Here is a 57671-nt window from a genome sequence, read left to right as displayed (position 1 = left end):
GTCACACACATACAAGGTAGTATGAGCATAGCCTTGAACAAGCCCAAAATCCTCGCTGAGAGCGTTTGAGGCGGTCTGAGGGTTGTTTTTGGTAGCTAATTTACCCATTTACCATAATAAGAATGATGAACTCCGACTTTAATTGCATGAAACGAGAGCTATCTATTTAGTTTCACTGCTACGACAATCTTAATTTCTTACTAAACTGGAATTAGTATTGAACTAATAAAAAAGGAATAGTTATGCGAATTGTTTTTTTTGTTTTTGCTCTTTTTTTTTCTTCCCTTTCATTTGGAGGTTTTAAACCAATTCACGATAAAGCCTTAGAAGAAAAAGCACTCGATGCATTAGAAGTTCACTTAGTAGCTGAAGGTTTGATAAGAGATGATGCTGAGCTAGCTCTCGCGTATGAGGAGGGAGGGAAGAGTATTTTTTTCTTTCGAGTAAGAGAGCATGAAGGTGGGGATGAGTTATATAGGGTTTTTTGCTCAAAGGCTAGGTGCCGTTTTAGTTATAACTGACAATTGAAGTTGTAGTGGTCTAATGATCCCTGACAATCACGTAAGCGACTTTTTCTATCCTTTTAATTCATGCTTTGCTTAATTGGCAATCTTGCTAAAACGGAAATGTCCAGAGGCTTCATAAGCCTGAAGCTTTACTCGTGGCGCTTTTCTTGCAAAGTGCCTGCTAGCTCAGATCTGCCCCAAAATCACTTAGATTGAATACTCTACATCGTTTAGGATGCGAACATTTTCCCTACTAAAAGTCATCCATCCTTATGAACTTTAGTTGTGAACAATTGCTATGTATCACATCAACCATTTAGTCACTTTATCTTCACGGGCTGGGGGTAAAATCACAACAAACTGTATGATATCTTTTATATTATTTAAAGGTACAGGGAAAGTGACATGACTGAAGAGATAGTCAGCTTGATACCTCACACTCCTATATAAAGGGTGTAATCCATCAAAACTCGAACTTAAAGTTAACTGAAACGAAAACAAGGCTCTAATTGAACCTTGTTAAAAAATTGGATGAGTCTATGAGTTAACGACGGAGACCGTCTTCAAATCGCTTGCGATAATTGTTTATCACGGTGATTAACGACTTTTTAATATCAACAATTTGTTTGGAATGTGGACACCAAAGCGCGAAGCCAAACTTGAAGCCCTCTAGCATCTCATCGGCTTCAACTGGCTCAATGGCATGATTGGCAAACTCAGTATTAGCGAAGGTTTTAGGCAGTAACGCCCAACCAAACCCCGCTTCGACCATCTTTATCACTAGGGCAAGTTGATCGATTGCTTCATTGTCTGAGCTGTAAATAATCTTCTCTGACATACCTTCTTCAATAAAAGATCGTAAGACAAATTGTTTGCTGTTTTTCAGAGCCACCAAGACTGCACTTTTCTCCAACCTAGATAGATCTCCACCTTTTTGAACAAAAGGGAGAAATTCGAAATGCCCAAGGAAAGTAGCATCAAAGCTATACATCGCCTGACGGTCATGCACATTGACGATACCAAAATGGTATTCGCCACTATCTATGCCTCTTTTGATGTCCTGTTTATTCCTAACAAAAAAGTTCACGCGCATTAGCGGAAAATCGCGAAGAAATTGCTGGCGGATTTCAACCAAAGCGCGATGAGGAATCACACTAGAATAAGCGATGTTGACGCTTTCTAATCCACCATAAGAGAGGCTTAGCGCCAATTTATCGAAAGTACGCGCTTGCTCGATGGTTAATTTAGCATTGTGATAAAGAAGGTGACCATCTTCAGTTGGCTCTACCGAACGCCCCACTCGTTCAAACAAACTGACCGCTAGTTGGTCTTCAAGGTTGGTAATCACCTGCCCTATCGTAGTTCGGTGCTTATTGAGTTTGACCGCGGCTTTGCTAAACGAGAGTTGTTCATAAACGGTCACGAACGCGAGAAGTTGTTCAAAACTAAAATTCATAGGTTTCACTTCCTTTCTAGAGTGATTTACTTAAAATATGATAACTGATCTGCACCAGTGATACTGGACACTCGACTAAGCGAGTTGCCCTACTTCTGTTAATTCATGACTTACTAAATTAGATAAAACGCAACTCGGAAATGTCCAGAACCTTCACAGATGGCACTTCGTAACTCAGAAGTGCCCCTTTTCTAGTTAGAACCAAAGCTACCCTTCAGCCATAATTGTGACTTTTGACTTACAATACTTGTACTATGCTTTTTTCAGCTTGGTTCTACTTACACAGCAAGCTCTGCAAGTAGAAACCTTCAATGTAGTTGGGCGTTTTATCTACAGATAACGACTTCTCAAATGGTCTTTGAAGTATTGCGCATTCAAGGTTTCGCCCGTTGCACCTTTCACCAAGTCATCAGTGGTCAGCAGGCTGCCTTTGCTCCAAATGTTTGATTCTAACCAAGTGAAGATAGGGGATAGGTCACCGCTTTCAATCACAGAGTTTATATCTACCGTTTTCTTCATTGAAGCCATGAACTGCGCCGCATACATCGCACCTAATGTGTACGATGGGAAGTAACCAAATGCGCCGTCTGTCCAGTGGATGTCTTGCATACAGCCGTTAGTGAAGTTGCCTTGAGTGCTTAAACCAAGGTAAGACTGCATCTTGGTATTCCATAACTCTGGCACGTCAGTGTGTTTGATCTTGCCGTTGATCAAGTCACGCTCAATCTCGTAACGCAGGATAACGTGTGCAGGGTAGGTGAGTTCATCAGCATCGACACGGATGAAGTCTTTCTTCACGCGCGTGTAGATCTTCTGGAAGTTTTCTTTCTCAAATTCTGAGCCTGAGAATTGCTGACCAGCCAAGTTCGCTAAGTGTCCAATGAACGGGTCGCTGCGGCCGACTTGCATCTCGAAGAATAAAGATTGAGATTCATGAATGCCCATAGAACGAGCTTCCCCCGCTGGTTGTCCTGCTAGGTGTTTTGGTAAGCCTTGTTCGTAACGTGCGTGGCCTGTTTCATGCACAATACCCATTAAGCTTTGAACGAATTCCGCTTCGTCATAGCGTGTTGTGATACGCACGTCTGAAGGGACGCCGCCACAGAATGGGTGAACACTTTCATCCAATCGGCCGTGTTCAAAATCGAACTGAAGCAGCTTCATGACTTCTAAACCCAGTGCTTTCTGTTTCTCGGTCGAATAGATACCTGATGGTGCGTTAAATTGCTCGCTCGATTGTTTTTCGATCACTTCATCAATTAAACCTGGAAGCCAAGTTTTAACGTCTGCAAATAGGGTATCAAGTGAAGTAGAGCTGGTGCTCGGTTCATAAATATCCAGCATCGCATCATAAGGCGTTAGATTGGCTGCGTCTGCGCGAATCTGCGCTTCTTCACGAGAAAGCTCAACCACTTCACGCCAGTTCTTTTCGAATCCAACCCAGTCGTTGTTACCGCGTTGGCTACGCCACGCATGTTCACATTTTGAACCCGATAGAGATTTCGCTTCAACCAGTTTTTCTGGAAGTAGGTTTGCTTGTTGCCACTGGCGTTTTATTTCACGAAGTGACGATTGTTGCTCAGTGTTCAGCGCTTCATTTTCAGCGTCTGCAATCCAATCGCCAAGCTGTGGTTGAGTCATTAAGCCGTGAATATGAACAGAAAGCTCGGCCATCGCTTCACTACGAGCTTGGTTACCACCTGCTGGCATCATTGAAGCTTGGTCCCAACCACAAATAGAAGCTAGGTGTTGAAAGCGTGAACATTTTTGAGAGTGTTCGACTAGTTTTTTGAATGCGCTCATTTGACTACTCTTAATTTGGTTTCTTTAAATGATCCTTAGGGCTGCGTCAGCGTTAAGGTTCATCTCGTGTACTTTGATTATGGCTTTGCTTTTTAATGACGTCGACCTTCGCAGTCGAAGATATAGCGAGAAAAGCATGAGGCGATACGATGCCTTGAATTTACTATTTCTTAACAAATCAAACTGTTCTATTGTGCACAAAATCAAACTGTTCTATTGTGCACAAAATCAGTGAGTTGTATAGCTGGTGGCAATTGTTGCTTGCGAATTGTTCAGATACACGGTATTGATGATAGATCGCTGAACAAAAATGACAATGATATGGATATTTTGAACTTTGAGGCATTTCTAATTGCCATCACTATTTTAACGCTAACGCCGGGCTTAGATACGGCTTTGGTGATTCGCAATACTAGCCGCTCTGGCTTAGCTGACGGTTGTATGACGAGCTTTGGTATTTGTAGCGGCTTGTATGTACACGCGTTTTTCTCTGCTGTGGGTATATCTGCAATCCTCGCCCAATCCGCTGAACTCTTTCAAGCCGTTAAGATGGTAGGTGCGGTTTACCTCATCTGGCTTGGCTTAAGCAGTTTGCGAGCGTTGATGAAAAACGGTGGCGGTTTGAAGGTCGGAGAACAAGCTCAGCAGGCTTACAGTGCAAAGCGTTCTTTGCGTGAAGGCTTTCTGTCTAACGTTCTTAACCCAAAAACAGCAGTTTTCTATCTGGCCTTTTTACCTCAATTTGTAAACCCTGAAGGTTCGCCTTTATTGCAATCTATGTTGATGGCTTCGGTACACTTTATGATTGCGATGGTATGGCAATGTGGTTTGGCTGGCGCTCTTAATTCCGCTAAAAACTTGCTCAAAAACGCGAGTTTTATGAAGTGGATGGAAGGCGTGACGGGCATGGTGTTGGTTGGGCTGGGTGTTAAGCTTCTGATGGAAGAGCCTGTGTAGTTCACCGTTTCCAGTTGAACATGAATATATGAAAGCCCACGGCGTGGGCTTTGTGCTTTATTACTGGTAGATCTTTGTACCGATCTTATTCAACAGCGCAGTTATTCAACGACGCTAATGTTCATCTCAGCACCTTCGAAACCTAAGTCACTCAACTCATCGGCGTTAAAGTTGGTGGTAACTTCGATGTCGCCAATGCGTTCACTGGTTTCATTAGCCGAATCAACGCTTCTTTTGCTGCGTAGATTGTTAGTAATTGGTGTTGCTTGTCCAATTTCGATAGTACCTGCAAATTGAGATTCAGCGTAGAAATCTCCAGACACGTAAGAGTGGAAGGGGCGTAAGCTTCCGCCAGTCGCGTATTGCATGCTTGATAAGCCAGCTTCTTTAATCGCCCAGCCCCAATCCCACCATTTAGTTTCACCTGGGATGTAACGGTGATCCCATTGGTAGCGAATGTCGGCAGATTCACTGCTGCCACGGCCCATAGTGAAGGTATGAGCCTTGTATGGACGGTTATCTGGATGGGTATGCCATGCGTTGCCACCCCAACGAAGGAAGCCGTTGAATTCAACATCGTAGCTAATATCGGCGTTGAATCGGTACGGGTAAGAGATGCTTGAACGATACAGCTTAACTCGAATCGGTAGCTCCGAATTCGCAGGAACCATAGGACGAGCTTGAAGTGTTACTTGTTCGCTAGTGGAGTTGCCATTTGTTTCAGCGAAGCTTTGGTTAGCCTCGAACTTAACGGTGAGCTTAGTTTCGCCAACCAAAGGCCACTTGAAGGTGTTCTCTGTTTGAACGCTCTGTGAGAATCCGTAGCTGTTCGTTTTCGACCAGTTTGTTGATTCGTCTACTTTTAGGTCTACCACCACTTGTTGCGCGATGTTGCTGTTGTTTCTTGCCGTCGCGTAAACCGTTTTCACTAGTTCACGATCCGACTCGACAACATCACCATGCCAAAAGTTGTCGTCGTTAACGGTGTAGGCAAAATTGTCGACGGTGATTTTGGTTTTTTCATCACAGCGATAGCCGCTACAAGAGCCATTGTTATTTCCTTGTATTACCCAACTGTTGCCAGAGCGCTTTATCGTCATGTCTTCGCCCACGTACTGACTGTTATTACCGCCAACCCAAGCGTAACCTAGGTTGTGGGCTAAGTAGCTTAATGGGCGTACAAAGTCGTTACGGTTGTTCACTAATTCATACTGAACATCGATTTCGCTGCCTTCCTGAACCGATTTGGCGGAATAGTTAGGGATTTCAGATTGGTCGTTGTTTGGGTAACAGAACGTTGACCCACTGCTTGATTGCTTAATTTCGCCATGATAACCCGGCCCCATGATTACCCAGTTTCCTTTTAACCCGGTGATCTGCCAAGTGCCCATGCGAGCGACCAAAGTACTCTTCTGCTCTTCTGCTTCATAACGGTCTATAGGACGATAACCAGAGCGACAGACATCTTCACCAAGTTGGTCAAACACTATTTGGTCTGGGTAAATCTTCGCATTTACACCGGTTGATAGAACAGACAACACTGCGGTTGCTAAGAGACTTCTGTTTACTGTGATCATTAACAATTCCCTCATTTGTAATTTTTCTATTTTGATAATGTTTTGTGTGCCGTGCAGTTAACAAGACAAGTTCACTTTTTCATGTTGATAAATAGATAGATACTGAAAAGGGTTGAATTAAATTACCCAGTTAATTCAATGGCTTGTATTGTCATTAGTGTTTTTACGGTGAAAGAGTATGCAACTGAACGTAAATTGTTTGATGGGGCTCAAACCGTTTTTAGAAAAATGAAGGCCCATTATTCGGGCTTAGACGTCAAAATTATTTGACGTTATTTTTGGCGTTTGTATGAATGGTTAATTAGAAGAACAGGTATAACCATTCACAATACTCGTAGTTTTAAGGTGGGCAGGTAGTGAGTGACAAAGAGTAAAAATCTAACTTGAATATTTTGCTTTGCTATCGGTTTTAAAATGCAAACACTTAAAGTAAGGAATACTGTAATAATTGTATTACTAATAAAATAATGAAAATAACCATCCGTTTTTTATGTGTAATATCGGAAAAGCTTGCTACTTGATAATAGGGCACTTTTTGCTAGTGGTTAAACTATCTCTAATTATCGTTTGGCCAGAAGTTGCGTTCGGCCTGTATTACACGTTTTAATGATGGCAAATAAATCATTCGAACTTAAGATATCAATCTTTACCGTTAATGGGTCATTGTTGATTAACAGGTAAGGCGCCAATCGGCTGTCATTCATTGTTTTATTTATTTTTTGCACAGAGACTAAGTCAATGGTGCCAGAAATAGTAAAGAAAAGTGATTGAGAAGGACGGGCTGTTCCTCTGAATCGCAGAACAAGTGGGTCGGGCATGTTGTCGTCTTGAACGGACATCAGGTGCAGCACCTTGTTGTTACTTATTTTCGTTAATCCGTCGGTACGTAATACATTGTCATTCACTATCAGGTCCACCACGCTATGTTGGTAGCGATGCTCTTCTTTTGGTTGGGGCGAAGGGATACTCCATATGCCAACCAATAAAACGAATGCAGAAATGAGCGCAACGATTGGCATCATAATTGACCTCTTTCTAGGAATAGGGCCAGTTCGGTACTGGCTTGATCTAGTTGGGTTGGCGTGTAAAAGATGTTGACGGACTGGCGTGTGGCTTTGTTCAGAATAGAGAGCTCAGAATATTCCGCTTCTTCGCTAATGTACGCCACGCAATCACATTGATACTGATAGAGAATGCTTTCTAGCTCTGGCGTCATCGCCATTTCAGGGGCTTGGAAAACTTGTATTTGACCTATCCATTGCTCGCTGAGCCGGTTAACGGGGTTGATATCGCTGAGGTTTCTCTCATTAACCTTAGCAAAAGCCAATAACGCTGATGCCAACAGTAAGCAGCCAGTGGTGAAGTAGCACAACTTGTTTCGGTTTTCAGCAGTGGGAAAGTAAGCCGACGAACTTTGTTTAGGGTTAGGCTTAGGTTCGACTGCAACAGCTGCACCGATAGCAATACCGTTATTGCCGACGGGTATCAGGTTGCTCGCATCAGCAAGGGGAGTTGTGGCTGCATTATTGATGGGGGAGTCGATTACCACGCACTCATCGATAAGGCGATAGCCCACCTTAGGAACGGTGACGATTGGGGTTTCTTTGATGCCTAATCTAACGAACCCTTGGCGCAGTAAACTTATACTTTTCGCTAGTGACGTATCCCCTATGAACTCGTTTCCCCAAGCGAAGCTAATAATATCTTGTTTGTTAACAATATCGGGTGAGTTTTTATGTAATAACTCCAGGACCCGAGTTTCACGGTATCCTACTTTAATAGAACGTTCATCGTTATAAATACGGTTTTTAATCGGGTCGAATCTGATCATATAGCCAACGTTTTATTTTTATTATAATTCTCTCTACAATGTAGATGACTATAAACTGACTAATATATGAATTAAAGTCACATGTTTTATTCTTCTGGTTTTTTGTGTCGTTGAAACGAAAATAAATTTAATATGTTTGTTACAAAACGCCTGACACCAGCGCACAATCTGTTAAATATAAGTAATATCTAATTAAGTGTTGGTTTTATTAGTGTCCTTTTTAGTAGTCTACTATTCGCTTTATTAAATCGCATAGTAGTCGATTTAATATTCTTGTTATTTATAAGGGCATATGTTCTGCATAATAATTTAAGACGTTTCGCTATGTGATGAAAATAAAAAAGCCCGCAGTTGAGTGCGGGCTTGGTATTCAATCACTTCAGTTTACGCTTTAACTGCTTCACAATCATGTGAAGACGTCAACGGTTTGAAGAATAGCTTGGTTTCTTCGATAACAACGTGGCGCAGCAAGATAAGCCCGATTAGGTTCGGAATTGCCATTAGGCCGTTCACGATATCAGCCATTATCCAGATCATGTCGAGCTTTAAGAATGCACCAGAAGCCACCAACGCAATGAAGATGATCTTGTAAGGCAATACAGCTTTGGTACCTAGCAAGAACACAACACAGCGCTCACCGTAGTAGTTCCAACCTAAAATTGTTGTAAACGCAAAGAAGATTAAGCCAACAGAAACCAACATAGGGCCAAGGGTATCTGCATTCAGACCAACAGCGAATGCGTGAGTGGTCATCGCAGCGCCTGAAAGATCAGTCTGCCAAGCACCCGTTAAGATAAGCGCCAAACCTGTCATCGTACAGATGATGATGGTGTCGAAGAAGGTACCTGTCATAGAGACAAGTCCTTGTTTCACACATGAGTCTGTTTTAGCCGCTGCTGCAGCCATTGGTGCGCTACCTAGGCCAGATTCGTTCGAGAACACACCACGAGCGATACCTGATTGGATAGCAAGCATGATGCTCGCGCCAAAGAAACCACCGGTTGCTGCTGTGTTGGTAAACGCAGAAGTCACAACAAGGGTAATGGCATTCAGTAGTTGGTCGGCATTTGAAATCAGAACGCTTAAACACGCGACGACGTACATAACCGCCATAGTAGGAACAACTTTCCCTGCCACTTTAGCGATAGATTGGATACCACCAAGGGTAACCACTGCCACTAATATCGTAAGAACGACAGCAGACATCTCACGCGAAGCGCCAAATGAGATTTGAGTTGCGTCCAAGATAGCGTTGACTTGTGGGAAGGTACCGATACCGAAGCAAGCAACGCCGAGCGCGAAGACAGCGAACATTACCGCTAAGATTCGTGAGCCGACACCGTATTGCAGGTAGTACATTGGGCCGCCAACCATTTCGCCATTGCTATCGGTTCTGCGGTATTTAACGGCGAGTAGACATTCTGCGTACTTGGTCGCCATACCAAATACAGCGGCAAGCCACATCCAGAATAGGGCACCAGGGCCACCAATCTTGATTGCGGTCGCTACACCAACGATGTTACCTGTACCAATGGTTGCTGAAAGTGCAGTACACAAAGCCGCGAAACTCGATACGTCACCCGTACCAGATTTGTCTTTGCTGAACACCATTTTCAGTGCAGTTGGGAGGTGTCTAAACTGGAGTAAGCCTAAGCGAAAAGTAAAGTAGATACCTGTACCCACTAGCAGAATAAGCAGTGGTGGTCCCCAAACGAATTGGTTGATGGTTTGTAGTGTAGCTTGTAGGTGGTTCATAGATTCCCCTTAATAAATTAAAAATTTAAGGAGAAGAGGGAAGGCAGTGCAGATCTCAGGGATCGGGCGCACTACTTAATACATACGGATTTCTAGATAGAATTCTTGTGTTAATTAAGGCTGTTGCTTTCCACTCCTCTGTCCTTTTGCCTGAGAGTTTCACTTAGCGAATCACTTATAGATAAGTAACGGGCACTAAGCTTGCTCCTTCGGCGACCGATCTAACGGTTCTCTCCAGAGGTTCCTCCAACGACAGTCCTCACTTTTCTGGATTTCTCCAGCATAAAGCACCTGAAAGATTTACTTCTTCGGCGGGTCAATCTAACTAAATGTTAGTGTTTAGTTAAAAACCACTCTCCTGCAGTCTTCATCGGAACAATTACCTAAATAATTAGGTAATCTGTAGGCGTATCCTAGATCATATAAAATGTGATGTCAGCTACAAAATATCTGTTTGCACAAATGTTGTTCAACTAAATGATCAAACAACGAGTCTCTGACGTAACTTGCTTATTTAAATGGTATAAAATAGAGAAACAAGGAGGAGTTATGACTCGACTAATAGCGATTGTTTTTTTATTGGCTTTGGCATTTGTACTATTTCGTTACCGGACAAACGAAAAACTGCAAAAATGGGTAGTGATAGTTATCGTTAGCAGTTTCCTTTTGTATACTGCCAGCTTGATGATTTCGGAGTTAACTCGTTAAGCCTGCCTGTAAACAGGTGGGATGAATGTGTTAGTAAAGCTTAAGTGCTTCTGGCTTGAGCGATAGGTTTAACTGAGCCTTCACAATCAGTATTGGCATTCGTGTCAGTGACCGCGTAACGTTAAATAAATTTTTGGGAGTACCCGCTAGTGAACCAGCAATCTGGACAAAGCGAACAAGATGAAGTGGTTGTTATAGAAGAACGCGATAAGCGCAGTCAGCTCTATATCGGCATTGCTGCGGTTATAGGTTTAGCACTGGGTGGCTTAATTGGTTCTACAGTTACGGCTTCTAAGTGGGAGTCCACTTACCAGGTACTCGAAACTCGTTATCAAGAACTGCATGACAGCAGAGCACAGTTGATGACATCCGTTGAAACTAAAGTGGCAAAAGTTGATACCGAAATCGATGCGAAAGTAGAAGCCGCTCTAGTGAAACAAACGGAAGAGCATCAAAAAGAGCTCCTGGAATTAGCGAAGCAGTCTTCGGTTTTAGAGAAGGCGAACTACTCGTTAGAGCAACAGCTAAATGAACAGAAGCAAACGTTAGAGCAAACTCAGCAAGACAACCAGAAACTTAATCGTCAGGCTGACATGCAATCGACTTTGTTTGAGCGTGCGCGTGAAGTTTTCCGAAAAGAATTACAGATTTCTCAAGAACTTGAAAAACTTGAGAAAGAAAGAGATCAACTCGAGCAGAATCTTGGTTCTCTTAAGAAAGCGTGTGATGTTTACTTAGATGGCACATCATGGGATGCGAAATCTGACGCGTGTGAGAAGCAAGATAACGCTAACTCTCGACTGAGCGATATCAGACAAATGATTGAAGTCTACACCATGGATCTCAAGCAGATCAAAACGCTCACTGAAGAGATGGGTTTATAAGCCGAAGGCTTTACCAACCTAACGTTAGTTTTGCATTAAATATTGAAACGCCCACATCACACACGTGATGTGGGCGTTTTGCGTTTGTCGAGAGCATAGATCCGGTGCGTTCTCATTATTGATTATTTAAGTGTTTTCATTGTTTGCTTAGATATTTGTGAATAGTTACGTATATCCACAATGATATGTTACTTGTTGTCTATTAAATGACTTTGCATACATATTTTCAGCTCAGAGTCGCTGCATAATAGTGTTGTTCAGGATGAACACGCAGTCGATTGCTAGCTCGCATTTGGCTGCTTTGACGACAAGGGATGGAGTGATGCCAGAGTATCTTTGTGAGAACTGCACCATAGCTTATTGTTTCGATGATTGTCGCTCGCCATTAGCGCAAAAAGAGATGATCAAAGTAGAAGAGTTGGTTCGTCGTGTCGATGTTGAACACGATGATGAACAGAGTGAAAAGGGTGAAAAGAGTGAGCAGGGCATTGAAGGTAGTTATTCGCCTAATCGTTCAGACATAAAAAATCCCCACAAGCCAAGCTGGTAGGGATTTTGGATAAGTTGCAGTCCTGTTCTCGCTTTCTCAAGCAAAGGGTCTTACAAAAATTTTTAGAACAGTTTCGTTTTTAGAGCTGTGTCGTTTCTTAGAATGCAGTTAGCTACTAGAGTAGAGCAAAACCTCATTCCACTAAACGTTATTTCTCATACGTTTTGATTTCGCCTGATTTCACACGAGCAACAAACGATTGCAGTTCTTTCTTCACAACTGGCATCAAGAAGTACAGACCAAGAATGTTGAAGATAGACATCGCAAAGATAGCCGCATCAGAGAAGTCGATTACCGCACCAAATTGAATCGTGGCACCAATAACAACAAACACACAGAACATCACTTTGAAAATCAGCTCCGTTGTTTTGCCTTCACCAAATAGGTAAGTCCAAGCTTTAAGACCGTAGTACGACCAAGAAATCATCGTCGAGAACGCAAACATGATTACTGCGAGAGCGAGTGTGTATTTGAATACTTCTGCCGTTTCAGTAAACGATGCAGCAGTCAGCGTTACACCCGTTAAACCAGAGCCATCGAATGGACCTACGTTTAAACCAGCGATAGTGATAACCAATGCGGTCATTGTACAAATGATTACCGTATCAACGAACGGTTCTAATAGTGATACTAGACCTTCGGTGATTGGTTCTTTTGTTTTAACCGCTGAGTGAGCGATAGCTGCTGAACCTACACCTGCTTCGTTCGAGAATGTTGCACGTTTCAAGCCTTGAATTAGCGCACCAATAAATCCACCAACAACACCTTCACCAGTAAATGCACCTGTAAAGATTGCGCTGAACGCAGGGCCGACTTGATCAAGGTTAGAACCGATGACAATCAGAGCCATACCGATATACAGAGCAGCCATCCAAGGAACAACTTTTTCTGTTACCGATGCGATAGAAGGCATACCACCAACAATCACAGAGAAAACTAAAGAGGCAAGTACAAGGCCAGTGATCACACCGTATTCACTTGGTACATCAAATGCGTAAGTTAACATGGCGTGTGCTTGGTTAGCTTGGAACATGTTACCGCCGCCCAATGCGCCTAAAATACACATTAATGCGAAACCAATAGCGAGCACTTTACCTAGTCCACCTAAACCTCTTTCACCCAGGCCTTGGCTTAGGTAGTACATTGGACCGCCCGAAACAACACCTGAAGGTAGGATAGTTCGGTATTTCACACCTAAAGTACACTCACAGAACTTAGAAGCCATACCCAGAAGGCCACACAAGATCATCCAGAATGTCGCGCCAGGACCACCAATCGCAAGTGCAGCACCTACACCGGCAATGTTACCAAGCCCGACAGTACCAGAAAGCGCCGTTGTTAACGCTTGAAAGTGAGAAACCTCGCCGTCCTCTTTAGAGTTAGGGTCGGTATACTTACCTTTGATAATGTCTATCGCCATGCCGACACGTTTAAATTGAACAAAGCCAAAGTAAATAGTGAAGATGATCGCAGCGAGCAACAGCCAGCCAACAATCACTGGGAAGTTAGCTTCACCAATCGGTACACTTTTAAATATCAGCCCAACGAACCAACCTGTGTATTCGTTGAAAAAACCATCAACACTTTGACTTAAGTTGCTGATAGCTTGGTTAAATGATCCTTCTTCTGCAAATGCACTGGAACTAAACAATAATATAAACCCAAAAAATAATTCACGTATGTTTTTCATGGTTTTCCCTGTCTTTTTAATAAATTATGTTTGTTGCTGTTGTGTTTGTTTTCTATTTGATTTGTATATTTCAGCGGTATATCTACTTCATTCGACGGCAACATAAACGGCTGTAGCTAGGTCGAAAAACGAAATAAATATAAGTACTGATCTTGCTTTATATGGATATCCTTTTGGTATGTGCACCAATAAGACTATGGTATTCGGACTACCAAGCCCTACTGACAATCCTATACATAAAAATAATGCCAACAAAGAAACTTTTACAATAAATTTACAATTGTTCGGGTTTTGTCATCATTTGGGAATAAGTCGATGCTTTTTATGCTGAGAAAAGCATATGCAGTAGCTGCTATAGAGTCGGGTGAAGGAGAATTCAGAGTGATGGGCTGGAGGGACATAGAGGGCGCGTAGGGGATTTCGAGTATTCGATATGTTTTCGAGGTGTATAAACATTCTAAGGCTGAAAGTGTATTCGGATCTTAGGATATTAAAAAAGCCCTTTATAAGAGCTTTTTTGATGAGCGGAAAGCATGACTCCTTTCCGATAGCACATAAAACTAAACGGCTCGATCACTATTGCTATTGCCAACCGTGCTTTTGCTGGATTTGTGGTAGAGCTTAAGTGCCAATAACGAACCCCACAACAAAACTTGTCCCCAGAGTAATGTCCATTGAGATGCCACCTCTTGCCAAGATGCACCCATCTGATCAAGTGCTAAGAAACCTTGGATAGCCGGTGTGCTTGGGAACAGCTGTGATAATAGAACTAACCATTCGGGCATCATTTCAACTGGCCAGATAAAACCTGAAGAGAAGATCAGTGGCATTGAACTGATTAACACTACAACCGTGACTAGCTCTCTTCGTGGCACTAACTCACCAATAAAAATCCCGATCAAACAACTGGCCAGTAAGAAGGGCAGAAGTAAGGTTAAGATCTGTGTTGTTGAGGCGAGCTGGTTTATCCCATACATCGAAAAGCTAGCGCCGAAATAGTACATCGACAACAGGTAATAAATGCCGACTAAGGTACAACAGCGGGCAAGCATCAGTTTCGCTGGAGAGGTCTTACTCCAGTAGCCAAATGTCGATTGAGCGTTTTGGGTTGCACCCACTAAACCAGAAGCCATGGCTAAGGTTTGTTGCAGGATCAACACAAAGACGGCTGGAACTACGTAATCGATGTATCCCATGCGACTATTAAACGTTGGTTTCAGGTTCAAGCTGAATGCACTGTAGCCTTTGGCTGCCGATTCTAAAGGCACACCTTCGACTAACAAATGGCTGACCTTAACTTGCGCAGCTAACGTACCACCGGCCTTGGCAAGCCCTTCAACAATGGTTCCGTAGACCAAAAAGTAAGAAGCATCACCAGCGTAAGAAAGTGTCGGGCTCTTACCGAGCAACAAGTCTTTATAGAAATCTTCTGGAATGACAAGGAATCCGCCAATCTCTTGGTTAAGCACGGCTTGTTTCGCATCGGCGATGGTGGAGTCTCGACGGACCAATTCGATCTGAGAGGTGGCATCCACCATACGCTCTAATTGATAGCTGCTTTGACTCTTATCCAAGTTCACAACCGAAGCTTTCAGTTGTTGAGGAACTTGGTTCGCGTAAGGCAATGGATACAAGAAGGAATAGAAGACCACACCACCAAATACCGTAAGAAGCACGACAGGGTTGCGCAATACCGCTAAGAGTTCTTGCTTGAGCAGTTGAGTAAAGCTCATCGTTTTACTCCTTGTTGTGCTGATGCTTCTGGCTGTGTTGACGGCGTTGTTTTTGCAGATATAGCTGCTTTTGTAGATGGATCTGCTTGTGCAGTTAGAGTTGATTGCGCCAAGTGTTTCTTAATTAGCAACATTACCACGAAAGCAGGAACTGCATACCACAACATAGAAGAGAGGCTGATCAAAGACTGTGCTGCGCTCACACCATAACTAGACTGCGCCGTTTGTACTTCGATGTAATGACTCACGGGCAATAAGCTTCTCCAAATTTGAGCAGCTGTGTTCATGTCTGTTACTGGAAAGGTAATACCCATGAACGCAAAGCTTGGTGCCGTAAATGCGCCAGCGAAACTCATCGCCCTTGCTGGATCAAGTGTTAAGAAGAAAAACAAACAACCCATAATGATACAACTGATCACGGTTAGCAGTTGGGCAATAGTCAATGCCACAAAGCTGCCGTTAAATGGCCAGTCTAAGAGCACATAGAACCAAAAACTAAACGCGATACCAAACATCAAAAACAAGACAAGGTAGGGCGTTAATGTTGATGCGAGTGACTTCATAGGAGCGTTGGATAACCAAGCTTGAAGGCCACGTGCTCTAACGTTCGCCGTTAAAACTAATATCGTGCCGACCACAACCATGATCTGCCACAGTGCAGGAATAACTGCAGACACCAAGAACTGAGCATAACTGCTGTTCTTGTTAAACAGTGGCGTGATCTGGCTTTGCACTGTTACTGCTTGGCCTAATGCTGATTGGACTGTGGTATCACCGAGTGACAGTTGTTTAACCACTTCAAGTTGCGCGTTAAAAGTCCCTTGAGCCTGCAGCAAGGCAGAGTTCACCAGCTTACCGATTAAGATAAATTGGCTGTTATAGAATACAGACACTTGCGGATTCAAGCCGAGCAGAAGGTCTCGGTCGAAGTGCCTTGGTATCACAACATAACCATAGATATCACGTTCGATCATCGCTTTCGCCGCATCACTTGCAGAGCTGTATTTCTGAGTGACTTGCAGCGTTGGTGACGCATCAACAAGGCGTGTGAACTGTTGCGAGATTTGACTGTGCTCAAGGTCGACAACTGCGACCGGTAAGTCACGAGCGATCCCTTGTGAAAAAATCAGCCAGATACTGGCAGCAAGCAGCAAAGGAATCCAAGTTAGGCAAGACAACAACCATTTGTCTTTGCGGACAATCGCCCACTGCCGAAGCAAGGTATTCTTCGCTCTATGATGCTCAGTTGATTGCGAGCCTCTAGATTGCGATCCAGTATATTGAGAGTTAGCAGACATAAGTCACCTAAAGCTCAACCACTAGGCTCATGCCCATACGCAGTGTTTCGCTCGTATCGACAGGGTGCGCTTCTACTTCAAAAGTACGTAAATCGAAGCCTTGTGCTGCGTCTGTTGAGCGCCAAGTTGCGAAATCACCCATTACGGCGATGTGAGTTACTTGGAAAGTTAATGATTTATCCAGAGCCGGTAGGTACGCCTCAAACTGGCTGCCTTTCTCGAAATGCTTAAGCATGTCTTCACGAACATTGAGCACAGCCCAAGCATCCTTGGTGTCGATAACAGTCACAACAGGGAAGCCTTGTGGTGCAAGTTCTCCACTGCTCAATAGAACCTGAGAGACTTCGCCATTAAACCAGCTGTGGATCTGTGTGTCTTTTGCGTAAGCTTCAACTTCCGCTACCGCACCCGCTGCCATTAACGCTTTTTGAGCGGCGGCCACTTTGGTTTCGTCACGCGCACCTTCTTGCGCTAATTGATACATTTGGAATGCAGCGCTTTCGGTGTACTTCGCCGCTTGCCACTGTGTTTTGGCTTCATCACGCTTCTGCTCGGCAACCACACCATCGTTGTAAAGGTTGTTTACACGTTGGTAGGTTTTGTCCATCAGATCGGCAGCTGCTTTGGCTTTCAACCATTGGTCTTTAGCCGCTTGGATCTGTTGAGTACGCGCGCCATTCTCTGCTTCTTGTGCTAATGCACCAGCGGCTTTCTGACCAGCTTTTGCTTGCTCTAGCTTCGCATCAATCTCAGGGCTTAGTAGAGAGAAGATCAATTCGCCTTTTTCAACCGAATCGCCTTTGCGCACGAATATTTCATCAATTCTGCCAGGTACTTTCGATGAGATGCTGTATTGCTGAACATCGATTTGACCTTGAAGCTTAACCGGCTGAGGTTGATAAGCTTGATAGAAACTGTATCCGACCCAGCCAATAACGCCGATACCAACTAAAGATAGAAGAAGGGGCTTAATAGGTTTCATGAATTATCCTTTTGACTGGCTAACGGTGTCTGTTTTTGAGTCGAAATCAGACGGAACAGAGGAGGTTAAGTAACTGGAGTAAGCATTCATTTCGCTGGTTAGCGCTAACAGCTTGTTGAGAGAGATTAGGTATTTGAAGCGAGCAGCAGATTGCTGGGTTTTAATGCTCGCAAGATAAAGCTCGGCATCAACCACTTCTAATGAGTTAGATAACCCTTGTGTGAAGGCTTTTTTACGAAGTAATAGGTTTTCCTGAGCTAAAGACAAGCTCGAGTTTAGGCCTTGAACCTCTTCAATGGCTTGGTTTGCTTCAAGGTAAGTCTTTTGTACCAACACGGTTAAGTCTTGCTTAGCTTGTGACTTAAGGAATTGAACCTGTGATACGGCACTGTGAGCCGCAGCGACTTTGTCGGAACGGCCAGAGGTATCAAGCAGTGGCACATTCACACCAATGCCAACCAACCAATCGGGTTTCATTTCACTGGCTAGAGAGTCATCTTCATACAGGCTGTAATCACCATAAAGGTAAACCTCTGGGTAGTATTTACCTTTCTCGGCTTTAATTAAGCTGCTTGCTTGTTTCTCTTTTGCATCAAGAATCTTAAGGCCGGGGTAGGTCATGAGTGTCTGGTCAATGAACACGTCCATATGAGGCAGGTTCTTATTGATAAACAGTTGTTCAGAGGGTTCTACACTTTCATTTTGACCAAGGATTTGGGTCAACGCCAATTGCGCAATTTTAAGATCGTTCTGAGCTTTCGTGCGCTCTACAATCGCTTTATCTAAAGAAGCATCGGCTTGTAGGCGTTCTACTCGGGCGATTTGTCCTTGCTGTTCAAGCTTGATGGCGAAATCACGATGCTGAGTTAAGCCTGCTTCAACGGCTTGACGCGTTCTCACCACGTCTTCCGCTAAGATCACCGAGAAGTAATACTTACTTAAGTCTTCGTAGCGAGCTTGTTTCTCCATCAACAGTTGGCTTTGCGCTTCTTCGCTTTTACCTTCAGCCGCATTTTGCGCAGCGGTTATTCGACCACCAGTGAAGATAGGCCACACAGCACGAATGGAAGAGCTAAAGATGTCTTGTTCGGTAATCGTTGAGGTAACGCCACCAACTAGAGGGCGCAAAATCGCGGATATAGCAGGGTTTACTCCACTCAAGCTATCTGAAAACTGTTCACCATTAATCGTCACATCACTATCAAGGTGCGTGTAGTTAGCCCCTAAGGTAATAGAAGGAAGATTGAGGCTACTTGTTGAGTTCTGAAGGTGTTGATAACGTTCAACGTTGGCTTGTTGAGCCGCAAGAGAGTTGTTGTTCTCTTGGAGAATTTGCCACGCTTCAGAAAAAGTGAGCGGAGCTGCATAGCCTGGCGAAGCCATAGTGCCGAGAAGCATACTGGCGATCGCAAGGTATCGGAATTTTGGTTTGGTCATCTGCATTAAATACCAATTAGAGTATTAACTCTAATGTTAACAGGGCGATAGTCATTTGTCTTGAATAAATTGTCTCATATGAATAGAAATTCTCATAACTCGTTAATCAAGTGTAAATAAGATTGAGTGACGTGAATATCAAAGATAAATGAAACTTAAAAAGCACGCATAAGCATGCTCTTTAAGTTCAGTATAGAAGTGTTTTTACAAAATGAAGTGGCTTATTTAAAGCTAGGACAATGGTGATCGGCGCGCCATACCAATTGTCTTGAACCTTGCATTGTTTGTAATAAATCTCTACCTGACATTTGCGGGAATGCTAACAATACCTTGAGGTCGAGAGGGGAGGTGCCATCTTTCTCATAGGCTCTTACGTGAGTAAAAGTCGATTGTAAGTGTTTGAACAGCATAGTCTTAGTAAGACAAATTCCAAAGTTATCGCGTTTCATTGCCTTGTTTCCTTTTCAACAATGTTTATACGTTATGTTTGTTATCCTGTTTCTATTGGACGTTGCCACTGACTGATCGATACTTCCTGCTCATCAATGTTTTATTATTGGGTGATGCTTTTATCAGTCACCTCTTCGTTGTCTGGCTAGCCGAGTTTGAAATAGCGATGGATGAATAGGGGAGAATACTTAATCCGTTTGTTCATCATTCGTAACGGCGAGCGTGCAACTTTTAGTTATAGATACGTCCAGCGAGCGAAGGGTTGTTGCTATTTTGTTAATCGAAGTTTCGATTCAAAGCGCGGTCTGAAAATCATGACCTATGGCTTAGCAACAATAAACTTCTTCATATGCAACCATTATAATTGTATTTATTTTAAACAACCTAAAAAACACCTAAAAGCTTAGTGATCTAGCTCAATATTTATTCGTTTATTTTGGTTTTTAAGCTAATCAGTCCTAAAAATGAACGATTAATCGAGATGAACAACGTAAAGGATTATCAATTAACAATCTGCTCAATTATTTAGTTGAGTAGCAGTCACAAATTAACGCCCCTAGAAAGGTCATGCGATTAACTTGGTGTTAACATTGATCGTCTAACACTAGGGACGGTGGAATATGAAATGGAGCAGTATCAGTTTCCGTAAAAGGTTACTGATTATCATGACGGTCACTGGCCTCGTTGAACTTTTGATTCTTGCAGCTGCTGGTTTTTACTACATCAAACAATCTCAAGAACAAGAGATGGGTTTGAAAGCGTTAGGTGTTGCTGAATTTCTATCTGAATCGCCGCTTGTCACCAGCATTATTCAAGAAAATGGAACGTTGGACCCTAATGGCGTTCCCTACGTTTTGTCTGAAGAAACCCAAGTTAAATTTCGTAACCTTACTCAGCTCATTGGCGCGGCGTTTATCGTTGTTGGAGATGATAAAGGTATCCGCCTGATTCACCCTTATGATGACAGGCTCGGTAAACCCATGCGTGGTGGCGATAACCAAAAAGCATTGGTATTGGGCGAGTCTTATGTGTCGACAGCCAAAGGATCGCTGGGTTTTTCAGTTCGTGGTAAATCCGCGGTAAAAGACACCCAAGGTACCGTTATTGGTGTGGTGTCAGTTGGTTACTTATTGGATTCGTTGCAAGATCGAATCGAACCTTACTTAGCCTTTTTGATTGTGATGGCGTTGCTGGTGGTTGCGGTCAACGCTTTGATTTCGAGTTATGTATCTCGCCGTTTTCAACGCGCTATTTTGGGCTTTGAGCCTGAAGAGATAGGCCGGTTGTATGTTGAGCTAGATGTAACCATGAGTACCGTGAAAGAGGGCATTCTGAGCATCGATAAGCACGGCATTTTACGTTCAATTAATAAGAGTGCCTGCGATATTTTATCGATAGACAGGGATAAAGCACTCAATCAACAGCGCCTTTCTGATGTATTGCCAGGCAGTGATTTAGAACAACTGCTATCAACCGGCGACACCGACCACGATGTTGAGTTGTATTTAAACAATAAGCGAATCATTGCTAACCGAAGCCCGATTATAGTGGCAGGTGAGGTGGTCGGGGCGGTATCGAGTTTCCGATTACGAGATGAAATCAACGATTTAACAGACCAGCTCTCACAAACCAAAGAATATGCTGATCTACTGCGTTCACAAACCCACGAGCATCAAAACAAGCTTAACACTATTAGTGGCTTGATTCAGATGGGCGAGTTGGATTCTGTTCAACAATTGATTGGTCAAGAAACCGCTCATTACCAGAGCTTAATTGAGTTCTTAAGAGAGACGGTGAAAGACCCTCTTATTGCAGGCATGCTTTTAGGCAAAACAGAGCGAGCTCGAGAGATTGGGTTAGAGCTTAAAGTGGAAGAGGGATCAAGGCTTGAAGCTCTGCCTAGCTGGTTAAACGCGGATGACGTTGTCACAATTCTTGGCAACCTGATTGATAACGCCTTTGACGCCACCATGACGGCGATTAAGCAAGAGGGTCAAATTGCGCCAGCGCGTCGGGTTATTGAAGTTTCAATCAGTGATTTTGGTAATGAAATTATCCTAGAAGTAGAAGACAAAGGGTGCGGTTTGCCGAAAGAGTTGGCGACCAAAGCACTCACCGAAAAAGGCGTATCGAGCAAAGCGAAGCAAAATCGTGGTGTGGGTTTGTATCTGATAAAGCAGCTGGCAGACCGATATCAAGGGCAGCTTGAAATGGTCGACAACCAAGATTTTGGCACGCGAATGACGGTTTATTTGCCAAAAGAAGAACAATAATAATTAAGCACGAAGCGATCTTGTGAAGATCATCGTGACGGAAAAAACATGGTTAAAGGAAGAACATAAATGAACGCAATCACGAGAGTCATGGTCATTGAAGATGATATTGCGATTGCAGAGCTACACCATCGTTATTTAGAACAGATGGGTGGCTTTGACGTGGTCGGCATTGCCACTACACAGTCTGAAGCGCTGATGCAACTGGACATCTTAAAACCGAATTTGGTGTTATTGGATGTGTATCTGCCGGACGGGTGTGGGCTCGATATTCTTAATCACGTAAGAGGGAGCAATCAAGGCTGCGACGTTATCTTGATTACTGCTGCTCGGGATGTGGATACGCTGCAGCAGGCAATGCGTGGTGGGGTGGTCGATTATCTATTGAAACCAGTAATGTTCCCTCGTTTGGAAGCGGCACTGAAAAAGTATCAATCTCAACAGCAAGAGTTTGAAAGTGTGTCGGATTTGAATCAAGGTTTGGTTGATAAGATGCTGCAAGCCAATGCCAAAGCGGACTCTGGAAAAGTATCCACCTTACCCAAAGGCATTGATGGCGTAACGTTGGATAAGATCAGAGCCATTTTTCAGCAAGCTGATGCCGTTAATATTACCGCCGATGAAGCCGGAGAACGAATTGGTGCTAGCCGAACCACCGCCAGACGCTATTTAGAATTTTTGATTACCACTGGTGAGTTAGTCGCAGACTTAAATTACGGTACCGTAGGTCGCCCGGAGCGCTGCTACAACAAAGCGCAAAGATAAACACGACACCATCAAAATAAATATAAAGCCAGTTGAATAAGCTGGTTTTACCTTTTTCTCCCTTTCCTATTGCTCACTCCACCGACCAGATACCGTTCTTTCTTGACTACACTGTTTGAGAATGCCGATTTGCTTCTCCCTCGGGTCAAATGAACGGAACTATCGATTAGAATTTGTTCGAAATGAGTCAATATTTAATCGATTGCTTTCACAGTGGTTGATGTAAATCAAATAGTCATAGACAATACTGTCCCGAATAGAGGTGATAGCTTTCACCCTCGTTTACCAAACGCATTCTCAAATTTAATAGGCGCTTACTATTGATGTAATAGTTAAGACCTATTATCTATTTTCGTATGTCGCTGATACCTTTGGCGAATACTAAAAACCTTGTTTTTATAGGAAAGATGATGGTAATACCTGAAAACAGCAGCATCGTTATTTTTGGTGCGTCGGGAGATCTAACTTACCGCAAGTTAATTCCTGCTCTATACCACCTGTATGCTAGCAATCAACTACCAGAATCCTTTGCGATTCTTGGAGTGAGCCGTACTGAGTACAGCGATGAGTCTTACCGTGAGAAGCTGAAGAAGTCTCTTCAGGAAATGGAAAAAACTGAACCAGAGACGCTGAATGCATTTATTGAACATCTGCATTACCAAGCGATCAATACTTCAGATGTAGACGACTATGCTCGTTTAGCACAACGTCTAGACAAGCTTGAGCAAGACTACCAATTCGAAAACCATAACACATTGTTCTACTTGGCAACCCCGCCAAGCCTATACGGTGTGATTCCAGCAAACCTTGCTGCGCATGGCCTTAACGATGAATCGAACGGCTGGCGTCGTCTGATCATCGAAAAACCATTTGGTTACGACTTAGCATCAGCTCAAGCGTTGGATGAAGAGATCCATCATCACTTCCAAGAACACCAGATCTACCGTATCGACCATTACCTTGGTAAAGAGACGGTTCAAAACCTTCTAGTGCTTCGTTTCTCAAACGCGATGTTTGAACCACTGTGGAACCGTAACTTCATTGAATACGTTGAAATCACAGGTGCTGAGTTCCTTGGCGTTGAAGAGCGTGGCGGATACTACGACGGTTCTGGCGCAGTTCGCGACATGTTCCAAAACCACCTGCTGCAAGTGCTAGCGATGGTAGGTATGGAGCCGCCTGCACAAATTAACGCTGATTCTATTCGTGATGAAGTGGTTAAAGTGCTTCAGTGTCTGAAACCATTAGAAGAAGATGATCTGCGTAAAGACTTAGTATTAGGTCAGTACACAGCATCAGATGTTCGTGGTCAGCACTTACTAGGTTACCGTGAAGAGCATGGTGTAGCGGATGATTCTCGTACCGAGACTTACATCGGCTTGAAAGCTCACATCAATAACTGGCGTTGGAATGGTGTTCCTTTCTACGTACGTACGGGTAAACGCTTACCAACACGTGTGACTGAAATTGTGATTCACTTTAAGAACACACCACACCCAGTGTTTGGTCAAGATGCACCAGAGAACAAACTGATTATCCGTATCCAACCGGATGAAGGTATTCAGATGAGCTTTGGTTTGAAAGAGCCAGGTGCAGGTTTCAAAGCAAAAGAAGTGAAAATGAACTTCTCTTACTCTGATCTGCCTGAGACTCAGATGCTAACGGCTTATGAGCGTCTTCTTCTTGACGCACTGAACGGTGATGCGACTCTGTTTGCACGTACCGATGCAGTAGAAGCATGTTGGAAGTACGTTCAACCGATCTTAGATTTCAAGCAAGACCCTCAAGCACTGTTTGGCTATGCTTGTGGTACTTGGGGCCCACAAGAAGCCGATGAGCTTCTGCAGCGTGATGGCCGCGCATGGCGTTTCCCATGTAAAAACTTAACAGATACGGATTACTGCGAACTATGATCAATCACAAGATCTTTGCAACGCCTGAATTAGTCGTTGAAAACCTAGCAAACGAAATGAAAGCTTACAGCGAGCAGGGCAAGCCTGTTCACATTTCATTGTCGGGTGGCAGCACGCCAAAAATGCTTTTCAAGCTTTTAGCTCAAGCGCCATACGCAGAAGGCATTCAATGGAATAACCTTCATTTCTGGTGGGGCGACGAACGTTGCGTTGCACCTGATGATGCTGAAAGCAATTTCGGTGAAGCAAACGCACTCTTATTTTCAAAACTAAAAGAGTTTACTCAAGTAAACCTTCCTGCTGAAAACATCCACCGCATCCGTGGTGAAGATGAACCAAAAGCAGAAGCAGAGCGTTTCGCAAAAGAGATGGCAGACGTAATCCCAACAGAAAACGGCACGCCTGTATTCGATTGGATTCTGCTTGGTGTTGGCGCAGACGGCCACACAGCTTCACTATTCCCAGGTGCAACCAACTACCAAGATGAGAACCTGTCTGTACTGGCTTCTCACCCTGAGTCTGGTCAAATCCGTGTTTCTAAAACCGCAAAAGTTTTAGAAGCAGCAAAACGAATCAGCTACCTAGTACTGGGTGCAGGTAAAGTTGAGATCGTTAAAGAAATTCATACTACTCCTGCTTCAGAGTTGCCTTACCCGGCAGCGAAAATCCAGTCTAAAACTGGCGAGACAGAGTGGTTCCTAGATTCAAATGCAGCAAGTGCTATCGCATAAGTGCGAATAGCCGCAAGGAGATATAAATAATGAAAGGTGATATCGGTGTAATTGGCCTAGCAGTAATGGGTCAGAACCTTATCCTAAACATGAACGACCACGGCTTCAAAGTTGTGGCTCACAATCGTACTGCTGCGAAAGTAGACGAGTTCCTAGAAGGCCCAGCTAAAGGTACTAACATTGTTGGTGCTTACTCTCTAGAAGAGCTAGTTGAGAAGCTAGAAGCGCCACGTAAAGTGATGCTTATGGTTCGTGCTGGTGACGTTGTAGACACGTTCATCGAAAATCTAATCCCACTTCTAGACGAAGGCGACATCATCATTGATGGTGGTAACACTAACTACCCAGACACTAACCGTCGAGTAGCGCATTGTCGTGAGAAAGGCATCCACTTCATCGGTACTGGTGTATCTGGTGGTGAAGAAGGTGCTCGTTTCGGTCCTTCAATCATGCCAGGTGGTGCGGCTGAAGCTTGGGAAGCGGTTAAGCCAATCTTCCAAGGTATCTCGGCAAAAACTGACGCTGGTGAGCCTTGCTGTGACTGGGTTGGTAACGACGGTGCTGGTCACTTCGTTAAGATGGTACACAACGGCATCGAATATGGTGACATGCAGCTTATCACTGAAGCATACCAGTTCATGAAAGATGGCCTAGGTATGTCTGCTGACGAGATGCAAGCAGTATTCGCTGACTGGAACAAGACTGAGCTAGACAGCTACCTAGTTGAAATCACTGCTGACATCCTTGGCTACAAAGATGAAGACGGTGAAGCGCTAGTTGAGAAGATCCTAGACACTGCAGGCCAAAAAGGTACGGGTAAGTGGACTGGTATCAACGCACTAGACCTAGGTATCCCACTAACACTGATCTCTGAGTCTGTATTCTCTCGTTGCCTGTCTGCTCTTAAAGACCAACGTGTTGAAGCTGAAGCTTTGTTTGAGAAGACAATCACTCCAGTTGAAGGCGACAAGCAAGAGTGGGTTGATGCACTACGTCAAGCTCTACTGGCTTCTAAGATCATCTCTTACGCTCAAGGTTTCATGCTAATGCGTGAAGCGTCGAACGAAAACGTCTGGGACCTAAACTACGGTAACGTAGCGCTAATGTGGCGTGGTGGTTGTATCATCCGTTCTGCATTCCTAGGCAACATACGTGATGCGTACGAAGCAAACCCAGACATCGCGTTCCTAGGTTCTGACGAGTACTTCAAAAACATCCTACAAGGCAGCCTAGTGGCATGGCGTAAAGTAGCAGCGAAATCTCTAGAGTCTGGTATCCCAATGCCATGTACGATTTCTGCGCTATCTTTCCTAGACGGTTACACAACTGCACGTCTACCAGCGAACCTGCTTCAAGCTCAACGTGACTACTTCGGTGCTCACACTTACGAGCGTACTGACCGTCCACGTGGTGAATTCTTCCACACAAACTGGACTGGTACAGGCGGCGATACTGCTTCTACAACTTACGACGTATAATCGTTAGTTAGAATCAGTAGAGAACAAATTTGTTCTTTCAGCTGCAAACTAGAAAACAAAAGGATGTCTCAGTGGCATCCTTTTTTGTTGGTTTGCGTATTTTTAGATGGTCACTTCAAACACACAACTAATTATCGCTTAGGCGGTCATGATATGTGGTTGTACATCGTCGTTGTATTGATCTCGAATGGCCATAAAGCTGTCTAGGTTTTGTTTAGGCGCTTCAACCCACTCTGGGTCAAACATTGAACCAGTGTTTGCTTCTATATAGGCCATCACCTCATTCAGTGACCAAGCGTGTTTATAGGCTCTTTTACTCATTAACGCATCGAATACGTCTGCCAGTTAATAGCGTATGCGCTATTGCTTAACTAAAGTGCTGTTAATGATGATCTGGACGTTAAATAACCATTTTAAAATTAAATGAAAAGATAAATAGGATAACGCACATGCTTTATGCCATCATAAAGACATAAACAAGGGCAATGGAAATAATGCCCAAGTGATTGAGCTAGAAATGGTCAGTGATGACGGTGTTCTAGAGTAAATTCAAGGCCTTTAGTTGCCTTGAAAAAGGTAATGTTATGACTGAAGAAGAAAGAATCGAACTGCAACAAAATAACCCGCTACACGGCTTAAAGCTTGAAACCATGATCACTGAATTAGTGGATCATTATGGTTGGGAAATTTTAGATGCGGCAATGCGTATGAACTGCTTTAACACTAAGCCTACAGTGGCAAGCGCAGTTAAATACCTGAAGAAAACCGAATGGGCTCGTGAGAAGGTTGAAAACTTCTACCTTTACCGTTTCAAGCGCATGCCTAAAGCATCGGACATCGAATACCAGATGCCTCCGCGTTCACGTACATTCCGCCATGGACTAGAGCCTCGTGAGCCGATGGAACTAACGGTTGAGTCTATCCATGCCTCTCAAGCTAAAGCTGCGTCTGCATTTAAAGAGCGCCGTGGCGGTAACGGTCGTAATTTCCGTCGTTAACAAGAAGACGTCGCTAGAAAGAACCGTCGCTAAATAAGGCGTCGGCGATTAGCACGGCTAATTAGATAAGCGAAAAACACAAAAGGAGCCTATGAGCTCCTTTTTTAATTCGTTCGATTTAAACCGTAAATGGCTAAGCTTCGCGGTTCTTTCTTTGATTCTTCCAAAGATCGGTGACATAAACGATTGCACTGATAAGTAAGAATAGCGCTGACACAGAAAACAGAGCGGGCATTTTTAAGATCCACGCGAATGTGGCAGCAAGAAAAGCGACAAAGCAAATGAGTCGACTTGATGACATGACATGACCGAGTTTAATGTTCATAACGCCTCCTAATGAAGTCTCACTTTCGACAGGAGAAGTATCCCACCCTTGGAAAAATAAAGGCTAAAAAACAGTCTAAATTGTTATCAAATTTGCTAATTGAAGGACTCGTCTCACACATTTTGGCTTGGCTATTTTATAAGTAATAAAATAGCCAAATCGGTATGAGCAGGGTGGAGTCTTTTGGCTTTATCTTTTCAGTTGCAAGTCTTATTAAACCGAACGTCTAATTAGCATAGAAAAAGTAAGCGGTGATCAAAAAGCTCGCGATGATCACTGTGGTTCGAACATAGTGTTGAGGGATGCGGCGAGAGATTTTTGCTGAATAATAACCACCAACCAATGTACCCAATAATACAGCCATGCCAGACGGCCAATCAATCGAACCATTGACGATAAAAAATACGATCGCTGCGAGGGAAGCACACGCGGACACGAGCAGTTTGATGCCATTCATCACGTTGATGTTGGTGTAACCAGCCAGCGCCAAGTAGCTCAATGTCACAATGCCTAAGCCTGCATTAAAATAACCACCATAAACACACACGATCAAAAGCAATACAGCGGAAAAGAACGCCCCTGCGCTGGTGGCGTGCTTATGTTTAGCGGTTACTTTCTTTAGCCATTTGTTGAGAGTGCCACCAAAGGTAAAAAGCAGAGCGGCGAACAGTAATAACCAAGGTACGGATTGGGTAAATAGCGCTTCTGGCGTGTGTAGTAGTAAAAATGCACCAATGCCGCCGCCAATTACGCATAGCCCAACAACGAGCTTGAGTTGTTTGGTACCAGATTGAATTTCGTGGCGCAGTGCGTAAGCACCACTGATGTAACCAGCGCATGAAGCAAAGGTGTTGGTCGCGTTGGCTGCTATTGGTGGAACGCCAGCAAATAACAAAGCAGGGAAAGTGATGAAGCTGCCGCCACCCGCAATGGAGTTAAGCACACCGCCAACCACCCCTGATAAGAATAGAATCAACCAATCCATAGTTTTAGAATCCAATACGTTAACTAACTGGTTACCTTACTTGAATTTGTTATGAATATCAGCGCCATGTGTGTTGTAAAGATAGGTTTGTGAGTTTGCTACCATCTTTAACCGCTGGTTTTAATTGAGGCTTTAAATGAAAAAAGGAGCCAATGGCTCCTTTCGTTGAGGTTTAGTTGATTCGATAAAGCTTTACACTTCTACTGGCTTCGCTCTAAAACTCTTAAATAGTTTCACTAGAATCGGGCTAGACAGCACCAATACTGCCAGAATAGTGAAGGTCATCGTAATAGGGCGTTCCCATAAGAAGTTCAACTCACCATCGCTGATCATCAATGCTCGTCTTAAGTTCTCTTCCATCAAGCCGCCCAATATGAAGCCTAACAGTAATGGTGCCAATGGGAAGTTGGCTAGCCTTAATGCTATCGCAGCCATCGCTACCAGTAGCATCACAAATACGTCCATCGTGTTGAATGACACCAAGTACACGCCAGTGATTGAGAAGAAGATAATCATTGGCAGTAGAACCGTTCTAGGTACCGCTAGCAGTTTAGAGATATATGGGATCAACGGTAGGTTTAAGATAACCAGCACGATGTTGCCAAAGTACATCGAGATAATCACCGACCAAAATACGTCTGGGTGTTCAACGAACAAGCGAGGACCAGGCTGAATACCGTAGGCAATCAATGCACCAAGCATAATCGCAGTTGTACCAGAGCCCGGAATACCCAGCGTTAGTAGCGGAACGAATGAACCACTTGAAGCGGCGTTGTTTGCTGATTCAGGAGCAACAAGACCACGGATACTGCCTTTACCGAACTCTTTCTGCTTGTCTTTTGGCGCGAGGCTACGCTCCATACCGTAGCTTAGGAATGCCGCAATAGTGGCACCTGCGCCCGGTAGAACACCGGTAAAGAAACCGAGAATAGAAGATCGAATTGAAACTGGTGCCACTTCTTTGAACTCTTCTTTGGTGACCTTCATGCTACCAATATCCGACATCTTTTGGCTTTCTTCCGCGCTGGTGTCTTGCTCTGGTTTTAGAATACCCATCAAGGTTTCACCCAGTGCGAATGTTGCCATCGCTAATAATAGGAAGCTAAAGCCATCCATCAGATCCGTAAGGCCAAAAGTGAACCGTTCAACGCCAACACCTTTGTCGATACCTACAGTTGATAGCATCAAACCAAGAATAGTCATCATCCACGCTTTGATTACCTGACCTGGGCCTGCAAACGCCGCTACAGCGGACAAACCTAATAGCATCAACGCAAAGTAGTCTGAAGACTGGAAGCTCAGTGACACGCTTGCTAGAGCCGGTGCGGCAATCAAAAGCATGATTGCTGAAAGCGTACCGCCTGTGAAAGAAGAGTAAGCCGCGAGAGCAAGTGCTTTACCTGCTTGGCCTTTTTGAGCCATCGGGTAGCCGTCAAACGCGGTTACTACCGTTGAAGAACAACCCGGAGCATTGATTAAGATGGATGACGTCGAGCCACCAAATACAGCGCCGTAGTACACACCAGCCATCAAGATTAGGCCAGAAGAAGGATCTAGGCCGTATGTAATCGGGATCATCAACGCGATTGCTGAAATTGGACCGAGTCCCGGTAGCATTCCAATAAAGGTACCAACAAAACAGCCAACAATTACCATCATGATGTTCATTGGCATCACGGCGGTAGAAAGTCCTTGTAAAATTCCGTCTAACATAATGTTATCCCTACCAAAGAGTGAAGATTAAACCAGGCTCTAGGTAGATATCTAAGCCTTGAGTTAATAAAAGAAAGAACGCGATAACGAAAGGAAACGACGCGCCAAATAAGACAGCTTTGCGGCGCTCACCCAGTAGGTAAAAGCCTGCAAGTAAGAAGAAGCTGGTTGCTAAAACAAAGCCAAGATAAGTCAGTCCAACACCGTACAGAGCCATTAACACCAAGAAGCCAATAAGCAGTTTCCAGTTCAGCGGCGTAGTGTCGCATGTAACTTTTTTATCCGGCTGTCCGGTTATAAGCAGGATCAACGAAAGGCCAATGCCGATAAACGTTAGCAGGATAGGTAAGGTTCTTGCTGTGAAGGGTTCGTACTCGTCACCGGGGAACAAAGGAATCAGCGTGGTTTGGTAGCCATAGCATAAACATGCAAGCATAAAGAGCATGGCTCCGATGCGATCCTTCGAAAGCAAAGATTCCTTACTCAGAAATTTGGTTGGTAAGTCCGACATATCCAACTCCATTTGGGGTGGTATAAAAAGTAAAAAAGCCGTACATGAGCGAGTCAATGAAATGTCTGGGATCACTAACCAAAGGTAAGCGAATTACGGTACTGGTTTATCAGCCACTTGCGTTTACAACGAATCGGCAAGCGTTAGTAATACGTCTACGAATAAACAAAGGAGTTTGAAGTTAACTCATGCACGGCGAAACAAGGAAAGAGTAAGAGGGCACATAGGCCCTCTATGGTTGTTGGTTATTTCAAGAAACCAAGCTCTCGCATTAGGTCGCCCATCTGTTTTTCTTGATCTTCTAGGAAGGCGTAAAAATCTTTGTCAGCTTTGTAGTTGTCGATCCAACCGTTACGGTCACGAACCACTTGCCACTCATCGGTTTTGTACATTTTGCCAAGCGCTACATTCCACTCGTCGATTTTTGCTTGGCTTGTACCCGGTGCCGCAAAGAAACCACGCCAGTTAGCAAATACTGTCTCGTTGCCGTATTCAGTCAGTGTTGGGATGTTAGGCGCAGCGTCAAGACGCTTTGGAGCCGTCACAGCAAGCACTTTTACTTGGCCAGACTTAGACATCTCTAGTACTTCACCAAGGCCCGTTGAAAGCAGCTGTGTTTCGCCAGAAAGCAGTGCCGCCATCGCTTTACCGCCAGCATCGTAGGCAATGTAACGTACTTTCTTCGCATCAAAACCTTCGCCTTTGAACGCTGCCGCTACTACAAGGTGGTCCATGCTGCCACGAGCTGAACCGCCAGCAATCTTCACTTTACGTGGGTTGGTTTCGAACTCTTTAACGACGTCTTCCCAAGTGTCGTACTTAGAATCCGCAGGAGCGACGATTGCGCCGTAATCGGCAATAGTTGCTGCTACCGGAGTTAGGTCACGGAAAGATTGAGGGAAGATACCTGTTAGTGAACGAACAACGATAGGCGTTGAGTTCACCATTAGCGTGTCTTCTTGGCGTTGTGCTGTTTCGATTAGGTGAGCAATCGCTTTACCGCCACCGCCACCAGACAGGTTTTGGAAAGAGACATTTTCTACGATGTCTGATTTCACCAATACATCACCCGTACCACGAGCTGTCATATCCCAACCACCACCAGCGCCGCCAGGGATTAGGAAGTGGATTTTTTCTACGTCAGCAGCAAAAGTGTTGAAAGAAAAGGTTGCTGCGATGATAGAAGCCGCAAGAGTAGGTTTCAGTGCCTTGAACATGGTTCACGTTCCTTATGTAGGGGATCTCTTCAATGGAGAGAAACTTATGTTTTATTTCCAGCTACTAAACAGATGAGTAGGATATTGCTTAGCAGATGAAGCTAAAGTTAACGGTGTGTTAATGAAATGTCTGTAATGCGGCGATATTGAGAATAAAGAACATTGGATTAATATTGTTCATAAAGTTCACGGTAACGTGTTTTTGTCCATTTACTGTTGAATGATATCTGGATTCTAAAATCGTAGTTATTGTCTCAGAATGATTGAATTCATTGACAAAGTTTGGATTTAACTAGCGTTTTCTACTCGAGTGCATTGGTTGTTGGTCTATATTGTTAGATGTGACTACGATAACTATTTCTGCAAAAGAGTCAGGTGTATAGAGGTGTTAGATTTTAGATGTGGAATAATGAGTTACTATAGTTGATATGCAACTTAAGCGGTATTGATTGCGCTAGGCTGTTAACTTTGGAGTTGGCGATTATTCAAGGATGAAATAATGGCATTAAAAAAAATTTCGTTACGCTTTACCGTTGGAACAATGTTCATACTCGCGACTGTGCTAACGGCTGTGGTTGCGGTCTCTCTTCAATACTACTTCAGTAAAAAAATGGCGACGGAGAATACTCTGTCAAAGTTGACGATGGTATCTCATGACCTGAGTGATTATATCGGCGCGATTGACTCTGACGCAGCCAACACCGCGCGTTTACTTGCTACAGTGAAACGATCTATCAGTAACAAAATATCGAAAGAAGAGTCGCGTAGTATTCTTTCTGAAGCCATTAAAGATAACCCTCTCTTTTATAGTATTTACATTGGCTCATCCGATGAAAATTTCTTCCAAATTATTAACCTAGAATCTGCCCCTGTCGTTAGAGAAAAAATAGGAGCACAACAAACGGATCGTTGGGTTGTGGTTGAGATTCAAAATATAGGGCAGGAGCGAGTCCGGACAACGAAATACTTTGACCAAGAGTTTTCCCTCAGAAGCTCAACTACGGAGCAGAGCAACTACTTTCCAACGACCAGGCCTTGGTATGTTGCTGCCAATGTTCTGTCGGTCGAAAAAACTCAGCCATATCTTTTTCAGCATTTACAAATTACCGGACAAACTTATTCTTTAGCGTTTGAGTCGAAAATCGAATCTGAAATTCAACATGTGATTGGTATTGATATTGTGCTGTCTTCTTTGGCTAACAAATTATCAGGTACGGCGCTTGGATTAGCAGAAGATAGTAAGGTTGAGTCTTTCTTATATTCGAAATCGGGTAACATTATTGCGTCTAACCTCAAGGTTAATAATCAGGAATCGGAGTTTGATGTATCAAAACTGATGCTATCATCTGAGCAAAAAGCCTTGGTTAATGATACTCCTCCGCTTTTAGTGTCTAATCAAAATGATTGGGGGCCGATGGACTTTTCAGTGGCGGGAAGACCAGACGGCTATGCGATAGACCTTCTCAAAATGATTGGTGGTATGACTGGGATCAGGTTTGAATTTGTGAATGGTTTTTCTTGGGGAGAGCTTGTTAATAAGTTTCAAGAAGGAACTATAGATGGGCTGCAATCGGTGCAAAATTATAAAAATAATGGCATAAGCGGCCTCTACACCACTCCAATCTATGATTTACCGTTTGCTATCGTGACCAGAGAAGACGCGAAGATTATTACTAATTATGCCGAGCTTGAGGATAAAAAAGTGGCCATTTTATCTGGGTGGTCAATTATTCCTAAGCTAAGGGAAGACTTTCCGAATATTGATTTAGTTGAGTTTGAAAACCTAGAGTCCGCATTTGATTCAATTGAAAGCGGAGAGTACTTTGCATTCTTAGACGCTGAACCCGTACTCTCGTTTGCATTAGATAGGTTTTTCCAACCAGGCCTTGTTGTAAATGGGGCTCTAGAAGATCTAAAACAGAACTACTCAAATCAATTCCATTTGGTGTTGCAGAGCAAGCATAAGCAATTGCTTCCAATTATTGACAAAGCTATCGGCAGGTTAAGTGATGAACAACTTGATACCTTAGCGAAAAAGTGGCTCCATGATACCGGCTTTAATACGAATACGACGGTTCCTTATATTGAACTTTATGATTTGACTAAGGAAGCAACGGTTGAAGGCAGTATGGTAAGGGTAGAGTTGAATGGCGAGATCAAGCATCTCTATTTAAAGAAAATAGACACGGGCGAACACTACTCTGAATATTTTGCGGTATTGATTCCCGAATCTGAAATCTTTAGTACAGTCAATAAACGTCTAGCAACCTCTGTTGGTATAACGATGTTACTGATGAGTTTGACGTTGCCTATTGCTTGGGGTTTTGGTGCACCGATAGTGCGTCCTATTCGTCAATTAGAGGAGGAGACTCATAAGATCAAGATGCGTGATTATGATAGTGTCGAGCTTGTTGACACTCGAATCAAAGAAGTATGGGAGCTGTCTGTGGCAGTGAAAGGCATGGCGGCAGAGATTAAGCAGCATGAACAGACACAAGAGGCGTTTGTGGAGTCGTTTATCAAGCTTATCGCCCAAGCTATCGATGATAAATCTGCTTATACGGCAGGGCACTGTAATCGTGTACCAAAACTCGGCTTGATGTTGGCTGATGCAGTTGAGAAATCACAGTCCGATCATTTCAAAGATTTTGAGTTTAAAAATGATGATGAACGTCGTGAATTCAGAATTGCGGCTTGGCTTCACGATTGTGGCAAGATCACGATACCCGAACACATCGTCGATAAAGGTACGAAGCTAGAAGCGAACTACAACCGAATTCACGAGGTGAGAACTCGATTTGAAGTACTTTGGCGTGATGCGGAAATCACCGCTTTGAGAAAGCAACTTGAAGGTACGCTATCAACGCAGCAAATTGCAGATGAGTTTGCGACAACCAAACAACAGCTACAAGATGACTTTGCCTTTATCGCTACGTCGAACGTTGGTGGTGAGTTCATGAGTGATGACAAAGTCACTCGTATTCGCTCGATAGCTGAGACGACCTGGACGCGTCACTTTGATGATCAACTCGGTCTATCACCGATAGAGGCAATGAATCGAGAGCCGAGTTCAAGTTTACCAGCCACAGAACCACTTTTGAGTGATAAGCCAGAGCACATAGTGAAAAGAGATAGGCCGTTAGAATTTGACCCGAAACATCAAATTAAAATGGATGTGCCTGAGCACTTATACAACCTAGGCGAAGTCTACAATCTGAGTATTGCACGCGGTACATTGACTGCTGAAGATAGATTTAAGATAAACGAGCACATGCTTGGCACGATTAAGATGCTTGAGAACCTGCCATTCCCGAAAGAGCTAAGTCGTGTTCCTCGCTACGCTTCAACTCACCATGAAACACTTAAAGGTACAGGGTATCCAAGGAAGCTGACTGGTGATGACCTCTCAATCCCAGAACGTATTCTGGTGATCTCTGATATTTTTGAGGCATTAACCGCTGCAGATAGGCCTTATAAGAAGGCTAAGCCAATCAGTGTTGCTGTCGACATCATGTATAAAATGGCATTGGACGAGCATCTCGATATCGAACTGTTTAGATTGTTCTTAACCAGCGGCACTCACCTGCGTTATGCAGAAGAGTATCTGAAGCCGGAACAAATTGATTTCGTTGATATCAGCAAATACCTAGATGTTACTCGTCAGATTGCTTGAGTAAAGGTGGCTTGTTAGAACGGGGTCTATGAATGAAAGGCGCACATGAGTGCGCCTTTTTATATCTGTTTATCGGTGAACAGGTAGATCGACTCAAAGTGCTCTGCGTTTGTCAAGTCTGTCTATAAGTTGTCGACACATTGGTTTCGAGTGATTTCAGGGTAGGGAAGGGTTTAGCGGCTCTTTCTTTGCTTAAATCGATAAATAACAAGTGGTTGAATTGTTTTTAGTGTCCTTTTAAGTAAGTTTTTATCGCCTATAGAAAGTACTACCTTAGTCTAAATTGTCGACAATTTGCTTGATTGTCGACAATTTAATCGTGTATTTTATGTTCATGTTATGGAATTGTTGACAATTAAGGTTCAGCAAATAGAAGTGAGCAGCGTGAATATGAATACTGCGATAAAAGATCTCAGCTTAAATGCAAACACGAAAACACGTGTTAGCGATAAAGAGAACACTAAATCAGAAAATCTCACTGAGTATCTCGTTGAGGCGATTGTTAGCGGTGAAATACTACCGGGCAGTAAGATTTCGGAACCTGAATTGGCTAAACGCTTCGAAGTAAGCCGAGGCCCATTACGTGAAGCGATAATGCGAGTTGAAGGGCTTGGCCTAATAGAACGCATTCCACATGTTGGCGCGCGAGTGATTACTTTTTCGGCAGAAAAACTGCTAGAGCTTTACGCGGTGCGAGAGGCTTTGGAAGGCATGGCTGCTCGACTCGCAGCGAGACATATCACACAAGAAGAGCTTGTCGGGCTTGAAGGGTTATTGTCGACACATTCAAAGCATATCGATGAAGTAGAAGGTTCTTCTTACTTTCATCAACATGGGGATTTTGATTTCCATTACCGCATTATCAAAGCGAGTCGCAACAGCAAACTCATTTCGTTGTTGTGTGACGAGCTTTATCACTTATTACGCATGTATCGCTATCAATCACCTAGGGCGCAGTCTCGTCCAAAAGAGGCGCTAGATGAACACAAATACATTCTACAAGCGATCCGTAACCGTGATGAAGAGCTAGCAGAAATGCTTATGCGAAGACACATATCGGGAAGTCGACTGCTTATAGAACAACAAATCCAATCCAAAGATCTTGATTAACTGGCGACTGGTATCTGTCAGCGGGTCAGAGCTGGCGATAACCAAAAGCCGTAAGTCTTAAAGGTTAGCTAGAAATAAACAATTAACAGGGAGCGTCATTATGAAGTTATCAGCAGGAGCTAAGTTCCGACAAGCTGTGCAAGACAACGACCCATTGCAGATCGTCGGCACGGTCAATCCGTACTGCGCGATGATGGCAAAGAACTTGGGGCATCAGGCGATCTATTTGTCTGGCGGAGGCATCGCCAATGCGTCTTATGGGTTGCCTGATTTAGGCATCACCACATTGAACGATGTGTTGGTAGATGTTGAACGTATTACCAACGCGTGTGATCTGCCATTGCTGGTGGATATCGATACGGGATTTGGTGGCGCATTCAATATTGTACGTACGATTCGCGCTATGGAGAAGGCAGGCGCAGCAGCAATCCACATGGAAGACCAAGTCGCTCAGAAACGCTGTGGTCATCGACCAAATAAAGCGATTGTAAGTCAGCAAGAGATGGTCGATAGAGTTAAGGCTGCAACTGATGCTAGAACCGACGAAAGCTTTGTGATTATGGCTCGTACGGATGCATTGGCGGTTGAAGGAATAGACAGTGCGATTGAACGAGCGATAGCTTGTGTTGAAGCGGGCGCAGACATGATCTTCCCTGAGGCGATGAATCAACTCGATCAATACGTGAAGTTCTCGGCAGCGCTGAAATCAGCAACGGGCAAGCACGTGCCTATTCTTGCGAACATCACTGAATTTGGCCAAACACCACTCTACAGCTGTAACGAGTTAGCCCAATCAAGTGTCGACATGGTGCTTTATCCATTGAGTGCGTTCCGTGCGATGAACAAAGCGGCGGAGAATGTTTACAAACACTTGTTAGTTGAAGGTAATCAAGAAGCTTTGTTGGATTCAATGCAAACCCGTAAAGAGCTTTACGAACACCTGAATTACCACGACTACGAAAACAAGCTTGATCAGTTGTTTTCAAGCGAAGGGTAAACCGGTTTCAATTAATCAAAAATTAACTTAATCCAATAACGTGAAATGGTTAGTCGCCATATCCAGTACCGATGATAAAGATCATCGGATACATAAACAGGCAGCACCAAAGAGTGCAGGCGACTAACACAGAAAAGGAGTTCACCATGTCTGTATCTTTGAGTGATAAAGCAGCTGTCGATAAGGCTTCAACAGAAAACCAACAACAAAGCGCAAAAACAGCAAGTACACCAGTAAGCGCACCTGCAATAGGTGGTGCTGGTCTACGTGGCCAAAGTGCGGGAACCACTGCGCTATGTACCGTAGGCCAGTCAGGAACGGGTTTAACCTACCGTGGCTATGACATAACCGACCTTGCTAATCATGCTCAGTTCGAAGAAGTGGCGCATCTGCTACTAAGAGGTCACTTACCCACTGAAAAAGAGCTCGATGACTACAAAGCCTTGTTAGTTGGTCTGCGCGGCTTGCCTCAACCTTTGAAAGCGGCCTTAGAACTGATCCCTGCAGACGCTCATCCAATGGATGTGATGAGAACTGGTTGTTCAATGCTAGGTAATCTAGAGCAAGAGACTGATTTTTCTGAGCAACTGCCCGCGACTGAACGAATGCTCGCGCTTTTCCCTGCCATTATTTGTTATTGGTACCGCTTTAGCCATGATGGCGTGCGAATTGATACTGAAGATCAAAGTGAAGCCTGTCTGGGTGGCTACTTCTTGAAAATGCTAACGGATAAAACACCTAGTGAACTTCATAAGAAGGTGATGCACTGCTCGCTAACCCTGTATGCGGAACATGAGTTTAATGCTTCGACTTTTGCCGCTCGTGTTTGTGCATCAACGTTGTCTGATATCCATTCGTGCGTCACCGCAGCGATTGGTACGTTGAGAGGTCCTTTACATGGCGGTGCGAATGAAGCGGCGATGGAAATGATCCAAGATTGGCAAACGGCTGATGAAGCAGAAACTAACATCATGCAGATGCTTGCTAACAAAGACAAAATCATGGGCTTCGGTCATGCCATTTATCGTGAGAGCGATCCACGAAACGCCTTAATCAAGCATTGGTCAAAAGAGCTAGCTCAAGAGGTGGGTGATAAACAGCTTTATGCCGTTTCAGAGCGTGTTGAAGCGGTTATGAAGCGCGAGAAAGGACTGTTCTGTAATGCTGACTTCTTCCATGCGTCGGCTTATCATTTCATGGACATCCCAACCAAACTGTTTACGCCAATCTTCGTGATGAGCCGCCTTACGGGTTGGACAGCACACGTGTTCGAACAAAGAGAAAACAATCGCATCATTCGTCCAAGTGCAGACTACACCGGGCCAGAGCATCAAGACTGGCTACCTATTCATCTACGTTAGCCCTCTATAACGAGCCGACTTATATCTTGAGGTGACTTCCGTCTTCATACGACAAGGCCTCAAGAAACAACGAATAGAATTTAACAGATAATGGTGGATGTATGTCTGATGTAAAACTTGAAAGAAACCAAGAGCTTGATGAAAACAAGTATCGAAAGGTTTTACCGGGAACGGGTTTAGAATATTTCGACGCTTGCGAAGCGGTAGAAGCAATCTCCCCGGGCGCTTATAAAACCTTGCCTTATACGTCGCGAGTGTTGGCAGAGCAATTAGTAAGACGCTGTGATCCTGAAACCCTTGAAGACAGCTTAAAGCAGATCATTGAACGCAAGAGTGACTTAGATTTTCCTTGGTATCCTGCGCGAGTGGTGTGTCATGACATTCTAGGTCAAACAGCCCTAGTAGATTTGGCTGGATTAAGAGACGCGATTGCCGACCAAGGCGGAGACCCTGCCAAGGTGAACCCAGTGGTCGAAACTCAACTGATTGTTGATCACTCTTTGGCAGTGGAACATGCCGGGTTTGATAACGAAGCATTTGATAAAAACCGCGCGATTGAAGAGCGCAGAAACGAAGACCGTTTTCATTTTATTGAATGGTGTAAAACCGCGTTTAAAAACGTGAGTGTGATCCCAGCGGGTAACGGGATCATGCACCAGATTAACTTGGAGAAAATGTCTCCAGTTATTCAATCTAAAGAAGGCATCGCGTTTCCTGATACTTGTGTTGGTACCGATAGCCATACACCGCACGTTGATGCTCTGGGCGTTATTGCGATTGGTGTGGGCGGCTTGGAAGCTGAAACTGTGATGCTCGGTCGTCCGTCTATGATGCGATTGCCTGATATTGTAGGCGTTAAACTGACGGGTCAACGACAAGAAGGGATAACCGCAACGGATATTGTGCTTGCGATTACAGAGTTTCTTCGCAATCAGAGAGTGGTTTCCAGTTATCTAGAGTTCTTTGGTGAAGGGGCTCGTGCACTGACCATTGGCGACCGCGCCACTATATCGAATATGACACCAGAATACGGCGCGACAGCAGGTATGTTCTATATCGATGAACAGACCATACAATACCTAAAGCTGACAGGACGCGAGCCTGAACAGGTTGAGTTAGTTGAGCTATACGCTAAGCAAACTGGCTTATGGGCCGATGATTTAGATTCCGCTCAATACGAACGTGTGCTTGAGTTTGATTTGTCTAAAGTTGAGCGCAACCTTGCAGGGCCATCCAATCCACATCGTCGTTTACCAACCAGCGAACTTGCCAAACAAGGCATCAGCCAAGCTTCTTGGAAAGAGCAACACGCTGAACAATATTCTGATGAACAAATGCCAGATGGTGCCGTGATCATTGCGGCGATTACTTCTTGTACCAATACCAGTAACCCAAGAAATGTCGTCGCCGCAGCATTGGTTGCGAAGAAGGCCAATCAGCTTGGATTAGTTCGTAAGCCATGGGTAAAAACGTCATTCGCGCCAGGCTCAAAAGTTGCCAAGCTTTATCTTGAGTCCGCCGGTTTGTTGCCTGAACTGGAAAAACTAGGCTTCGGTATCGTCGGTTATGCGTGCACAACCTGTAATGGAATGAGTGGTGCGTTGGATCCTCAAATTCAACAAGAGATCATCGACCGTGACCTATATTCAACCGCTGTGCTATCGGGGAATCGAAACTTCGATGGTCGAATTCACCCTTATGCCAAACAAGCGTTTTTAGCATCACCGCCATTGGTCGTCGCTTATGCCTTAGCTGGTACGATTCGCTTTGATATCGAAAAAGACAGCTTAGGTACAGACAGCAACGGAAAATCGATCTATTTAAGTGACTTGTGGCCGAGTGATGCAGAGATCGATGCAGTGGTCGGTGAACATGTTAAGCCTCAGCAATTCCAACAAATCTACGTGAAAATGTTCCAGCCAGACGAGGAACAGGTGACTACTGAACCGCTTTATGACTGGCGACCTCAAAGTACCTATATTCGCAGACCACCTTATTGGGAAGGAGCTCTGGCGGGAGAGCGAAGCCTATCTGGTATGAGACCTTTAGCGATTTTGGGTGACAACATCACCACAGATCACTTATCCCCTTCAAATGCGATTCTCGCTTCGAGCGCTGCGGGGGAATACCTCACCAAAATGGAAGTGCCGGAAGAGGACTTTAACTCTTACGCGACCCATCGAGGCGATCACTTAACCGCGCAACGAGCAACATTCGCCAACCCTAAGCTGTTTAACGAAATGGTGAAGGACGCTGGAGAAGTCGTGCAAGGTTCATTAGCAAGAGTTGAACCTGAAGGTCAAGTTACGCGAATGTGGGAAGCGATAGAAACCTACATGAATCGCAAGCAACCTTTGATTGTCGTTGCTGGCGCAGACTATGGGCAAGGCTCTTCACGGGACTGGGCAGCCAAAGGTGTGCGTTTAGCGGGTGTTGAAGTGATTGTTGCTGAAGGGTTTGAACGAATTCACAGAACCAACTTGGTTGGCATGGGCGTGTTGCCTCTGCAATTCAAAGCGGGGACCAATCGCAATACCTTAGAATTGGACGGTACCGAGCTTTACGACGTGTACGGCGACATTGAAGCAGGTTCAGACTTGGCTTTAGTGATCACTCGTAAAAGCGGTGAAAAGCTTGATGTGCCAGTAACCTGTCGATTAGATACCGCAGATGAAGTGAATGTGTATAGCGCTGGTGGTGTGTTGCAGCGTTTTGCCAAAGACTTTCTTTCACAGTAGGAGCTAGTTATGAACATCAAACAGATAAAAGTACCTGCTACCTACATGCGGGGCGGAACAAGCAAAGGCGTTTTTTTCAACTTAAGTGACTTACCTGAAGCTGCGCAAGTTGCCGGAGAAGCTCGAGACGCATTACTTCTGCGCGTGATTGGTAGTCCAGATCCTTATGGCAAACAAACCGATGGTATGGGTGGTGCAACATCCAGTACCAGTAAAACCGTGATTGTTTCGAAAAGTAGTAAAGCCGATCACGATGTTGACTACCTATTCGGCCAAGTTGCCATTGATAAGCCGTTTGTGGACTGGAGTGGTAACTGCGGCAATCTGTCTGCTGCAGTGGGCCCATTTGCTATTCATAGTGGCCTAGTCGACTCGAATCGTATTCCAGAAAACGGTGTGGTCGAGGTGCGAGTATGGCAAGTGAACATAGAGAAAACCATTATTGTTCATGTACCTATCGCTGGTGGCGAAGTTCAAGAGTTAGGTGATTTTGAACTCGACGGTGTGACTTTCCCCGCCGCTGAGATCCAAGTTGATTTTCTAGACCCCGCCGATGCGAGTGGCTCTATGTTCCCAACAGGGAATGTTGTCGATTTTTTAGATGTTCCCGATCTGGGTTGCATCAAAGCGACATACATTAATGCTGGGATACCCACCATTTTTGTTGATGCTGAATCGGTTGGTTACCAAGGCACTGAACTTCAATCAGATATCAATAGTGATACCAAAGCCTTGGCTCTGTTTGAATCCATACGAGCACATGGTGCAGTAGCGATGGGTCTTATTGATTCTTTAGAACAAGCAGAATCACGCCAACATACACCTAAAGTTGCGTTTGTTGCTAAGCCTCAAGCGTACCAAGCTTCCAGTGGAAAATCGGTTGCTGTCGAAGATACAGACCTTCTGGTGCGTGCTTTGTCTATGGGGCAACTGCATCATGCCATGATGGGTACGGCTGCGGTTGCTATTGCTTCAGCGGCAAGTGTTCCTGGCACCTTAGTGAACTTGGCAGCCGGTGAGGGAAGTCGTGATTTCGTGACCTTTGGACACCCGTCAGGAACCTTAAAGGTAGGTGCGAAAGCGCTGCAGGCCGAAAGTGGGTGGAAAATAGAGAGGGCGATTATGAGTCGTAGTGCCCGAGTGATCATGGAAGGTGCCATTCGTGTGCCTTTTCCCAAGTAAAGCGATTGTCGTGAACGGTTAAATGTTCACGAATACAACGCTGAGAAAAGAGTGCACCCAAGTGAAACTGTTAAAAGCTAGTCGCTTGGACTAATGGATAAATCATGGAGGAGGCACTATGTCTGCTACGAATCGAATGACTAGAAAAACAGATTACATCACCGAGTATCAATGGGCGAGGGAAGACCCAAATTCGTTTTGGGAAACACAATCACAAGCAATTGATTGGTTTGAGTCACCTAAAACGATATTACAAACTGACGATAACGGAATTGAGCGTTGGTTTCCTGATGGGGTGATGAACACCTGCTGGCTCGCGCTTGATTACCATTGTGAAAATGGGCGAGGTGACAATACCGCACTGATTTACGACTCTCCAGTTACAGGAACTCAATCCTCGTACACTTACAATCAATTGCGTAACCAAGTGGCTAAAGTCGCTGGTATGTTAGCCACGCAAGGCGTTACCAAAGGTGATCGTGTGGTGATCTACATGCCAATGATTCCTGAAGCGGCGATGGCAATGTTGGCCTGTGCACGACTAGGTGCGGTGCATTCGGTGGTGTTTGGTGGTTTTGCCCCTCATGAGCTTGCCGTTCGAATTGAAGATGCCGAGCCCAAGGTGTTGATTACTGCATCCTGCGGTGTCGAGATAAATAAAGTCCTGCCATATAAGCCGATGGTCGATCGCGCGATCATGGACAGCCGATGGAAGCCTGAGAAAGTGGTGGTATTCCAAAGAGAGCAGTCTCTAGCCGAATTGAACAACGAACGTGATGTACTTTGGCAGCAAGCTGTTGAGGATGCTTTGCCTCACGTATGTGTGCCTGTTCTAGCGACTGACCCACTATATATCTTGTATACATCAGGGACGACGGGTAAGCCAAAAGGCGTGGTGCGCGATAATGGTGGTCATGCGGTCGCGATGAAATACTCGATGAGCACTATCTACGATATGCCGCAAGATGGTGTGTTTTGGGCGGCTTCTGATGTCGGCTGGGTAGTGGGGCATTCCTATATTGTGTATGCGCCATTGATTCATGGTTGCACAACCATCTTGTTTGAAGGAAAGCCAGTTAGAACGCCAGACCCGGGGGCATTCTGGCGTGTGTGTGAAGAGTACAACGTCGATGTGTTATTTTCTGCGCCAACGGCATTTAGAGCTATCAAGAAAGAAGATCCTGAAGGCGAGTTACTCACCAAGTATGACTTATCATCGCTCAAGTCGATTTTTATGGCGGGAGAGCGTTTGGACCCGCCAACATTGGATTGGGTTGAGTCTCATACCAATAAACCGGTTATTGACCACTGGTGGCAAACCGAAACGGGTTGGGCTATTTCTGCCAATCCGACAGGGCTGGAATCTTTGCCAGTGAAAGCAGGTTCTTCAACTAAGCCTGTGCCCGGTTACCAAGTCGAGATTCTTAATGAATTGGGTGAAACGGCACAGCCTAATCAGCAAGGCTTTGTTGCACTCAAACGTCCACTACCACCCGGTTGTCTGCCAACGGTTTGGCGTAATCATGATCGATTTGAATCTGGCTATCTGAGCCAATTCCCAGGCTATTATGTTTCTGGGGATGGTGGCTATCTTGATGAAGATGGGTATCTATTTATTATGGGTCGTATCGACGATGTGATAAACGTAGCGGGACACCGTCTGTCGACCGGAGAAATGGAAGAGATCGTGGGTGGTCACCCAGCCATTGCAGAATGTGCGGTAGTCGGGATTCACGATGACTTGAAAGGACAACTTCCTTTAGGTCTAGTTGTGTTAAAAGATGGCGTAAAAGTCGATGGCATTGAGTTGCAAAGGGAATTGGTTGGCAAGGTTCGTAATGAGATCGGCGCGGTAGCTTGTTTTAAGCAAGCCTTGGTTGTTGAGAGGTTACCTAAGACACGCTCAGGTAAGATCTTACGTAGAACGATCCGGCAGATCGCAGAAGGTGAACAATATGTGGTGCCTTCAACTATTGACGACCCTACCAGCTTAACTGAAATTGCTGAAAAGCTCGGCAAATAGAAGTCGCAGTTTAGGTAATCTCCCTTCGGCTTGTTGATTTATACATAAGCCAGCGTGATGGTTTACCTAAACGCCAGTTTATTCATCCGCTTATCCATTGCGTTTACTATGACCTCATTATGATTCCCACATATTGAGGTCTTTTTATACGAGCTTACTTTTTGTTGATTGCTTTACTGGTTAGTGGTGCTGCTAGTGCCAGTATTTCAAAGGATGAAGCGAGTAGAGCGTTGTTAGAACCTTTGAGTCACCCCAAGGTATTTAAGTGTGTGTCCAAGACAGGCGTCGATCTCTATCAAGCGGTTTTTGATATTGGCGTGGGATATGAAGCCGACCCTATTAACTCGAAGATGATCGTTAATTCAAGGAAAGGCCGCTACGAATATCAAATCCTAGGCGCAGTAAGGTCTGAAAGAGCCGGTGAGATTGTCGTGCTAACTCGCCATGTGGGAGATGGTGTTAAAGTTGCTGCTGTGATTGATGACGCAAATGGCAAGATACTGGGGATCGGCGATAAAAATCATTATCGAGATTGCGGTGTTAGACCACCACCTAGCGCAGTAAACATGCAAAAATTTTGGTCTAAAGGCTAAGAGAGATATGTGAAAGACAAGAATTATTGAGAAAGCTAGATTGAGGCGACCTTATTGGTCGCCTTTTTTGTTGGTGAGGATAAAGCGAGCTCAAAGCTATATATCATTAATCAGTTATGCGATGGCTGAATAATACATAGCTGAACATGATGTATCGTCTAAACGTGGCTTTATTTATCTCATTAACGGTTCTGCTTAAGATGGCTCTACTCCAAACGAAGAACTAAGCGAGACTCCTATGAAATTCACTAAACCTTTTCTTTTAGCAACACTGATTGTGACTCTTTCTGGTTGCGCATCACCAGCAATGGATAACGAAAATGAGAATGCCGCACGTAATCGTGGTGCTGTAGGTGGTGCTTTATTAGGAGCGACAGCAGGCGCTCTAACTGGAGATGCGAGTTTAGCGGTGAAGGGCGCTGCATTAGGTGGTGTTACTGGTGGCGTTGCGGGTTCAATGAAAGATACGGACGATGCAAGAAACGCACAACGAACCCAAGTTACTGCTGATGGTCTAGCGCAAGACAATCGCACCGATGCAGAAAAGCGAGTTGCTGAAGTAGAGGCGGAAATTAAGCTTATTGAACTAGAACAACAGCTTGCTGATCTCAAAGAAGAGAAAGAAGATAACTGTGCATAAAGCTGAAGCTACAGCAAAAGCCACAGCCACAGCAAAAACCCATAGCTTCGATATTCGTTTAATTCAAAATCATTCAAACAGAATGGCCACGTAATGTGGCCGTTTTTGTATCTAAAATACACACTTCAAACAATGAATTAATTCAATAACTTGTATAGATACTCACGCCAAGTAAACTAGACTCAGTTTAGATATTAATTTGGTTTGAGAAGCGCAATAGTCATGAATGTCACCTTAAGGGCCGCAAAGCACGCGGATTTAGAACAACTTAACGAGTTAATGTTCGATCTCCACCATCACCACCACCTTGCTAGCCCAGAGCACTTTAAAACGGCAGAAGAGATTGAGCAGGAAAAAAGCATTGCACGATACTTGGATGACCCTGAATGTTTGGTTTATGTGGCATTAAAAGGAGAGCTCATTGTTGGCTTTATCTCTGGGCATTTTTGTGAGCTTATCTCAACGGTCAGCAAACCAGTGCCGATGGGAAGTGTCGATGAACTGTTTGTCTTGCCTGATTATCGAAAAGAATCGATTGCTGAAAAGTTGTTTAACAAAGTTGAAAGTACTTTTGATGATTATGGGGTTGAACAAGTCTTTGTAGAAGTTTGGGACTTTAACTCGCGTGCCAAGGACTTCTATCAAAAAATGGGGTTCACACCTCACATTCAATGGATGAGGAAGGCTTTGCACAAAACGTAGACAGCGATTTTGTGTGGCTTTGATTACAATAGTTCAACTGCAACAGCAGTCTTCAATATTCTTCTATTATTTTTTAGGTAAACTCGTTGGTTATTCGATATTTATTAGTTTTCATACTGTCTCTTTTGAGTACTACTTCCGCTTGGGCAAACGACACTTTGCCCGATCATATCGCGGGCGCCTTGTGTGTAGTACGTGCTGATAACCAAATCGTGTTGGTTGATGAGTTGATCACCGGTCAATTGTCTCTACCGGGAGGCACTGTTGTTTCAGGTGAGCCGCCAGCCGTCGCGGCGCAACGTGAAACGTGGGAAGAGGCTGGTTTGTCGGTAACGGTCGGTGATGTGCTGGGTTATACCGACAGTGCCGTCGTGTTTGATTGTATTTCTGACTCTGAAGTGATCAGTTACAAGGCTCGAAATGAGTTAGGTGGCTTTGAGCTGCCGATTTGGTTTGCTCCTCATTATGGCGTGGAAGTCAGCCGAGCGATGTTACTTCCTCCTACTGAATTGCAAGATCACCAATACCGCTACCCAGAACAGTGGTCTGAGATTAACGAGCTGTTTTTATCTGCGACAGATCAACCGGTGACGTATGTGACTGAGCTGGTGGGCGCGGCACCCAAAGTCCATCAAGTTGAATTAAATTGGATTGTGTCACTTCAAAACACGTTCGATAAGATGCCAAGCGTATTTGCGAATACTGTGCTTTTGACTGACTTGTTGGCCAAGCCATGGGTCTTCATTGTGATATTGCCGTTAATTGCTTGGTACTTTGGCCGTAACTTCGCGTTGAAGTTTGGCTTCACTTTGATCTCGGTGACACTACTTACTTTAATCGCGCACCAAGGTTTTGGTTTTCCACGTCCACACACTTACATGCCAACATTGAAACTGGTGGTGAGCAGTGGGTATAGTTTTCCAAGTCTGTTGGCTGCCTTGTGGGTCAGTTTAACCTTGTTAGTCTTTTGGAAACTAAAGCGCCTCTTGGAGCAAAAAGCCATTCTGGTAGTGCTCGCTGGCCTGCTGTGGATCATGCTATTTAAGTCTTATTCAGGTAGTGCGTTTTTTAGTGATGTATTAATGGGTGGCGTATTAGGCGCTTTAACGACGTGGCATATCGTGAGATTAGACGCGAAACCGGATGTTGATATTAGCGCCTTATTGAGTTCTAAAGGTGTTTGGTGGGCATTGTGCTTACTGTCGATTGTTCTGACGGTGATATGGCCACTGCCAACATTCTCATTCTGGGTGGCGATTTTGATGACGATTGCATGCCTAGTGACGTTAACAGACTCGAAACCTTTGGTTGGTCAGTTCTCATTCAAGATCGTTCTTGGAGTGATGGCGATGTTGTTAGCGGGAAATCTGCTGATTAGCTGGGCTGGAAGCTTTGTCTCTTTCAGCGGTATTGCTTCATTTATTGTTGAAACGTTACGTTTCCCAATCTTGATTCTGTTTGGTGTGGTGGCATTTCGTCTGCCATGGAAAAGAGAGTAAGCGACTCGACTAACACAAAATCAAAAAGGCTGTGCAGTGCACAGCCTTTGTCATTTCTGAAACAAGCAAAAAGTAATTCTTATTAGAACCTGTTGAGCGTTTATGAGTTGAAGATAAACTTCTCAATCGCGACCGCTACACCATGGTCGTCGTTGCTAGCTGTGATGTGATCCGCCAGTTTCTTGGTTTCTTCCATTGCGTTTTCCATTGCAATGCCAAGGCCTGCGTATTCAAGCATATGGTGATCGTTTTCAGCATCACCCATGCAGATGACTTCTTCCGCTTTAATGCCTAAGTGTTTCGCTATCGCTTCAATACCGACACCCTTGTTTGATTTCGGGTTTAGGAACTCTAAGAAGAATGGTGCACTTTGTACGATAGTAAACTGAGTCTTAAGCTCTTGTGGCAACTTACCGATGATTTCAGTCAGCTTGCTTGGTTCAGCGACAATCATAGTTTTGATGATTTCGTGGTCATCTTCTAGTTGAGAAAAGTCGAACTCGGTTATATCTAAGCAATTAATACGCGCTTCAATACCAGTGTACTCATTGTTCTCAGGTGTGATTAAGCCGTGGATCTTGCTGAAAGCATGGACATAACCACCAAGCTGTTCAGCGAGGGCAGCAATCTCTTTTGCGGCTTTACCGTTGCTGATCTCACTGTGAATGATCTCTTTTGTCGATACGTTCTGAACCATAGAGCCGTTGTAGAAGAGTACAAAGTCATCTTCGCCGTCAATCGAAAGCTCATCTAATTTGCTTTGCATGCCTTCTAAGGGGCGACCAGAAGCGAGAACTACTTTCACACCTGCAGCTCGTGCTTTGGCGATTGCGTCTTTGTTCTCTTGAGAAATTACTTTATCACTGTTGAGCAGTGTGCCATCCATATCAAGAGCAATCAGTTTGTACATGTTGTTCCTTACTAAAAAATTAAAAGCTAACGAAATCTAATGGGCGAAAGGATAAGGGAACTTGAAAGTTCAGGCTAGGGCTTTGATCAACTCATTTATCAGTACTCATTTGTTTGACCAAAAGGGGCAAGTGCTTTAAGGTCTGCGGTTGATTAATTTCATCAAATGATTGAGCTGAGGGTAAGTTGTACAAGATTAATGAAATGTTTGAAACCATCCAGGGCGAGGGCGTATTTACCGGCGTTCCTGCTGTTTTTGTTCGACTGCAAATTTGCCCTGTAGGCTGTTCTTGGTGTGATACCAAACAGACTTGGGAAGCGTTGCCGGAAGATGAAACGAGCCTTGGCGATATTATGGTTAAGACAGAGGATTCACCGACTTGGTCTGCAATTGATGCGCAAGGAATCGTGAATGAATATATCAAGCAAGGTTACACCGCGAAGCACATTGTGATTACCGGTGGGGAGCCGTGCATCTATGATCTTGTCCCTCTTACTGAAGCATTTGAGCAGCTCGGTTGTCGCTGTCAGATTGAGACCAGCGGAACATCAGAAGTAAAAGCCACACCGGACACTTGGGTTACGGTGTCACCAAAAGTCGCAATGAAAGCCAAGTTGGATATTCTTGATAGCGCACTGGTTCGTGCGAATGAAATCAAGCACCCTGTTGGTACCGGTAAAGATATTGAGCAACTAGATGCTCTTATTGCTAGAGCCGATGTTCCTGAAAATACAGTCATTGCACTTCAACCTATTAGCCAAAAAGAACGTGCAACGCAACTGTGTATTGATACCTGTATTGAACGTAACTGGCGTTTATCTATTCAAACTCACAAATATTTGAGCATCGCATAGGTTGCATTTGTTTACTGGCCTAGATAAGTCGCTAGTAGAAGATTCTCGTAAGGATTTAAGATGAAAAAAGCAGTCGTAGTATTCAGTGGTGGTCAAGACTCAACAACGTGTCTTGTTCAAGCTTTAAAAGAGTATGATGAAGTTCATGCGATTACGTTTGACTATGGTCAGAGGCATAGACTAGAGATTGAAGTGGCTGAGTCGTTGTCAAAAGATCTTGGTGTGAAAGCGCACAAAGTGATGGATGTGACGCTGTTAAACGAGCTAGCGATCAGCTCTCTAACTCGTGATGACATCCCTGTATCACATGAGCTACAAGAGAATGGATTGCCAAACTCGTTCGTTCCTGGTCGTAATATTCTTTTCTTAACACTGGCCGGTATTTACGCGTACCAAATCGGTGCTGAAACTGTGATTACTGGTGTGTGTGAAACAGATTTCTCTGGTTATCCTGATTGTCGCAATGATTTTGTAAAAGCGATGAATTCTGCGCTTGTACAGGGCATGGACAAGAAGCTTGATATTAAAACACCACTGATGTGGCTGAACAAAGCTGAAACATGGGCGTTGGCCGACCAGTACTCAGCACTTGAGCTTGTTCGCAATAAAACACTGACTTGTTACAATGGCATCATCGGTGATGGTTGTGGCGATTGCCCAGCGTGTGAACTGCGTAAAGTTGGCCTTAACGATTACTTAGGTGATCGTGAAGGTATTATGGCTGAGTTGGTTCGCAAACAGACTGAGAATAAATAACCTCAGGTCAATCAATTGGTTCGTTGTAAGCATCAATGATGCAGTTTCGGCCGTTGCTCTTTGCTTGATACAGTGCTTGGTCAAGCACAGAGTACAAGTCATCAAAGTCACTTAATGCGTTTGAGGTTGCTAGATAAGCAAAACTCGCGGTTACATTAAGTGGCTTTTTGCTTTCTGTTAAGAAGACGGTGCTTGATATGGCGTAATGTAGCTCTTCGACGCGCTCTCGCACGTCTACAGGCTTGGTATTGGTTAGCATGATGAGAAATTCTTCGCCTCCTAAGCGACCCAATAATTCGTCATTCATTAAGTGTTTTCGTATTTGCTGACTAATATGGACCAGTGCCCGATCACCGGTAGGGTGTCCATGTTCATCATTGATCTTCTTGAATCTATCCAGATCGAGCAGAACGAGGACATGTTGCTTGTCCGTTTCTTTACAGCGTCTGACTTTTTTGATTCTTCGTATGATCTCGGTCCGGCCATACGCTTTCGTCATAGCATCGATGGAAGCTTTTGCGCGAATCGTTTTGTTTGCTAATACCGTAAAGCTTGCGGCGCACAGCAACAGAATAACAATGACGTTGTACAACCATCTTTGATGTTCCATTTTTTCAATTTGAACGCGGTCGAGCTTTGTCTGATTTATCAGGAAAGAATTTTCCAATTCTTGCTCATATTTAGCGTGGGTCAGGTCTAGTGCTTCAAAAGCTAACCTGTTATCGATATCGCGTGTTTCAATTTGTATAGATGAGTATCGCTGGTAGAAATAGAAAGCTTGTTGGTAATCGCTGAGCGCTTGATGAAGATCGGAAAGCTGCAAGAGTGACTGAGCGATGTACTTGTGTCTTGTGACTTGCTCGGATACTTTTAAAGCTTGCTGAGCATAATTGAGCGCCTCTGTTGTCAGCTTTTGATCTTCGAACATATCGCTGATCGCCAAGTAAGCGTTAATACGAATGACGTTGTTACTTAATTCATTCGAAGCCGACAGAGCGTTGACTAAGTAACCTCTCGCCAAATCATAGTCTTTAATTTGAGTGTAGGCTTTTCCTAAGCCAAGACTTATTAGTGCGATACCGTAGCTATGAGATGATGCAGTTAACAGTGTTTTTGCTTGCTGAAAGTGGTTAATTGCTAGGTCACTTTGCTTTTGGTTGAGGTAGAGATCCGCAAGGCTGTGATGTACTTGTGCTTTCATTAAATCAGAAGCATCAGCTCTGAGTATGAGTGCTTCTTTTAGGTACTCTGTCGACTTCTCATATTGCTTTAATTCCTTGAGCAAGTTTCCTACATCGTTATAGATCCCCGAAATATCGTGTCCTTGTGGGAATACGTTTATCAGCGATAGGTAGGTATCTAGAGCAGATTGATAGTCACTGCGGAAATGGTGATTGTTTGCGATGACTCGATAAGTCGCAAACTTTGGTAATACAGGGTCAGCGATGTTGTGTAAGTCCGACTTAAGTGCAGAGCAATAATAGTTCGCTTGATGGTATTTAGCTTGCTCATTAAGCGAACGGCACATCTGGTATTTTAATAGAGCTTTTCCAGTTAAATCACTGTGTGATTGCATTTTTGCCAATAGTGTAAGAAAGCCTTGTTGTGCTTCCTCATATTGGCCTTGGCCATCTTTAATCAGAGCAGAAATAAACGCTGTTTCTATCGCTTGGTAGTAGCTGTCGTTTGAAGCGATTCCGTAGAACGGCTGATCTCGGTGGCTCATGTATTGATACAGAAGAGACGCAAGGTAAAGCTTATCTCCGTAAACCGTTGACCCGATGTAGCGTGTTTGCAGCATGTTTAATGCGCGTTCAGGAGAGTGATTTAAAGTAGAGAGATAAAGTGCGTTCCAATCAGCATTTGGAGTAGGGCTTAAATTGGAGGTATAGACTGGTGAATTGTTGTCACGATCTGATGTTGATACTTGGCTATAAGAACAAAAGCTAATGAATAGTAGAAAGGTAACAAAAACGAAGTGATTCACAAGAGACGATCAATCAGATAAAGAACGATATTCTATTATTAGTTTGATGTTGCTTCAAATTTTGAATGGTGCGGCTACGAGGTTATGCGAGGTAGGTCTCTAATTTATTGATACTAATCAGAGGTATATCGGTCGCACGATTCGCGCGACCGATATCGGAAATTAGATGTATAATTTCGCTAGGTCAGAAGGCTCAAGTTCTTTGCCTTCTAATGTTGCATTCCAGTTAGTACCAACAAGAACGCCGTCTTCAGCAAGAGTCAGTAACCAATCTTCTACAAAGATATCTAGTGGAATTTCTAATACTTCGAAGTCAGCCCACTCTTCAACATTGTGAGTCTGAGCATCTTCTTTTGAAGACCAGAAAGGCATCACTTCGCTATTTTCGAATTCACTTGAGTCACATGCTAGCCAACCTTCTTCGTTGCGAAGGCCCCATACCAATTTAGTTTCCTGTGTTTCAGAAACGAAAAGTTCTAGATTTGCTTGAGTATCAGCTGTTAGTTTGCTCATGGATTAATTCTCTATGTTGATAACGTGGCAAGATTAACATTATAGACGGCTTAGGTATATGCTATTCAAGGAATTATCACCATACCGAAATGTTAACTTAAAATAACGCTTCAGTATGGCAAAAGCAGGGTAGAGCCTACTTTTTAATTTTGGTGAAGATGTGCCATTCTTCTTTGATATTCCCCTTAAAGCCAACAACGGAAGCGACAACTTTTCGATGTAGTGCGTGATTGATTTCTGTGTCATCACTGCTGAATTCAGAGTCTCCATGACCTACGATATTAACTCTAGATGGCTGAATACCATTGCTTATCAGTGCACGCCTTACATGTAACGCGCGCTCTTTTGAGAGCTTTAAATTGTGTTCGGAATTGCCTACTTTGCTGGCATAACCTTGCAATTCAATGCTTGTACTCTCGTAGCGCTTCAAAAACGCAGCCATCTGGCGTATTTGGCTAAGGAAAACAGGGTTAATCTCCGTAGAGTTGTTAGCAAAGAGTATGTGGAGCTCTTTCTTTTCTGAAGATTCGAAATATGAACCACAACCGTCGTTATCTATCTCAGCACCAATTTGCGTATCAGGACACAGATCTCTAGCATTGATTACTCCATCATTATCATCATCTTCGAGATCATAAATTTGTGTGATCTCAGGAAGAGCTCGATATTCAAATTCTTCATCGCTTGTTTTAGCTAAAACATTGGCAGAGACAACCATGATACAAAGCGGAAATACAGTCTTTATCAGCTTCATTAGTATTCTACCTTTTCATTCCATTCTTGAGGGGTTTCAACGCGTAGTCCGGTCAACAGGTTTCCTGTTGCGTTCATCACTCTGTATTTTGCGTATTGTTCGTCGTACTTGGCATCCAAATACCCTTTACGGGCTTCAAATAGTTCATTCTCGGTATTAAGTAAATCGAGAAGGGTACGTTTGCCGATACGGTACTGTTTCTCATACGAGATCACGGTGTCTGATGCTGAATCTACATGGTCTGATAAGAATTCTTTTTGTTGGACGGTCAGATCGAGAGCGCTCCACGAAAGACGCAGACTTTCCTCTACATTACGATAGGTGCTCTCACGTAGGTCTTTTGCTTTATTGAGTTGATAAGCGGCACTTTCAGCACGATCTTGATCCGCTCCGCCGTTGTAAAGGTTATACCTTAAACGAACCATGGCAGAAAACTCATCACTACTTCCTTCGGTACCGCCGGCATCATCACGCCAGGTTTGTGCTGCTTCAAAAGAAACCGTCGGGTAGTTAGTACTCTTGGATTGCTTGTATTGAAACTTGGCTGAGTCCACATCGGCTTGTGCAATCTTGATTACTGGGTGTTGGTTAAAGGCTTTTGCCAATGCGCCATCAACGGTATAAGGGATAGCCCCCGCATCTGCTCGAGGGAAGGTTAGCCCTAGCGGAGATTGACCGACAAGCCTTTTGAACTGAGTGTGAGTGTCAAAAAGGTTGTTTTGCGCTGCAAGCAAATTACCGTGTGCTTTAGCGATACGTGCCTCTACCTGTGACATATCTGCCGTTGATCCAATGCCTGATTCAACACGTTTGCGGATATCACTGTATATTTTTTTGTGTGTCGCGAGGTTGTTTTCAGAGAGTGACAGTACTTCATAGGCTTTCACTGCATCAAGATAGACCTTAGTGACTTCTAAAGCGATGTCCTGTGCATTTGATAGCAGTTGATAACGTACAGATTCTGCATCAGCTGCGGTACGATCGATATCATTTGAGGTATTGGAACCATCCCAGATAAGTTGAGTAAGGGTAATAGTCGCTTCTTTTCGAGTTAGATCTGTTGTGCTTGAGTTAGTCGCTAGGTCGGTGTGTTCATAACCGATCCCTCCATCCAGGTCTATACTCGGACGGTAAGCACCACCAGAAGCATCATTAATATATCGCTTACTGACATATTCATTATAAGCACTTTTGATTTCAGGGTTACTTTCTAAAGTAAACGCAACGGCTTGCTCTAGGGTTTGTGCTGTCGCCGGTAAGCTAATACTTATTGCTAACCCTAATGTTGTTATTTGAAGCCTGTTCAATGTAAATCTCCCTAAAATTGGCGTACACCTAAGTCTTGAATTCATGCCGTTATATACAAAATTTAGATGAAGCGCCAAAAAAACCACGATCGCTAAGCTGGCGTTCGTAAATGGTTGTAAAAATGTTAACCGATTGGCGTGCGTTTTATGGTGTTCTTGTACACGTTAATCTCAAGTTTTATTGCTGATTATTTTCCGTAAACACAATAACTTATATTGCCATTGTGAGCACTAAGATTGTTGTGTGATGTGATCACTGTCATTAGCTTGTCACTCTAGTTGTTAAATACTCGATTCATAACTAGGAATTATATGACTTTAGGTGTTATATTTTAACTAATATTATAAACATAATGTCACTATTTTGACGTTAATGACAAAAAAAGCTTTTTTAGGGGTTTATATGGACATGACAACATTGAATTTGGGTGGTGCATTAGCACTTGGCCAGCGCATTGTTATCTCGGTAGATGGTACGATTAAAGTCTTAGAAGAAGGACAACCACTACAAGCAGGGGATGTTATTCTTGAATCCCAGAATGGAACCAATGAACCTCAGGTATCTACAAAACGCTTCTCATCCGAGGAAGGCGAAATTGAACTCGATCAAGATATTGCGAATATCTTTGCTGCATTGGAAGAAGGTCAAGATCCGACTGAGCTAGGTGAGGAGTTTGCAACGGCAGCTGGTCAAAACGGTTCAAGTTTGGCTGCTAGCGGGACTATTGAACGTGATGGTGAAGAAACCATTCCTGCTACAGAGTTCGTTACTACAGGTTTTGAATCATTAGGCTTATCTCAAACCCAAAGTTTAAGCTTACTTGATGCTTACCGTTCGCTCATTGAACCTACCGTAGCTCAAACAAACACTAACCCGCTGTTTGTTGATTCAAATAATGACGCTATTGGTGACACAGTATCATTTACGACAGATGAAGATACGCCAGCAAGTGGCACTTTGTCGGCTTCAGATGAAGATGGTGATTCTCTGTCATTCAGTAAATCGACAGAACCTTCAAACGGTACTGTCGTTATCGATGAAAATGGTGATTGGACTTATACCCCCAACGAAAACTACAACGGCAACGATAGCTTTACGGTAGAAGTCTCTGACGGCCAAGGCGGCACAGATACAATAACCGTTAATATCGGTGTTACTCCAATTAATGACCTACCTGTCGGTGAAGATGTTTCTGTAACTACAGATGAAGATACCCCAGTAAGCGGAACATTAAACGCGACAGATGCAGACGGCGACTCGCTAACATTCACAAAAGGGACAGAACCGTCAAATGGCTCTGTAGTTGTCGATGAAAATGGTAATTGGACATACACGCCGGACGAAAATTACAACGGCAGCGATAGCTTTACTGTTGTGGTTGATGACGGGCAGGGTGGAACGGATACTATTACTGTTGATGTAGATATCAATACGGTGAATGACGCGCCGGAAATCGACGATGCGACCGTGAATAACGTGTCAGAGAGCATCGCGAACGGCACCGAAGTGTACGACGTACAGGAAGCGAGCACAGGCAACGATACC

46 protein-coding genes, 1 pseudogene and 1 riboswitch are annotated in these 57671 nt (G+C 44.0%); of the genes and pseudogenes, 24 read left to right on the top strand and 23 right to left on the bottom strand.

Annotation, left to right across the window (positions count from 1 at the left end):
• Positions 1–242 precede the first annotated feature (242 nt).
• Positions 243–521, top strand: a complete 279-nt coding sequence (locus F0229_RS17335; protein WP_017063787.1) for a hypothetical protein — start codon at positions 243–245, stop codon at positions 519–521.
• 529 nt (positions 522–1050) lie between these two features.
• On the opposite strand, the gene F0229_RS17330 is transcribed toward F0229_RS17335, so the two are convergent.
• Together F0229_RS17330 and F0229_RS17325 are read right to left on the bottom strand one after the other, a co-directional pair.
• The gene (locus tag F0229_RS17330) at positions 1051–1962 is read right to left on the bottom strand and encodes a LysR family transcriptional regulator (RefSeq protein WP_017070940.1); all 912 of its coding nucleotides are present in this window, start codon (positions 1960–1962) and stop codon (positions 1051–1053) included.
• 330 nt (positions 1963–2292) lie between these two features.
• A complete protein-coding gene (locus F0229_RS17325; RefSeq protein WP_171733346.1) occupies positions 2293–3765 on the bottom strand; it encodes a carboxypeptidase M32 in 1473 nt (490 codons plus the stop codon).
• A 321-nt stretch (positions 3766–4086) separates the two neighbouring features.
• Here F0229_RS17325 and F0229_RS17320 point away from each other — a divergent pair, with 321 nt between their 5' ends.
• Positions 4087–4722, top strand: a complete 636-nt coding sequence (locus F0229_RS17320) for a LysE family translocator (protein ID WP_017058961.1) — start codon at positions 4087–4089, stop codon at positions 4720–4722.
• A 101-nt stretch (positions 4723–4823) separates the two neighbouring features.
• Here the strand turns inward: F0229_RS17320 and F0229_RS17315 are convergent, their stop codons facing one another.
• From F0229_RS17315 to F0229_RS17300, 4 genes are all read right to left on the bottom strand, one after another.
• On the bottom strand, positions 4824–6299 hold the full coding sequence (locus F0229_RS17315; protein ID WP_171733345.1) for an aerolysin family beta-barrel pore-forming toxin: 1476 nt from the start codon (positions 6297–6299) through the stop codon (positions 4824–4826).
• 560 nt (positions 6300–6859) lie between these two features.
• Positions 6860–7321 (bottom strand): hypothetical protein, encoded by a 462-nt coding sequence (locus F0229_RS17310; protein ID WP_017069348.1) that lies wholly within the window; start codon positions 7319–7321, stop codon positions 6860–6862.
• Entirely contained in the window at positions 7318–8130 is an 813-nt protein-coding gene (locus tag F0229_RS17305) for a winged helix-turn-helix domain-containing protein (RefSeq protein ID WP_017066273.1), read from the bottom strand. The genes F0229_RS17310 and F0229_RS17305 overlap by 4 nt, the downstream gene beginning before the upstream one ends.
• Before the next feature lie 384 nt (positions 8131–8514).
• The gene (locus tag F0229_RS17300) at positions 8515–9885 is read right to left on the bottom strand and encodes a sodium:alanine symporter family protein (protein ID WP_017066272.1); all 1371 of its coding nucleotides are present in this window, start codon (positions 9883–9885) and stop codon (positions 8515–8517) included.
• A gap of 128 nt (positions 9886–10013) precedes the next feature.
• A riboswitch (glycine riboswitch) is annotated at positions 10014–10133 on the bottom strand.
• Between the two features lie 609 nt (positions 10134–10742).
• Between F0229_RS17300 and F0229_RS17295 the strand changes: the two genes are divergently transcribed.
• Together F0229_RS17295 and F0229_RS17290 are read left to right on the top strand one after the other, a co-directional pair.
• Positions 10743–11477 carry a chromosome partitioning protein ParA gene (locus F0229_RS17295; RefSeq protein ID WP_171733344.1) on the top strand — a complete coding sequence of 245 codons (735 nt, stop codon included), beginning with the start codon at positions 10743–10745 and terminating at the stop codon, positions 11475–11477.
• A 322-nt stretch (positions 11478–11799) separates the two neighbouring features.
• A complete protein-coding gene (locus F0229_RS17290; RefSeq protein ID WP_065584878.1) occupies positions 11800–12027 on the top strand; it encodes a hypothetical protein in 228 nt (75 codons plus the stop codon).
• Positions 12028–12175: 148 nt separating this feature from the next.
• Here the strand turns inward: F0229_RS17290 and F0229_RS17285 are convergent, their stop codons facing one another.
• The 6 genes from F0229_RS17285 to F0229_RS17260 form a co-directional block, all read right to left on the bottom strand.
• Entirely contained in the window at positions 12176–13717 is a 1542-nt protein-coding gene (locus tag F0229_RS17285; protein ID WP_136974315.1) for a sodium:alanine symporter family protein, read from the bottom strand.
• A gap of 560 nt (positions 13718–14277) precedes the next feature.
• A complete protein-coding gene (locus tag F0229_RS17280) occupies positions 14278–15450 on the bottom strand; it encodes an ABC transporter permease (protein ID WP_102320370.1) in 1173 nt (390 codons plus the stop codon).
• Positions 15447–16748 carry an ABC transporter permease gene (locus tag F0229_RS17275; protein WP_171733343.1) on the bottom strand — a complete coding sequence of 434 codons (1302 nt, stop codon included), beginning with the start codon at positions 16746–16748 and terminating at the stop codon, positions 15447–15449. The genes F0229_RS17280 and F0229_RS17275 overlap by 4 nt, the downstream gene beginning before the upstream one ends.
• Before the next feature lie 7 nt (positions 16749–16755).
• Positions 16756–17730, bottom strand: coding sequence for an HlyD family secretion protein (locus F0229_RS17270; RefSeq protein WP_017070946.1), 975 nt, complete (start codon positions 17728–17730; stop codon positions 16756–16758).
• Positions 17731–17733: 3 nt separating this feature from the next.
• On the bottom strand, positions 17734–19173 hold the full coding sequence (locus F0229_RS17265) for a TolC family protein (RefSeq protein ID WP_017063805.1): 1440 nt from the start codon (positions 19171–19173) through the stop codon (positions 17734–17736).
• 215 nt (positions 19174–19388) lie between these two features.
• A complete protein-coding gene (locus F0229_RS17260) occupies positions 19389–19616 on the bottom strand; it encodes a hypothetical protein (protein WP_009846577.1) in 228 nt (75 codons plus the stop codon).
• Positions 19617–20237: 621 nt separating this feature from the next.
• Here F0229_RS17260 and F0229_RS17255 point away from each other — a divergent pair.
• From F0229_RS17255 to gnd, 5 genes are all read left to right on the top strand, one after another.
• Complete coding sequence (locus F0229_RS17255; protein ID WP_171733342.1) at positions 20238–21890, top strand: sensor histidine kinase; 1653 nt, start codon at positions 20238–20240, stop codon at positions 21888–21890.
• 69 nt (positions 21891–21959) lie between these two features.
• Positions 21960–22655, top strand: a complete 696-nt coding sequence (locus F0229_RS17250) for a response regulator (RefSeq protein WP_017069356.1) — start codon at positions 21960–21962, stop codon at positions 22653–22655.
• Between the two features lie 410 nt (positions 22656–23065).
• Positions 23066–24568 carry a glucose-6-phosphate dehydrogenase gene (zwf, locus tag F0229_RS17245; RefSeq protein ID WP_017059714.1) on the top strand — a complete coding sequence of 501 codons (1503 nt, stop codon included), beginning with the start codon at positions 23066–23068 and terminating at the stop codon, positions 24566–24568.
• Positions 24565–25299 carry a 6-phosphogluconolactonase gene (gene pgl / locus F0229_RS17240; RefSeq protein ID WP_171733341.1) on the top strand — a complete coding sequence of 245 codons (735 nt, stop codon included), beginning with the start codon at positions 24565–24567 and terminating at the stop codon, positions 25297–25299. Before zwf ends, pgl begins: the two co-directional genes overlap by 4 nt.
• Positions 25300–25328: 29 nt before the next feature.
• Positions 25329–26777 carry a decarboxylating NADP(+)-dependent phosphogluconate dehydrogenase gene (gnd, locus tag F0229_RS17235; protein WP_171733340.1) on the top strand — a complete coding sequence of 483 codons (1449 nt, stop codon included), beginning with the start codon at positions 25329–25331 and terminating at the stop codon, positions 26775–26777.
• Between the two features lie 138 nt (positions 26778–26915).
• On the opposite strand, the pseudogene F0229_RS17230 reads toward gnd, so the two are convergent.
• Positions 26916–27122, bottom strand: a pseudogene (locus F0229_RS17230) (metal-dependent phosphohydrolase); the annotation flags it as partial.
• Between the two features lie 239 nt (positions 27123–27361).
• On the opposite strand from F0229_RS17230, the gene F0229_RS17225 reads away from it, so the two are divergent.
• The gene (locus F0229_RS17225; protein ID WP_010438513.1) at positions 27362–27775 is read left to right on the top strand and encodes a VF530 family DNA-binding protein; all 414 of its coding nucleotides are present in this window, start codon (positions 27362–27364) and stop codon (positions 27773–27775) included.
• A 133-nt stretch (positions 27776–27908) separates the two neighbouring features.
• Here F0229_RS17225 and F0229_RS17220 read toward each other — a convergent pair whose 3' ends face one another.
• The 5 genes from F0229_RS17220 to F0229_RS17200 all read right to left on the bottom strand — a co-directional run bounded on the left by F0229_RS17220 (position 27909) and on the right by F0229_RS17200 (position 32526).
• Positions 27909–28100, bottom strand: a complete 192-nt coding sequence (locus F0229_RS17220) for a hypothetical protein (RefSeq protein ID WP_017066914.1) — start codon at positions 28098–28100, stop codon at positions 27909–27911.
• Positions 28101–28326: 226 nt separating this feature from the next.
• Positions 28327–29085 (bottom strand): sulfite exporter TauE/SafE family protein, encoded by a 759-nt coding sequence (locus F0229_RS17215; RefSeq protein WP_102333369.1) that lies wholly within the window; start codon positions 29083–29085, stop codon positions 28327–28329.
• Positions 29086–29277: 192 nt separating this feature from the next.
• On the bottom strand, positions 29278–30798 hold the full coding sequence (locus F0229_RS17210; protein WP_012603793.1) for a tripartite tricarboxylate transporter permease: 1521 nt from the start codon (positions 30796–30798) through the stop codon (positions 29278–29280).
• Positions 30799–30808: 10 nt separating this feature from the next.
• Positions 30809–31309, bottom strand: coding sequence for a tripartite tricarboxylate transporter TctB family protein (locus F0229_RS17205; RefSeq protein ID WP_004733594.1), 501 nt, complete (start codon positions 31307–31309; stop codon positions 30809–30811).
• Positions 31310–31554: 245 nt separating this feature from the next.
• Entirely contained in the window at positions 31555–32526 is a 972-nt protein-coding gene (locus F0229_RS17200) for a tripartite tricarboxylate transporter substrate binding protein (protein WP_017062289.1), read from the bottom strand.
• A gap of 499 nt (positions 32527–33025) precedes the next feature.
• Between F0229_RS17200 and F0229_RS17195 the strand changes: the two genes are divergently transcribed.
• The 11 genes from F0229_RS17195 to F0229_RS17145 all read left to right on the top strand — a co-directional run bounded on the left by F0229_RS17195 (position 33026) and on the right by F0229_RS17145 (position 49044).
• Positions 33026–36199, top strand: coding sequence for an HD domain-containing phosphohydrolase (locus F0229_RS17195; protein WP_171733339.1), 3174 nt, complete (start codon positions 33026–33028; stop codon positions 36197–36199).
• A gap of 390 nt (positions 36200–36589) precedes the next feature.
• A complete protein-coding gene (locus F0229_RS17190) occupies positions 36590–37309 on the top strand; it encodes a GntR family transcriptional regulator (protein ID WP_171733348.1) in 720 nt (239 codons plus the stop codon).
• Between the two features lie 100 nt (positions 37310–37409).
• The gene (prpB, locus tag F0229_RS17185; RefSeq protein ID WP_017071740.1) at positions 37410–38306 is read left to right on the top strand and encodes a methylisocitrate lyase; all 897 of its coding nucleotides are present in this window, start codon (positions 37410–37412) and stop codon (positions 38304–38306) included.
• A 146-nt stretch (positions 38307–38452) separates the two neighbouring features.
• Complete coding sequence (prpC, locus tag F0229_RS17180) at positions 38453–39667, top strand: 2-methylcitrate synthase (protein WP_102428961.1); 1215 nt, start codon at positions 38453–38455, stop codon at positions 39665–39667.
• A gap of 101 nt (positions 39668–39768) precedes the next feature.
• Positions 39769–42405, top strand: a complete 2637-nt coding sequence (gene acnD, locus F0229_RS17175; protein WP_171733338.1) for a Fe/S-dependent 2-methylisocitrate dehydratase AcnD — start codon at positions 39769–39771, stop codon at positions 42403–42405.
• A 9-nt stretch (positions 42406–42414) separates the two neighbouring features.
• Positions 42415–43587, top strand: coding sequence for a 2-methylaconitate cis-trans isomerase PrpF (prpF, locus tag F0229_RS17170; RefSeq protein ID WP_017062295.1), 1173 nt, complete (start codon positions 42415–42417; stop codon positions 43585–43587).
• A 118-nt stretch (positions 43588–43705) separates the two neighbouring features.
• Positions 43706–45610 carry a propionyl-CoA synthetase gene (locus F0229_RS17165; RefSeq protein ID WP_136978047.1) on the top strand — a complete coding sequence of 635 codons (1905 nt, stop codon included), beginning with the start codon at positions 43706–43708 and terminating at the stop codon, positions 45608–45610.
• Positions 45611–45756: 146 nt separating this feature from the next.
• Positions 45757–46203, top strand: a complete 447-nt coding sequence (locus F0229_RS17160) for a hypothetical protein (protein WP_017066989.1) — start codon at positions 45757–45759, stop codon at positions 46201–46203.
• A gap of 238 nt (positions 46204–46441) precedes the next feature.
• Positions 46442–46843 carry a glycine zipper domain-containing protein gene (locus F0229_RS17155; RefSeq protein WP_171733337.1) on the top strand — a complete coding sequence of 134 codons (402 nt, stop codon included), beginning with the start codon at positions 46442–46444 and terminating at the stop codon, positions 46841–46843.
• Positions 46844–47065: 222 nt separating this feature from the next.
• Positions 47066–47545 (top strand): GNAT family N-acetyltransferase, encoded by a 480-nt coding sequence (locus F0229_RS17150; protein WP_171733336.1) that lies wholly within the window; start codon positions 47066–47068, stop codon positions 47543–47545.
• Between the two features lie 86 nt (positions 47546–47631).
• Positions 47632–49044 carry a phosphatase PAP2 family protein gene (locus F0229_RS17145; protein WP_171733335.1) on the top strand — a complete coding sequence of 471 codons (1413 nt, stop codon included), beginning with the start codon at positions 47632–47634 and terminating at the stop codon, positions 49042–49044.
• Positions 49045–49144: 100 nt separating this feature from the next.
• Here the strand turns inward: F0229_RS17145 and F0229_RS17140 are convergent, their stop codons facing one another.
• Positions 49145–49954: a Cof-type HAD-IIB family hydrolase gene (locus F0229_RS17140; protein WP_171733334.1), complete on the bottom strand. Its 810-nt coding sequence runs from the start codon at positions 49952–49954 to the stop codon at positions 49145–49147.
• A 185-nt stretch (positions 49955–50139) separates the two neighbouring features.
• Here F0229_RS17140 and queE point away from each other — a divergent pair, with 185 nt between their 5' ends.
• Positions 50140–50808 carry a 7-carboxy-7-deazaguanine synthase QueE gene (gene queE, locus F0229_RS17135; protein WP_338417941.1) on the top strand — a complete coding sequence of 223 codons (669 nt, stop codon included), beginning with the start codon at positions 50140–50142 and terminating at the stop codon, positions 50806–50808.
• Positions 50809–50868: 60 nt separating this feature from the next.
• Complete coding sequence (gene queC / locus F0229_RS17130; protein WP_171733333.1) at positions 50869–51564, top strand: 7-cyano-7-deazaguanine synthase QueC; 696 nt, start codon at positions 50869–50871, stop codon at positions 51562–51564.
• A gap of 7 nt (positions 51565–51571) precedes the next feature.
• On the opposite strand, the gene F0229_RS17125 is transcribed toward queC, so the two are convergent.
• From F0229_RS17125 to F0229_RS17110, 4 genes are all read right to left on the bottom strand, one after another.
• On the bottom strand, positions 51572–53551 hold the full coding sequence (locus F0229_RS17125) for a diguanylate cyclase (RefSeq protein ID WP_171733332.1): 1980 nt from the start codon (positions 53549–53551) through the stop codon (positions 51572–51574).
• Positions 53552–53713: 162 nt separating this feature from the next.
• Complete coding sequence (locus F0229_RS17120) at positions 53714–54064, bottom strand: DUF2750 domain-containing protein (protein WP_017062305.1); 351 nt, start codon at positions 54062–54064, stop codon at positions 53714–53716.
• A 136-nt stretch (positions 54065–54200) separates the two neighbouring features.
• Complete coding sequence (locus F0229_RS17115; RefSeq protein ID WP_171733331.1) at positions 54201–54818, bottom strand: OmpA family protein; 618 nt, start codon at positions 54816–54818, stop codon at positions 54201–54203.
• Complete coding sequence (locus F0229_RS17110; protein ID WP_146490002.1) at positions 54818–56083, bottom strand: TolC family outer membrane protein; 1266 nt, start codon at positions 56081–56083, stop codon at positions 54818–54820. Before F0229_RS17110 ends, F0229_RS17115 begins: the two co-directional genes overlap by 1 nt.
• Before the next feature lie 445 nt (positions 56084–56528).
• Between F0229_RS17110 and F0229_RS17105 the strand changes: the two genes are divergently transcribed.
• Positions 56529–57671, top strand: a 1143-nt coding sequence (locus tag F0229_RS17105) for an Ig-like domain-containing protein (RefSeq protein ID WP_171733330.1), incomplete at its 3' end; no start/stop codon positions are given.

The organism is Vibrio sp. AIC-3, from assembly GCF_013114515.1.
In the GTDB taxonomy this organism is placed as follows: Bacteria; Pseudomonadota; Gammaproteobacteria; order Enterobacterales; family Vibrionaceae; genus Vibrio; species Vibrio crassostreae_C.
This window is presented reverse-complemented; position numbering and strand designations above follow the sequence as displayed.

What these genes read in the sequence shown, in the direction of transcription:
- F0229_RS17250 (WP_017069356.1), top strand. Translation starts at nt 21,960, where the DNA reads ATGAACGCAATCACGAGAGTCATGGTCATTGAAGATGATATTGCGATT.
- prpF (WP_017062295.1), top strand. Translation starts at nt 42,415, where the DNA reads ATGAACATCAAACAGATAAAAGTACCTGCTACCTACATGCGGGGCGGA.
- F0229_RS17205 (WP_004733594.1), bottom strand. Translation starts at nt 31,309, where the DNA reads ATGTCGGACTTACCAACCAAATTTCTGAGTAAGGAATCTTTGCTTTCG.
- F0229_RS17115 (WP_171733331.1), bottom strand. Translation starts at nt 54,818, where the DNA reads ATGAAGCTGATAAAGACTGTATTTCCGCTTTGTATCATGGTTGTCTCT.
- F0229_RS17195 (WP_171733339.1), top strand. Translation starts at nt 33,026, where the DNA reads ATGGCATTAAAAAAAATTTCGTTACGCTTTACCGTTGGAACAATGTTC.
- F0229_RS17155 (WP_171733337.1), top strand. Translation starts at nt 46,442, where the DNA reads ATGAAATTCACTAAACCTTTTCTTTTAGCAACACTGATTGTGACTCTT.
- F0229_RS17200 (WP_017062289.1), bottom strand. Translation starts at nt 32,526, where the DNA reads ATGTTCAAGGCACTGAAACCTACTCTTGCGGCTTCTATCATCGCAGCA.
- F0229_RS17165 (WP_136978047.1), top strand. Translation starts at nt 43,706, where the DNA reads ATGTCTGCTACGAATCGAATGACTAGAAAAACAGATTACATCACCGAG.
- F0229_RS17225 (WP_010438513.1), top strand. Translation starts at nt 27,362, where the DNA reads ATGACTGAAGAAGAAAGAATCGAACTGCAACAAAATAACCCGCTACAC.
- F0229_RS17220 (WP_017066914.1), bottom strand. Translation starts at nt 28,100, where the DNA reads ATGAACATTAAACTCGGTCATGTCATGTCATCAAGTCGACTCATTTGC.
- F0229_RS17210 (WP_012603793.1), bottom strand. Translation starts at nt 30,798, where the DNA reads ATGTTAGACGGAATTTTACAAGGACTTTCTACCGCCGTGATGCCAATG.
- F0229_RS17120 (WP_017062305.1), bottom strand. Translation starts at nt 54,064, where the DNA reads ATGAGCAAACTAACAGCTGATACTCAAGCAAATCTAGAACTTTTCGTT.
- F0229_RS17265 (WP_017063805.1), bottom strand. Translation starts at nt 19,173, where the DNA reads ATGCAGATGACCAAACCAAAATTCCGATACCTTGCGATCGCCAGTATG.
- F0229_RS17190 (WP_171733348.1), top strand. Translation starts at nt 36,590, where the DNA reads ATGAATACTGCGATAAAAGATCTCAGCTTAAATGCAAACACGAAAACA.
- F0229_RS17275 (WP_171733343.1), bottom strand. Translation starts at nt 16,748, where the DNA reads ATGTCTGCTAACTCTCAATATACTGGATCGCAATCTAGAGGCTCGCAA.
- F0229_RS17270 (WP_017070946.1), bottom strand. Translation starts at nt 17,730, where the DNA reads ATGAAACCTATTAAGCCCCTTCTTCTATCTTTAGTTGGTATCGGCGTT.
- pgl (WP_171733341.1), top strand. Translation starts at nt 24,565, where the DNA reads ATGATCAATCACAAGATCTTTGCAACGCCTGAATTAGTCGTTGAAAAC.
- F0229_RS17290 (WP_065584878.1), top strand. Translation starts at nt 11,800, where the DNA reads ATGCCAGAGTATCTTTGTGAGAACTGCACCATAGCTTATTGTTTCGAT.
- acnD (WP_171733338.1), top strand. Translation starts at nt 39,769, where the DNA reads ATGTCTGATGTAAAACTTGAAAGAAACCAAGAGCTTGATGAAAACAAG.
- F0229_RS17215 (WP_102333369.1), bottom strand. Translation starts at nt 29,085, where the DNA reads ATGGATTGGTTGATTCTATTCTTATCAGGGGTGGTTGGCGGTGTGCTT.
- prpC (WP_102428961.1), top strand. Translation starts at nt 38,453, where the DNA reads ATGTCTGTATCTTTGAGTGATAAAGCAGCTGTCGATAAGGCTTCAACA.
- F0229_RS17325 (WP_171733346.1), bottom strand. Translation starts at nt 3,765, where the DNA reads ATGAGCGCATTCAAAAAACTAGTCGAACACTCTCAAAAATGTTCACGC.
- F0229_RS17285 (WP_136974315.1), bottom strand. Translation starts at nt 13,717, where the DNA reads ATGAAAAACATACGTGAATTATTTTTTGGGTTTATATTATTGTTTAGT.
- F0229_RS17310 (WP_017069348.1), bottom strand. Translation starts at nt 7,321, where the DNA reads ATGATGCCAATCGTTGCGCTCATTTCTGCATTCGTTTTATTGGTTGGC.
- prpB (WP_017071740.1), top strand. Translation starts at nt 37,410, where the DNA reads ATGAAGTTATCAGCAGGAGCTAAGTTCCGACAAGCTGTGCAAGACAAC.
- F0229_RS17150 (WP_171733336.1), top strand. Translation starts at nt 47,066, where the DNA reads ATGAATGTCACCTTAAGGGCCGCAAAGCACGCGGATTTAGAACAACTT.
- F0229_RS17140 (WP_171733334.1), bottom strand. Translation starts at nt 49,954, where the DNA reads ATGTACAAACTGATTGCTCTTGATATGGATGGCACACTGCTCAACAGT.
- F0229_RS17305 (WP_017066273.1), bottom strand. Translation starts at nt 8,130, where the DNA reads ATGATCAGATTCGACCCGATTAAAAACCGTATTTATAACGATGAACGT.
- F0229_RS17330 (WP_017070940.1), bottom strand. Translation starts at nt 1,962, where the DNA reads ATGAATTTTAGTTTTGAACAACTTCTCGCGTTCGTGACCGTTTATGAA.
- F0229_RS17300 (WP_017066272.1), bottom strand. Translation starts at nt 9,885, where the DNA reads ATGAACCACCTACAAGCTACACTACAAACCATCAACCAATTCGTTTGG.
- F0229_RS17315 (WP_171733345.1), bottom strand. Translation starts at nt 6,299, where the DNA reads ATGATCACAGTAAACAGAAGTCTCTTAGCAACCGCAGTGTTGTCTGTT.
- F0229_RS17335 (WP_017063787.1), top strand. Translation starts at nt 243, where the DNA reads ATGCGAATTGTTTTTTTTGTTTTTGCTCTTTTTTTTTCTTCCCTTTCA.
- gnd (WP_171733340.1), top strand. Translation starts at nt 25,329, where the DNA reads ATGAAAGGTGATATCGGTGTAATTGGCCTAGCAGTAATGGGTCAGAAC.
- F0229_RS17260 (WP_009846577.1), bottom strand. Translation starts at nt 19,616, where the DNA reads ATGAAACGCGATAACTTTGGAATTTGTCTTACTAAGACTATGCTGTTC.
- zwf (WP_017059714.1), top strand. Translation starts at nt 23,066, where the DNA reads ATGGTAATACCTGAAAACAGCAGCATCGTTATTTTTGGTGCGTCGGGA.
- F0229_RS17280 (WP_102320370.1), bottom strand. Translation starts at nt 15,450, where the DNA reads ATGAGCTTTACTCAACTGCTCAAGCAAGAACTCTTAGCGGTATTGCGC.
- queC (WP_171733333.1), top strand. Translation starts at nt 50,869, where the DNA reads ATGAAAAAAGCAGTCGTAGTATTCAGTGGTGGTCAAGACTCAACAACG.
- F0229_RS17320 (WP_017058961.1), top strand. Translation starts at nt 4,087, where the DNA reads ATGGATATTTTGAACTTTGAGGCATTTCTAATTGCCATCACTATTTTA.
- F0229_RS17255 (WP_171733342.1), top strand. Translation starts at nt 20,238, where the DNA reads ATGAAATGGAGCAGTATCAGTTTCCGTAAAAGGTTACTGATTATCATG.